Origin of the sequence: Blautia sp. 1001283B150304_161114_C9 (assembly GCF_015668165.1) — a bacterium.
Classification (GTDB): domain Bacteria; phylum Bacillota; class Clostridia; order Lachnospirales; family Lachnospiraceae; genus Blautia_A; species Blautia_A wexlerae.
Genome location: NZ_JADPGO010000009.1, coordinates 1 through 57,671, shown reverse-complemented (window position 1 = coordinate 57,671; position 57,671 = coordinate 1). Strand labels below are relative to the sequence as shown.

The following is a 57,671-nucleotide window of genomic DNA, read 5'->3' as shown; positions in this document are numbered from 1 at the left end:
CAGGCACCATAAGAATCAGACGCAGCCCGGAAAATCTCTTTTTGCTCATTCAATAATCCTTCTTGGTTATTATTCTATAAGTCTGATATTACATTACTATTTCATTCTGTTTTGTCACATTTAGAATTGTTATTCGTTACTGTTCACTCCGTTCACAGTAACTGTTATTCTAATGTATCTTATTATAGCCCAGAACACTTCTCCTTGTAAACCGATAAAAATAAGTTAACACTATTTTATAATAAAAATTGTCCTTCTTACAAGATAAACATTGCATATTTCCAATTAAAGAGATACACTAAAAAGTAAGTATAACTGCTCTGTATCCCATCAGACAACAGGATGTCGGACAGACATATACAAGTAACATATTGAGGGAGTATTGTAATAAATGAGCATCAAAATACCTATAGAAACTTCTGCCAGACATCTGCATATCTCGCAGGAAGATTTTGAAAAATTATTCGGAGAGGGAAGCAAACCACATTTTATCAAAGAATTAAGCCAGCCCGGACAATATCTGTGCCGGGAACGAGTAACTGTCAAAGGACCGAAAGGTACTTTCGAAAACATGGCACTTCTCGGTCCTTTCCGCAGCGACACGCAGGTAGAAATGTCCCTTACAGACACCAGAAAACTGGGGATTCCAAGCGTAATACGCCAGTCCGGTGATATCGAAGGAACTCCCGGCTGTATTTTATCCGGTCCATGCGGTGATATCGAAATCCCCAAAGGGGTCATCGTAGCCAAACGTCACATCCACATGACTCCGGATGAAGCACTTGCCCTGCATATCAAAGACAATGACGAAGTCTTCGTCCTGACCAAAAGCTACGGACGCGCACTTATCTACGCAGATGTAGTAGTCAGAGTCCACAGAAATTATCACCTGGCAATGCACGTAGACACTGATGAAGCCAACGCATTCAACAGCGATACAGAACCTTACGGCGTGATCGTCAGGTTCTTTGACAGTAACTTCAACACAGATAAGTGGATAGAAGACGAACTGTCAGGGATACGCAGATAAAATCCAACTTACCCGGCTAAAATAGCAGACGAATATAAAAAGGTTCCACAGTAACATTCAATTGATGACACTGCGGAACCAATTTTAATGCGTTTCAGCCAGCCATTCTTTAATCGTTTTTTCCGTTTCACCAAGGGTTCTTGCTATTCTTTCTACAGGTTCTCCTTCCTGCGCAAGCGAAATGGCTATGCTTTTTGCCTTTTTAATTCACCTTGCTTTTCACCTCGCTTTTCGCCAATCTTTTCATAAGTTGCCTGAAGTTTCTGTTCTTCTTCCTCTTTGTCATACTCAAATATACTCATGGCAATAATCTCCGCATTTCAAAAGCCCCGGACCGGGGTAGCTGTACTGTACCAGTCTGAGGCTTTCAGAATTTGGGGTTATAAAGTTTTTACCTCAATCCAGATCAAAGAGCTGTCGTTGACAGATGTTTATCTGTGCAATGGATTGCGCTTCTTTTTCCGTGCAGTAGTAAATGTACTTGCATGAAATTTTCGCATACAGGGTAACCTTTCCCTTGTAACCTGCACTTGTTTTTAAATAACTCTCATAGTTTTGTAGTTCATTCAAGGTAAAGTCATATACGTTTTCACTGTTAACATATACATATCCATCTTCATATTCTGCCTGCCTTTCACCAGCTTTATATACCGGAAGATGTATTTCTTTTACCTTTGTGTTTTCTCCTCCAATTCCTTCAACTTTTTTACCATCATCAGACTCTATGTACAATTGAAGTTCCAGGTCTTTTGTGTTTGTTCCGGCAAAGGAAGTACCAACCAGGTTGGAATCTGTCACTTCAAATGGAACTCAAGTGGTTTGTTTTTAATAAGCTCCTGGGATTCATTGAAGTTAACATTGTCAAGAGTGTAATAAACAGTCTTTTCCTGTGCAGCATTTCTGTCTGACTGCTTTACAAACATCAATTCCGGATTAACTGCCTGTGCATTATATGCGGCTATGATAGTATTGACAAACAACTTTTTCTTCATAAGATTACCATTATTAGTAACAGGTTTATAGATTATAATTTTTTCTTCTTCATACTTCCCATTCCTTTGTCAGATATGTGATTTTAGTGTAGCAAACGACAGATGGGATGTCAACCTGAGAAGATGAAGAAGCCATAGACTGGTGATTTCCAGTCTGTGGCCTGATTAGATTTATCAAACGGATATTCTCAAAATGCTTTAAGATCTTTAATAGTTTTCAAAGGCTTCTACAATTTTCTGCATATCGTCCGTGTTAAAGCGCTCATCACAGCTGACAGACATGATATGGGAATAAATATATTGAGCTCCTGGATAGTCTTCAACCTTTACAAAAGGTGGTACAGGCCAGTATACTTTAGGCGGAATGTGCCTGTCTGCCAGATGCTTGATAAGGGCGTCCCGATTTTCCACAAAGAAAGGGAAAAACATAGGACAGATATCATCTGAAAGATAAGGAAATACCGGGCGGATATCGGAGCGTTCCGGCAGGTGTTCCAGAAGGTAATGGTAATTTTCCTGGCGTTTACGGATCGCATCCCGGAATGGATAATGAAGAATCGTTTTAAGGGAAGCTTCATCCCCTTCCTGGATATCGAAAATTTCACGAAGCATAAATTCCGCTTTCCAGAAAACATCATTGCCTTCTTTATTATAGTCCTCATTTCCTGTATGCTCGTAGGTCTCTCGGGATTGAAGAGCCTGATCTCTAAGGGAAAACTGTTCTTTATTGATAGGAATAGGTTTTACGCCAAAGGTGCCCTTTCGCTTGATGGCAAGACCACCGGAGGCAACACCCATCCATTTTCGGAGACTGACGGCAATATAGTCAGAATCCGGACAGGCCGGCAATGGAGAAAATGCTGTATGGGTAGTATCCACTATTACAGAAACGCCACTGGCTTTACATTTTTTGACAAAGTTCTCATCATAGGTAGGATAACCATAGTATCCACAGACAAGGAGCACACTGATCTGCGGGATCATCTCTTCCTCAAACACAGGGGAAAGATTTTTGTCAAAATCATAATAATGAATTTCATATCCTGCTTTTACAAAGCAGCCCAGAACTGTTTCGCAGTCATAGGAAGGCAGATATGCCACACGCTTTTGATCTGTTAACATCAGATCCCTCAGACAGTAATAAATGGCACAACGGCCGGACATTAGATGAGCGGTGTCCCCGGGATCAGGGCAGGTATGCTCCACATAGTTGTTTGGCTCAGAGCCAACAGGTTGATAGGGGAAAAAGCCTCCAATTTCCATAGTAAAAACCTCCTTTAATTAAATTTATATATTATACTTAATATTTCAAAATATTTAACAAAAATGAAAGTAATGACTTTACAAAATCATTATAGCATGAATATTATAAAATATAAAGTAAAGTATATACTTTACTTAAAGATATTTTACAGGGAACGAAAAAGAGGCTGCTTATTGCTATTTTGGGGTAAAAAGAGTATACTTTAAAGTATTAAACACCAGAAGTAAAAACTATGAACACACACTCTTCCGGATATTACAGCATAGACAAAGACTATAATATCCTAAGCTATAACGACACTGCTAAACAGCTGTACCCCAATCTCCAGCCGGGGGTGAAATGCTATAAGGCACTTATGGGACTTGATTCCCCATGCCCGCCCTGCCCTGTAGCACTGGGGATACAGTGTGAAATTTAAATGGTCAGGTGGAAAAGAAAGTGGCGGAAAGAAACATCCTTTTAATATGAATGAAAATTTGATGGGACCACTTAATGATTCAAAATTATTGAAAAGCACATTGAATAACAACAATAATTTTGAACTTGATTCTAACGCTACAAGCTCAACAATGGTTCCTGCGATTTCAACATTAATAAAAAATGATAGTCTGCTAAAAAACGGTACCTGGGCATATCTGGGCAGTGGAAAGAATAAGAATAGACGTTATTTTTTCTGGACTTCTGTAAACGTTAGTAACTTTCCGACAGGGACAAAAATTCCTGTCATTATCTGCAGAGCAGATAATGAATACTATGTTTCCGAGTCAACAACTGCCGAGCGAACCGGAGATAAAATAACAACACTATACAAGGTAATTGCAGATCATCAGTATAATGCTGAGAGTTATCAAAAAATTGCTGATAAGGGTACGAAATATGATAGTTTACAAGCTGCTTATGATGCATACGTAGAGAAAATTACAGAAGATAGTAATTATTCACAATTCAAAGATACATTGTCGAAAAATTAAATCCCATAAGACAAATACACCAGTTTATGAGAAAAAAATCTCTCGTAGACTGGTGTATTTTTGCTTTTAATAGAATCATCCTATTCAATCTCAACAACAAGTCGATGCAGTCCAGGTCTCCAGCGCATCCCTATCAGGCGTATACCTTAAATTGCAAATAATATAACCATGATCAACTAATTATATAATCTGGCTTGACTTCATATAACAAAAGTGCTATTCCAGTCATCTATTATTCTGATTTGGATTGGCTTCATTTAATATAAGCGCTGTTGCGGTCAACTATAAATATGATTCGATTTGACTTTATTATATATAAGTGCTATTGCGGTCAACCTGAAACTTGTTTCGACTTGACTTCATTTAATACAAGCGCAATTCCAGTCAACCTAAAACTCATTTCAACTTGACCATATACTGCATAAGCGCAATCCCAGTCAACCTGAAACCTGCTTCAACTTGACCGAAAATAATAAAATTGCGCTCGCGGTCAAATCATACATTACTATTTACTTGGAAATTACTATAATCTAAAAGAAACTGTCGGATCATACCGCATCCTTATACACTCTTTGGATATGCATTGCCAGATATCCTGTCTCTGTTTCATCCAGCTTATGTCCAATACATCCTTCCAGGTTTTTACAGATGTCAGTGGCAACCTTATAGGCCTGGGGATACTGATCCAGCATATATTCATTCATGTCCAGATTCAGCTTCTCTCCTGTAGATGCACGCGCTACCATATACTTCATATGGTTCATCAGGCGATTATAGGACAGTGACAGTACATCGATTGGCTTACCTGTTGCTTTCTCGAGCATATCTATACACTCTCTCACTGCTCTCGCAGTCTGCATGGCAACAGATACCTTCTCGTCACCAATTGCAGAATGAATATGCAATGCCACATATCCAACCTCATGATCATCAATCTCTATCTGAAGTCTTTCTCTCAGAATTGTTTTCAGTGTTTCCGCAACTTTAAATTCACTGTAGAAAAGAACCTTGATATCCTCTGTCAGCGGATTGCTGATCTGCTCATTTCTGCGGATTCTGGCGACTGCAAAAGAAATATGGTCAGCAAGTGGAAAAAGAATTCCTCTGTCTATGGAATCTCCAAACACTTTCTGTGACTCTGTCAGAATTGCATCTGCAATCTCCAGATACTCCGGCTCTATTCCCTTTACCAGTTCCTTCGCAGATCCACGCTCTGTCTCCTGTTCCAGACGATATGTAGTGCATCCCTCCGGCTTATCAAAACGCTGGCTGACCTTTTTCCCAAAGCCAACACCCTTGCCAAGAATCACATACTCCTTGTTTTCATCCATATCAATGGCTATAACACCATTATTATTTAATACCTTGCTAACTCTGTACATCTCTGTCATAATCCCCTCTATAAAAATTTATTGCCATTATAACAATTTTCCCTTTGCCCTTAAAGCATGTTTGATATAGTTTACCATATTTTGAATAAGAATCCTACCCGTCACACAAATTTGATACATTTTTGATTCCCAGATTTCTCCTGCAAAAAGTCATGCTTTTCAATTCACATGCGTAAAAAAACAGCCAGATAATCAAGATATCATCTCTTTTGATCATCCAACTGTTTTTTGACATGTTTAACTTCGTTATTTCTATATTATAACAATATTATTCCAGTGTCTCCACCGCAAACAACGGTTCACCGGCCTTGATCTCACCGTTTGCCAGAAGTCTGATCCTCTGGTTGTCTTCCGGTTCAGTATCAAGGATAGGGGAAGTGATGGACGGAGCATTAGCAGTTAGAAACTCTAAATCCAGTTTCATCATCAGATCACCTTTTTTCACTTTCTGACCCTCTGTTACCAGGATTTCGAAGCCTTTTCCTTCCAGTTTTACAGTGTCGATTCCCATATGAAGAAGCATAGGGATACCGGAATCTGTCTGGAAACCTATAGCATGTTTTGTATCAAAAATAAACTCAACTTCACCGTCTGCAGGTGCATATACAGTACCTTCTGTTGGTGTCACCACTGCACCGTCACCCATCATTTTTCCTGCAAATCCTTCATCCGGTGCAGTAGAAAGATCTGCTGCGATTCCGTCTACAGGGCTGTAAATGATTGCTGTTTTTCTGATCTTTTCTTCTTTTACAGGTGCCAAGGACTGTGCTGTACCTGCATTTTTGTCCTCAACCTCTGCACTGTTCTGTCCATCTGCATTTCCTGCTGCAGCATTTTCCTGTACCTGTACATTATCCGGTGTCTCATCTGCGAATTCGTTGGGAGCAGTCTCCAGATATTCTTCCAGCTTCGCCTTGATAACAGTTACATGAGGTCCATAGATAACCTGTACGCCCTGTCCTTTTTTTACGATTCCTCTGGAATCTGTCTGTTTCAGAAGTTCATCACGAACTCTCTCAGGTTCTGCAACTGTGATACGAAGTCTGGTCGCACAACAGTCAACATCTACAATATTTTTCTTTCCTCCAAGACCTCTGGTGATCAGTTCACTTACCGGATCACCGGAGGTTGCTACAGCTGCACCGGCTGTCTTTCCGGCTTCTTTTCTTGCATTTACATCAGCTTTTGTATAAAGCTTTGTCTCTGTATCATCATCTTCACGTCCCGGAGTCTTGAAATTAAATTTCCTGATCATAAATGTAAAGATTACATAATACAGGATAAAGTAAATAATACCAACCGGAATGATCCTCAGCCAGCTTGTTTTTGCATTTCCCTGCAGGATACCAAAGAGGAACAGGTCAAGGAAACCGCCTGAAAAAGTAAGTCCTACTGCAATATTCAGCATATGTGCGATCATATAAGCCGCACCTGCCAGGATCACCTGCACTACGAACAGTGCCGGAGCTACAAACAGGAATGAGAATTCCAGCGGTTCAGTGATACCAGTAAACATACATGCCAGCGCTGCGGAAAGAAGAAGTCCGCCTGCTGCTTTTTTCTTCTCAGGTTTTGCACAGCGATACATAGCCAACGCTGCTCCCGGAAGACCAAAAATCATAAAGATAAACTCACCAGAGAAATATCTGGTTGCATCCGCACTGAAATGTGCTATATTTGCAGAATCAGCAAGCTGCGCAAAGAAGATATTCTGTCCGCCCTGCACCATCTGTCCTGCAACTTCCATAGTTCCGCCCACTGCGGTCTGCCAGAATGGCATATAAAATACATGATGCAGCCCAAAGGGAATCAGTGCTCGTTTAATAATACCAAAAATCAGAGTTCCCAGATATCCACTGCCTGTTACCAGACCGCCCAGAGCATAAATACCGTTCTGAACTACCGGCCATACAAAATACATCAGGATTCCCACAAACATATATACGATCGTGGAAATGATCGGTATAAATCTTGAGCCGCCAAAGAATGACAGCGCATTCGGAAGCACAATTTTATGGAAACGGTTATGAAGTGCCGCAACACCAAGACCTACGATAATACCGCCAAATACACCCATCTGCAGAGACTGGATCCCGCATACAGAGGTAATGGTTCCTTCCAGTACATCTGCTGCTATCTGACCGTCTGCTGTGATTTCATTGTTGATAAGAAGCATGGCACTGACAGCCACATTCATAACGAAATATGCAATCAGCGCAGAAAGAGCAGCAACCTCTTTCTCTTTCTTTGCCATACCAATGGCAACACCAACCGCAAAGATCAGCGGCAGATTGTCAAATACAGCACTTCCAACCTTGTTCATAATGATCAGAAGAGAATTAAGTAATGTTCCACTTCCCAGGATCTTCTGCAATCCATAGGTAGCGATAGTTGTTTCATTTGTGAAGGAACTGCCGATACCAAGCAACAAACCTGCAACAGGGAGAATTGCGATCGGAAGCATAAAGGATCTTCCCACACGCTGCAAAACTCCAAAAATCTTGTCTTTCATGTTCTTTTGTCTCCTTTTCCTTATTCGTGCGAATAAACCGTCTTGTTTCCGGGAGATTAAAACCTTCTGACATATGATTATTCCGCGTTTTACCACATAAAATACATCAAAAAAAGGCACTAACCCCCATAAACATTAAGAAATAACATTTATGACCGGTTAATGCCTGCCTGTCCAGTAACACACCAAATCTGTGCTATACTATAAAGGATTATTTATTCCCTGTCAAGATACTCAGGAAAATTTTTCACAAAATATTTTTGCATTTCATGAATCGATCTCTGTAATGACCATTTATTATTTTCAAAGCCGCAACATTCTCTGCATCCTTCTGATCTGATAGAAATTTATTGATTTCCCACTGCCGCAGGCTACACGTTCAACTCGATCACTCTGTCTTCCCATTTTAATCCATTCAGATCTACAGAAATGTGCACCCATTCATCGCTGAGTTTAGGCTCTTTTCAGGGGGATTTTATCTGTTTCTCTCTTCCAGATATTCCAGACATTCATTCACATCTTTAATACCACGTTCCTTGCGTACTTTATCCTGAATTTCCACCAGACATTCCAAAAGAAGAGGATTAAACATTCCGCATTCTCCATTTAGGATCATCTCCATTGCCTTTTCATGAGAATATGCTTTCTTATATACCCGGTCACTTACCAGGGCATCATACACATCTGCCAGTGATACCACCTGTGCAGATATAGGGATTTCTTCTCCCTTCAGGCCATCCGGATATCCTTTTCCATCATAACGTTCATGATGCCAGCGGCATATTTCATAGGCATATTTCATCATCTCTTCATCATGATACATTTCCAGCCTGTCAAGCATCCGGGCACCTATGATCGTGTGCTGTTTCATGGCTTCAAATTCTTCCTTTGTAAGCTTTCCGGGTTTATTCAGAATTTTTTCATCAATTCCAATCTTACCGATATCATGAAGTGCGGAAGCTGTGGCGATCATATGCTGCTGAGACCAGGAAAGATCGTAATTCTCTGATTTTCGCATCAATTTCTCCAGCAAAAGCTGAGTCAGAATATTAATATGCAACACATGAAGCCCGCTTTCACCATTTCGGAACTCTACAATCTGACTGAGAATCCCGGTCATCATACGGTTGTTTTTCTCTTTTTCATAAATCTGATCTGTTACCAAATGGATCAGACGCCTTTGTTTGGCATAAAGCTTGATCATATTGATAACCCGCTGATATACCACCTTAGCATCAAATGGTCTGCTTATATAATCCGAAGCCCCCAGTTCGTAGGCACGGCGGATATAACTCTCTGATCCTTCACTGGAAATCATGATCACCGGTATATCCTCGATCCATTTATCTCTGTTCATATAGGCGAGTACTTCAAATCCATCCATTTTTGGCATAATAATATCCAACAGAACCAATGAGATTTCAGGTCCATACTGCTCCAGTATCTTCAGAGCCTCTTCCCCGTCACAGGCCTCCAGTATCCGGTATTCTTTTCCCAGAATTTCCTTAAGTATCTCTCGGTTCATTTCAGAATCATCAACAACCAGAAGCTGGGGCCGGTTCCTTTTTTCCATCTCATCTGTATTTTTCTTCTGATCCCACCGAGTCACTACTATATTTTTATGTCCCTTGGCCATATACATAAGTCTGTCTGCTTTGGTGATCGCTTCCTCCAATCTGCCATGGGTAAACATAGCTCCACCAATGCTCACTGAAAGCTTCAGACGATTAAAACCCGGAATATGCGTCGCATGGATCTTCTCCTGGATCATACGGAGCTTCTGTGAAAAGACTTCCTTCTCAATTCCGGGCAGGATCAGCAGAAATTCATCTCCTCCATAGCGCACCAGAATATCCGTACGACGGATATAATGCCGAATTACATTCACTACGGTTATCAGTACCAGGTCTCCTCCATCATGACCATAAGTGTCATTGAACAATTTGAAATCATCCAGATCGATAACTGCAATTCCGGCATTCAAAGACATATTTTTGACTTTTTCCTCAAAATATCTGCGATTATACGCCCCTGTCAGCACATCCTTATACAGCTTTTCGCTATATACCGTCAGCTTTTCCGTCAGTTTTTCATATCCTTCCTCATCTGTCAGCGTGTTCTCGTCCAGCTTTTTCAGCATTTCCATTACATAAGGCTCACTGTCAATCTCCAGATACCTTGCAAATACCTGATACATATCAGAATCAAGAAATTCAATTTTGGATGTCTGTTTCTTCTCCTCTAGTGCTTTAAGGGAAATACAATTCTCACATCTTTTATCTTTATTCCAGAAAGCATAACACTGGCAAAGATTTTTTCTTCCCGTAAGCTTACTTTCCATTCCGGCAGTCTTCAGATCACTCCCTTTCAGGAGACGGACTACATCAAAAATCTCCCGAAGCACCTCCATTTTATTCTCTGCTTCCTGCATCGTCATTTGTTTCCACTCAATCATTATTCCCAGCCTCTCACGAACAACAGCTTTTTCTGCAATATAAACTTGTATTATTATACCACTTACTCATCATGCAGTACAACAATAATATTTTTTCTTAATTTCTTAATTTCATAAAGGGAGCGCCTCAAAAACAGTCCTTGAGGCGTGCTCCCAACCGGTTCTGACTCCAACTGCCTTATAAACATGCTTCAGCTTGACCTTATATAATAAAAGTGCAATCGCAGTCAACTATATTTGTAATTATGATTGACTTAAAATAATAGAAATACAATTGCAAGTCATCTATAAACAGGATTAAACTTGACCGTACATAACAAAAACGCGATTAAAGTCAATTATAATCATAATTATTCATGACTAAAAAGCCACAGACTGAGCGGATTCCAGTCTGTGACCTGATTAGATTTTTATACTTTCTTTAGAGGACTTTTAAAACATATTTTGTTTCTTTATTTTCCCGACAGGGGTGCGACCCCGCCAGACCTGTTCAGTATTAATACCAGTCCCGGCAGAGGGTTCTCCCCTAACTGCCTCTATCAGTTAACTCATGCCAGGTTTTACTATTCCAATTTGTTCTAAAACATGTTATACTCAAAAAGCTGTCGAACCTCCAGCAGAAAAGAGGTGGACTCCATGGAAGAAATTCTCACCACATTTCTTGTCTCTGTTATAGCAGGCGTAGTTAGCTACTACATATGCAAATGGCTGGACAGCAGACGATAGACAGCAACAGTCTAAACGGAATAGCTCACCGTAACGAGCAAGAAAGCCCCCAGAGCTGGCACTCTGAGGGTTTTTGTTTTGCTTCAAGGAATCTCACCACATTCCTTAGCTACTGTTAGTATATGCGCAATGTGCCAAAAAGTCAACTCAAAAATAGTGGGTGAAAGAGCCGCAGGCTGGATGGGTGCCAGTCTGTGGCTATCTTAAGATAATCTTATTTACCCTCCGTAGTTTTACATTGCAAAATCTTCTCCAGTTCAGCTACTCTTTTAAGTGCTTCTGTTGTCTCTTTTTGGGCCTTTATTTTTTCTTTTTCAGCAAAATCCGCTCTCTGACGTTCCCTTTCTGTATTTTTGCGTTCAGCTTCCTGACCTTTTACATGATCGTATCTCTCTCAAATCCCTTCATATAGATTAATGACACCGTTACTGAAAACTTATAAAAAATTATAAACTTTTATGTTCCATTCCTACTTCAACGAATATGCTTTTGATGATATAAATATCCATCTACTCACAGGTTTTTGTACTCTCCAGGGGTTTCCATATTTTCGAATATTTTTTTCGTTTTTGAAGCATATTCCGCAGACCAATAAGCAAATTCGTCAGTTTTTGCTTGATCGTTTAAGTTGACAGATAAAAAAGTTTACACACGAAAAAAGAAGGGAAAGCCAGACTTTTTTGTATGACTTTCTCTTCTTTTATACATTTTATTTTGCCTTAAATACAGCGACTTTCTCTTTTGACAAGTCAATTTTATCCGGAAGGATGGAAGTTTTCTCAGTGGATTCTGATGTTGTGAATCCTGTTGAGTCGGAAGTATTTGACTTCATCGCATCCTGCAGAGTATTGCTTACTGTCACATTTGCAGAAAAGATATCTGTTCCTGTGGAAGTTGCTGCATCACCTGTTGTTATGCTTACCGTACTGCTGCTCTGCATTTCCTGAACCTGTTCCTGTGTCGGGTAGAAGGATGGCTGGCGGATGTAACGGAAACTTGCACTGTATGCTTCGCCTACTGTTACTCCATTCTTGCCGGAGGAGCAGTGTACTGCGATCCAGTCACCTGCGTCTGTTTTACCGCAGAGAATACCTACATGATTATCGCTTCCTGCTTCCGGTCCTTTCTGGAACACCAGATCTCCGGGCTGTGCATCTGCCTCAGTTACCACGTTTGCTTTCTCCCACTGATCGGAAGTTCCGTCGCCTACAGCTTCCTGCATTGCTTTATCCTGATATCCGTTGATCACTGCCCAGGTGACAAAACCACTGCAGTCCAGTCCGTATGCGCGGATGGTTCCAGTGCTCTTGCTTCCCTCGGCTGATACCTTCTCGCTGGTTCCCCAGCCTGGATCTTCACCGATCACTGTGGATTTGCCGCCCCAGAAGTAACCGACTTTACCAACCAGTGAATAGGCTGCGGAGATAACATTTACTCTTTCCTCGGAAACATCATCTCCTACGCTCTCGCGGACAAAACCGTTGGCAGCTGTTACTACCGCGCAGAGGAGTTTGCAGTCTGTCTCCACATATTTCTTAAGGATCGTACGATCCTTTTTTGCGATTTTATTTTTCTTAATATAGTAGTTGATTTTACGATTAGCGTATGTAACGTGAGTGATATCCTGCTTGTCCCTTACGATCGGGTTCATCTCTGCAAAGATTTTCGCAAGGTCTTTCTTGCAGGAAGAATCCAGGGTAAATTCTGTTTTTCCGTCCTGGCTCTGCTGATATACATAGACTGCAAGGATATCCTGCCAGTTTCTTACCAGAAGACTGTCTGCAGATGTGGTGGTCTTGCTGCCGTTTACATCGCTGGCATCTGCTACTTTGTTCTTCTCTTTATATTCCTTCTCGATCTCATCCATAACAGAAGCGAAATCATCTGAGAAGGTCAGATTGTAGTTATTCTTCAGGCTGTCCAGATAGAAATCCTTACCTGCGTGGATATTGGACGCATAATATACCGGAGTTCCGGTCTGTGCAGCACTGGTATTACTCGTAAATGGATTATTCGTATTCGCATTGTTCTTCTGCGCTTCCAGCTGAGCAATAGTCGCTTCTGCCTGAACCAGCAGATTATAATTAGAAACTTGTGCCTTCTCTGTATCAGACAGGGCATTATATGCAGTGCGGATGCTCTGAACAGTGGCTTTCTTCTCCAGCGTGATGGTCTGTGCGTTCAACTCTTTGATTCTGTCGATCACATCCTGGGCTGCCTTCGTAATCTGTGAAGACGGTGTTGGTGTAGGATTCGCAGGTGTCGGAGTCGGATCTGTTGGTGTCGGAGTCGGATCTGCCGGTGCAGGTGTTGGCTCTGCAGGTGTTGGTGTCGGATCTACCGGTGCAGGAGTCGGGTCTGCAGGTGTCGGATCTACCGGCGCAGGTGTTGGCTCTGCAGGAGTCGGATCTGCCGGCGCCGGATCCTCTGATCCTGAATCAAAATCACCGGAATCGCTGAAATCAGAACCGTCTGCTGTATACGCAGCAGTATCCTCTGCTGCAAGTACGGACGCAGGACCGGATAATACCATTCCTGACATCAATGTCAGACATAAGAATCTGGTAAGATACTTGTTTTTCATATATCTAAATTGCTCCCTTCTTACTGTGAGCATGTCCTTACCCCCTGTTTATAAGGGCATACTGTCTAAATTACTTTTCACATTATTATGTTATTTCATAAGTGAATTATCCCGAAATATTAACCTGTTTTATTCTAGCATAATCATTTTTTGAAATCAACAGCTCAGGGCAGGTAAATTCCAGATTTGACCAAAATTCATTTTTTTGTCACATTTTAACCGAATCAAGTAAGTCCCCCTGCAGAAGTTGCGAAAAGCAACAAGCAGTGAGAAAGATATATTTCAGAATGCAGGAAGGCTGTGCGGATATGATTTCCACACAGCCTTCCTGTATTCTTAACGTATCTCTGTCAGGCTGCCTGAATGGCTCCTGCAAAGTTCTTATTACCAATGCAGATCTGTATCAGTCCCTGCACTACCTGAAAACACATATTCAGGATAAAGCGGATATCCTCTTCCACGCTGCGGAGCTTGTTGAGGTATTTCTCATGAGTAGCTTCGATATAATCGATCAGGGTGGAGAAATCTGCGAAGCGGATGGCCGGTTCCAGATATGCATGTGCTTCTCCCTGCTGTATACATTCTTTCAGTCTGTTCTTAAGTACTTTCTCATAATGATTATGCTGGCTGAAGCTTCCTGTATATGTTTTGTTATGAGGAAAGGTAAAATAATCCGCCATATAGTGGATCACTTCGCCGAACCGCCGCCAGTAAACTCTCTGGTTACTCTCATCCGGTCTGATATCTGCCAGTTCTTTCATCCGGTTCTTGACATCTTCAAATGTTCCGTAGAACTCGTGTCTCCTGGTGATAAAGGACGGTTTGATATCCGGCAGAATGCTGCCCAGGCAGAAAGCCTTTCTGTGAGACTGCAGGCTTGCTGTGGTCTGCATCTGATCCGCAAGGTATCTTGCTAATAAAATATGTGATTTTTTACGCAATTTTCTTCCTCTTCTTTCTTTTGAGAACCTATCATTCTTATATATGGGAACGAATAATAATCAACTTAACCAACATAGAATACTATAGCAGATTTATACCTGTTATTCAAATAAAATTTTTGTAAACTTTTTCACATTTTCAGGTCAGACAACTGTTTCAGTAATTCCAGGTCACTGTCCTTTACTTTCAGGTTTGTCTCTATCTTCTCTCCCTCAGGAGTAGTGATCGCAATTTCAATAATGCTTCCTTCTTTAAGCCCTTTGCGTGAAACTGCCTGACAGAATGCCGGGAACTTGGGATGATTGCTCTTAAAGGTGTTCCATGCACCTGTGATCTTCATGATATTTCCTATATTGTTTCCTATGTTCATATGATTGTTGTGTCCTTTCTTATCTCAACTGAATATTCCCGATTCTGAGAACTGATGCATATAATAACATACTTCAACAGATTTGGCTATACCAAAAGCCCCCCAGGATTAACTCCCGAGGGCTTTCATGCTGCTCATATTAAATTGTGATCACATTATTCAAGCAATCAGATTATTAATGGATTCTAACTCATATACAGTAAACGGATCAATGTCAATACAACCGGACTCATCTCTGTTGCCAGAAAGATCCCATGCAAGAGTACCATTCATAACGGTACAAGCTTCCTTAAATGCATCAATATCTCTTAATGGCTTAAATATTTCTGCTTTCAAATCTTTTGTAGCATCATAATCTACAATCTTGCCATCATCAAAAAATACCTGCACATGAAAGTTATCCAATGGTATCACCTGTACTACTGTTGGAAAATATTCGTTCATATGATTTCCCCCTTTAGATAAGCGGATTAATTCTATTTAATGGCTTCATATCTTTTGCAAGTTCCCAGTTTTGCATCAGTTCATCCTGATGGATAGTACACCAAGCCAATATAAGTCTAAGTTGTTTATTTGGTAATGAACCTCGAATCACTTGAATGTTATTAATATCTACTAATGCTTTTTGTCCATTATATTCTGCATGGAAATGTGGTGGCATATGATCATTATAATACATGGTAACACGTATTCCGTAAAACAATGATATTTCTGGCACTGCTCTCACTCCTGTTCATTTTTGTAAATTTCAGTTTCTTATGCTTGTATTATAATATAGATTATGTCTATTCAGCAACCTGTTTTTTGATTCTGACAAAACAGATATAGATATCAGTGTAGCAGCAGTCATCTTATACTCATTTCTTCACAATATATTGAAGAAATAACCATCAAATTTCAACGATAATGCTTTAAGGGTAAAGTTGTTAGGGTGCATGGTTTTCGTTGGAAATTTAAAGTTATATATAAGGAATTACAGGATAGAATGGATTCTGTGAGGGATGGGATGGTTATGCGGATGACTGTTTTAGTTCCCTTCCGTTATATTACTGCTGTGCTGCCTGTTCTAACTGAGCAATTAATTCTGGTGTAATATCTGTGTTTTCTGCATAGCCATGATCTTTTTCAAATTGAAGAATTGCACTATTTGTAAGCTTTCCAGGAACACCATCTGTACTGCCTGAATTATATCCTAAGTTAGTTAATAATTGCTGTACTTTCTGGATATTTTCTTTATCTGTATAAACTACTCTCTGAGATACAATACCATTATTTACAGTTAAATAAATATCACTTGTCTCAGCCTTTAATTGATAAGTATCCTTAACTCGAATAGCTAATTTAAAATCAATAGTGCTGATATCGTCAACATTTATTCCGCTTAACTGTTCTGGATACATTTCTAAAAGGACATCTCCTGTTTTACCAGTTTGAATTTCTCCATAAGGTGAACAATTCACAGATGTACCATTGACTATTATACTGTTACTGGATGATGTAATAGTTAAATCTTTGTGATATAAGTTTACAACACTCATTGTAAGTCTTGCGCTACCATACTGAGTTTTTCCGTATCCTGTAATCGTTATTTTAACACCATCATCATTATAAATTTCTATTGGCTGCTGATTTGCCCCCATATTAACATCACTGGTATCAGTGGTTGATGTATCTGTTGTCGTAGTAGTAACTGTATATGTGCCAACGCCACTCTCCAATGCTGTTTTTGTATTCCTAAATTCTTGTAAGCTTGCCGTATCATCAATATCCAATCCATAATAATCTACAAAATCAGGAAATGTAATAGCTCTCACATTATATCCGGCATTCCAATATTGCAAATAAACACTGTTGGAATCCTTATAATATTTTATTCCATTCAATTGAGTCTCAAGTGCTGTAATATAAGCGTCTGCTAACATTGTGAATTTCGCATTATCAAATGTGCAGTCCTTATATTTCTTCAATAAATCATATTCCGCATTAACAAGATTAGTGTCAAATTTTACAACTTCATCACTAGACATACTGGCAGTATCTCCTCCATTGTCACTAATCTCCCATCTGTTTTCAATACCAGTTTTTAAATCATTTAAGAAATCTTCTTGAGATGCTGTTTTATTTTCCTCTTTTGCCATTACTGTTATAGATGACATCATAGAAAGTGCTGTAACAACAGCAAGTACACTTTTAACAGTTTTCTTTTTCATTTTATTCACACTCCATCTTTGGTTATTTTTATGTCTATTATATCTGATATTTCCCTTCTTGTACAGTAAGATATGATGTATAACAAAGTTAAATATCATGCAACACCATTTGATTCCTGGTTCTCAAAATCATCTGATGCTTCCTCTTTAAATAAATCCTCACTCTCATCCAGTGGATCAGGTTCTCCCCATTGTTCCGCTGTGGCTCCCAACGATTCCAGAAGCTTATCAATCGGTGCTTCATCCCTGAGTTGAGACTTTAATTTTTCAACATACTCTCGCTCACTATATGATAACGGTATAATACGCTTTGAAGTATATTTATTATCAATTTCAGATTGCAGGTATGTATTCTTATTATGAATATACTTTTTAACTTGACGTACTATTTCAACAGGATATTCAGTTCTCATATGAAATGGTAACAGATAGAATTATTGCAGAACTGGAAAAAGGGAACATCCCTTGGAAACGCCCTTGGACGGGAGTCAGAACAAAGGCATACAACAGAATTACAAAGAAACCTTATAGCATTATCAATCAGATTCTTCTGAAACATTCTGGAGAATATGCAACATTTAAACAGTGGTCAGACTTAGGTGGACATATTAAAAAAGGTGAGAAGTCAGAAATCGTTGTATTCTGGAAAATATATCAGAAAGAAGAAACAAACGAAGAGACAGGAGAAAAGGAAGTCAGAAAGATACCTGTACTGAAATATTACAACGTCTTTCACATCTCACAGGTGGAAGGTGTGAAACCTTTAGAAGTACCATTTAGAGAGGTTGAGCCAATAGAAGAAGCAGACAAGATCATCACAATGTATGTGAATCGTGAACATCTTGACTTCAAGGAACTGCCAAGCAATAAAGCCTTTTATAGCCCATCCTGTGACAGAGTAGTTGTACCAATGAAAGAACAGTATGAAAATATCAATGAGTATTACAGTACAACATTTCATGAACTGACACACAGCACAGGACATAAGAGCAGGCTCGACAGATTGGAAACAGGAGCTATTGCAAGTTTTGGAAGTGAAACCTATTCAAAAGAGGAATTAGTTGCAGAGATTGGAAGTGCTTCACTCATGAATATGTTAGGAACTGAAACACCTCAGACCTTTAAGAACTCAACAGCATATATACAGAACTGGTTACAGGTTTTGAAGAATGATAACAAGTTTATCGTATCTGCAAGCAGTCGAGCAGAGAAAGCAGTCAATTATATCCTTGGTGAATGATACAGAGGCGGTTGAAATATACCGCTTCTTTTTTATGTCCTTCTGCCGTATGTCTGCTGTTGTCTATCCTGCTTCTGAATCTTATTATATGTATGATAGATTATAATATAAGGCATGGCAGAAGGTGACGCATATACAGGTATGATGTGTATGTCTTTATGGAGTAATAATAGATAATGTGATGGTGTATCAGAGTATATGAGCGTATGAGTATATATGTGCTGTACAGTATCATATATAACAGTGTGTGCAGGTATGGTATATATAGTGTGTATTGCATGGCACAGTATGGTATATGTATTATATATAATAGTGTATATCAGTATGTCAGTTATATGATGATGTGTGACTGAATGAAGCAAGGCACATTTGACACATTGACAGGGTAACAGAGCAATGACAGAACCTTGAGCAAGTGTCTATATGATTCTCTGCCAGTGTGCCAGATCATAAAGCAATTTGCTATCTGCTGTTGTCTGTTGCTATCTCTTGCTATCCTGTATCTGTGCGCTATTTCTGTGTCTGCTTTCTGTTATCTGGGGCGTAGCTTTCTATTGTGTTGCTGTGAATGTTCTGTGCTGTCTCTGTGAGGATTTTTGTTTTCTGGTGCTGTTATGTTTGGTGTTGTGTCTGGTGATTCTGTTGTATTATTCTAATTGTATTATTGCGTTTCTTACTATCTGATATTTATTATATATTATTATTTGTAATACTATCCAGTACAGAAAAAATTAAGGCTAAGAGAATTATGTGTGTGATTCTCCTAGCCTTTTTATATTAAGTGTGTTGTGTATTGTCGTGTCCATCTCTGGACGGTTATACTTTTGTATCTTCTCCTGTGATCCGCTGTTGTTTCTGTCTGGTGTTCTCTGTCCATCTCCACAAGCTATAGGGGCTTTGCTATTTCTCTATGCTGTCTGGTGGGATGGTCAGAAGCTTATAAGCTTTTTGTATTCTGGCAGTCACATGATGGAATACTGTTTATTGTGTTGTGTGTTCTCTGGTGCTGTGTTATGCTGTCTCTGCTGTCTGCTCTGGAAGTGTGTGAAGTACCAGGACATAGGGGAGACATACCCCCGGGTGGTTTACATTTCTGTAGAAGGGGCGTGTGTCCGTATGGGGTGGATGTATTCCATTTTCACGATACGGATAAAATTTGAAATTATCGAACGACTGCTGCAATCCTATTACTCAATCATAAATATTTTCATTTGGGAAGTTTCCTCCACCATATCCAAGAAATAGTTCTTCTACAATTCCTGTTTTTATATTCTTGAAATATGCATGTACACCCGTTCCCGTTCCTTTAATAGACAACTTTATTTTGGAATTATTCCTAGCTTTCTTCGTACCATCATACATATTCTGTACTTCTATCTTGGTTAATTTCCATCCTTTTTTCGGTACTATCTTTATAGTTGCTGTAATATCTTTCTTCCGATTATTATGATTGAAATGTCTGGATTTTTTAAAATATTTAGTATAATTCGTACTTCCTATTTTAAATGATTTACAAGGATATTCATATTTCACCACTGTAATCTTTTGGGTAAGTGTTTTTCCTGCATATCGGAAAGATACTTTTGAAATACCTTCTTTAAGAATCGTGTACCCGATAATTCCATATTCTTGATTTAAGTTAAGTTTAACAACATTCGGATTGGAATTTTTCAAATTTGTAATCTTAGCATTCGGAACCTGACCATAAATACTGATAATGCCACCATGTGTAATTTTATTTTCATACAAATAGTATGTAGCACTTTTCTGTATAAAAGGATTTGCTGCCTGTACTTTTGACACTCCAATATTCGTCAAGCCAAACATTAACACCAGAGTTGCCAATACCATCATAAATTTACGGACTTTCTTCATACGTTTATTCCCCTTTCTTTATTAAAACTTCACAAACTTTGTCTTAAAATATACACCACTTGCCTTAATCAACTTCCTATATTTGGTGTACACTTTCTTCGGCAATCTCAATGTTACCGTCTTATTGACTGCCAAACCTTTCTTACCAACATATTCCAGAGCAGAACCATTAATCTTTAAGACTTTAATAGATGTACACTGGTAGAATGCTTTTGCACCAATCTTTCTTATGCTTGATGGTAATGTCACATTCTCAAGGTTTGGACACTGAGTAAATGCACATGTGCTGATAACTGCTACTCTCTTGCCAAACTTAACGGTTTCCAGATTCGGACACTGGTAGAATGCATATTTACCGACATAGGTTACATTGTTACCAATTGCAATACTTACAATATCTTCATTCTGATAGAATGCTTTATCCTGTATAGCAGTTACTTTGTAGACTTTTCCGCTGATAGATACTGCTGATGGAATCTTAATCTCTACTTCTTCTTTTGCCAGACCAATAACGCTTACTTCTTTTGCGCCTGTGACTTTGTACTTGAGATCCCCAACAGAATATACATCTCCAATCTGCGGTGTGCCAATCTTAGCAGTAACTATATCAGAATCTGCACCCTGATATTTCTTGCCATCTACAGAACAAACACCCACTACCTTGTAAGAATATTCTGTTCCTGGTTCTACATCTTCATCTGTCCAGAGAATCTTTGTTGTCTTTTTAATCTGCTTGTACTCTGTATCTGATGTAGTTTTACGATATACCAGATAATAATCTGTATTCTCTGCTCTATCCCATGACAGATCAATAGAAGTTTTCTGAACTTCTGCTGTTAAGCTTGTAATCTTATTAGGCTTGATTACCGTCCAAACTGCATTGACTGTAATATTTGCGGTAACTTTTGAGAAATCCTTGTCCCATGATAATTCATATCCATTTCTATTGATATATGGGTACTCTGCTGCATCACCAGATTTTACTTTTTCTGTCTTAACAATCTTGCCACGATCTTTAAATGTTACGGTGTATTTATTTGTTTCTGATGGGCTTACGATGATTGTGGTGTTACCACCACCGTTGTCTTTTTTTGTCCATACTGCATTGATTACCATATCTTCTTGGATATTGGTATAGTCAGCATCCCATGAAAGTGTATAGCCTGATTTTTCTTTTAGGGATGGTGGTGTTGCGTTTTCACCTTCTAATACGTATTCTGTTTTCTGAGTACGTCCATTATTCTTGAATATTACCTTGTAATCTGCTGATATAAATTTAATGTTATTTGCTTTCGCATATGATTCCGCTGCACTGTCCTTGTATCCATAAATAGTAAGATTACGACAATTTTTAAATACATCAGTTCCAATATATTTAACAGATTCTGGAATTGAAATTTTTACTAAATCTGTACAATTATAAAAAGCATCATCATTAATTTCTGTTACTTTTGGGGGTACTGAAAATTCCGTTAATTTTGTTCCACAAAATGCATTTATAGGTATGCTATCAATATTCTGAGGATAATTAAATCCAGATATAGATGTATTAAAAAATGCGCCACTTTCTATACTTGTAATTGTTGATGGTAATGTTATTTCTTTCAAATTACTACAAGCCCAAAATGCATCTTCTCCTATTATTTTCACACCTTCAGGAATGTTTACTTTTCTTGTGGCATTCATTCCTAATTCTGGTATGCGTTCCAAACCTGAAGGAAAAGTTATTTCAGCATTGCAATATTCAAATACGTCATTACCTAACGATGTAAGGTTATTTGGTAATACAATTTTATCAAGTGATGTACAATTACTAAATGCACATCCTTCAATTTCTATTATAGAATCCGGCAATAGAAGATTTGTTAATTCTGTACAATCTCTAAATGCATATTCACCAATACTTGTAACCGAATCTGGTATTGTAATATTTTTCAAATTCTTCAAATTCGCAAATGCATTATTTCCAATTTTCTTAATACCTTTATTTATAATAACATTTTCTATATTAAGTCCATCATCTTCACCTATACCACCTAAATCTGGTATTGTATTTAATGTTGACGGAAAAGAAATACTTTTCAAACTACTGCACTCACTGAAAAGATAATTTCCAATCTCTGTTACTCCCTCTGGAATCACTATATTTTGTAGAGAATAACATCCGTAAAATGCTGAACTTCCTATAGATGTTAATGTTGTAGGTAGCTTAATTGTATTTACAGAATCAAATCTTTCAAAAAACCAATTTCCTATAGATGTAACACCATCTTTTACAATAATATGTTTAATATTGTTCTTACTGTCATACCAATCACCATTATTATAAGTACTACCTGTACCCGTTAAAGTCAAAGTATCTCCTGCAATAATAGCAGTAATATCATCTCCCGCTTTTATTACAGGTTTTTGCGGACGATTATTGTTATTAGGCGTTACTTTTACACATACATAATCACCATTTGTATTATCAGTAGCAAAAACATAAATATCTACTGCATCTTCATCCGTAATATTTACCTTTATATATGTGCCACCATTTTCTCTAATCTTCCCATTTTGTTTTGTATTATCATATGCAGGTTGTCCACTGTCTTTTTTTACATATTCTACGTAGTACGTAATATCTTTGTTAGATGTACAATAAAATGAATATTGATAATGATTATCCCACCCTTGCTCACCTTGAGAAACTTGAAATTTTATAGAAGACAATTTAGGAATCTTCTCTATCTTTGTTTCATTACAGCGTTTACAAGTATATTGAGCTTCTCCTTCCTCAGTTTTTGTCGCAGGCTTTATAATTACACCATCATTCCACCAATGATCATATGCCGGAATCTCTTCTTTACTTGATTCATCTATTACTCCGCAAATATTGCATTTGTTAGCTTTTATTCCTTTTTCTGTACAGGTTGGTCCTTTAATCTGAACTTTTTCTGCTGTAAACTGATGAGAACCTTCACCTAATGATTCAAATTTAATAGATTTTTTCTGATCATCGTTTAACGAATCATAATATTTTTTTGCATATGAGCAGTCATAACCTTTGATTGTTCTTAAATTAGGGCAATCATTAAGTGCTTTAGAATCTATTTTTGTAGTATTTCCTTCAATTATAACTGTTGATAAACGTGAACATTTGAAAAAAACCTCTCGCTCAATGTTAGATACTCCTTTTGGAATTGTGATTTCTACTAAATTTGAACAATATTCAAACGTAAATATTGGAATGTTACAAGAAAATCCTTCTTCAAAATTCACTGTTGTCAAATTAGTACAATTCCAAAAAACATCATCACCCAATGCTTTTAATGTTTTGGGCAATGTTATAGACATCAAGCTACTACAATCATGGAATGCCCTTCCTCCAATGCTTTCTATTCCTGATGGTAATCCTATTTCTGTTAAGCTTTTGCAATTATAAAATGCATTTGCCCCAATACTTTTCAAAGTCGTCGGCAATTCTATTTCTGAAAGATTAATACACGAAGCAAATACTCCTTCTGGAATATCTTTTAAATTTTGGGAAAGTTCTACAGAATTTAAATTAAAACACCCTAAAAAACATTCTTTACCAAGATTCTTTACAGTATCAGGTATTACAATTTTATCAATACTCTTCCAATATTCAAAAGCGCTCTCATCAATCTCTTCCAATCCAATCGGTAACAGAAACTGCTTTATATTGTTGCAACCAGAAAATGCCAATTTTCCAATTCTCTTAATATCTTTTCCCAGTGAAATGTTTTCTACACTACCACTATTCTCATATTGATTTAATAGACGACTGCCAACACTAGTAACACCATCTTCTATAATAATCTTCTCAATTCCACTTTTTCCAATAAAAGGATTCTGATGTTTATTGGTATAATCATATCCATTATCATAATAGTCCCACATATCCCCAGTACCAGAAATAGTAGCAGTATCATTTTCAAATTTTACATATACACTATCACCAATCAGTTCACCTTGCTCTGTTGATTCCTCACTCTCACCAACAGCATCTGTGCTAAACTGATCCATACCATCAGTTTCATTCTCCACTTCTGGTACTTCTTCTGCATCATCACTAAATTGTACCTCTGCTTCTTGTTTCGTACCATCAGAAAAATCCGCTGCACTTGCCACACTAAATGGTTCTATAACCATCGTACTGGCAAGTAAAAAAGCTAACACTTTCTTCTTCATTCTGTCATCCTCTTTTCTCTGTTTCTTTTTATAAAATAAGACACTGCTTCTATTCCCCGAAAAGCAATGCCTTAATTATCATAGTTGCAACTGGCTGTCATACATTCGCTTAGACCCTGTAGTTTTGCGTCACCAAATTTCTCTGGCTATGCTGTATTCAATTGCATAAACATTTCACATAAAATTCACAATTTGATTATACTACTGCTATATGTAATATGCAATTCTTTTTGTCAAATTTGTTCGACATTTCGTATTTACTATCACATTTCTGTAATACTTACATTATATTCGTTATTGCGAAGATATTCAAGTATAAGAATCTATTTTATGGTAATGATATCAAATATCTTTGAAGGAACAGCCATGATAGATTACAGCCCATTCTGGGAAACATTAAAAAAAACAAATGAAAACTGGTATACTTTGACAAGTAAGCATCATATGTCTCATAGCACTTTGCATCGTCTTAAACATAATCAAGACATCTCTATGAAGACTGTTAATGACTTGTGCCGTATTCTGCACTGTCAAATACAGGATATTTGTGTCTATGTTCCTTCTGATGAAGATCAACCTTTATGATAATATATCATGCTCTCAGAGCACCTCTCAGACCTTGTATTTCGCTTTATAATGGTTTTTTATGTACCATATGAAGATTTTCTCGTGTGTATATTATTCGTCCTTAAAATTTAATATACGTGTTTATAGGGGCGGTAGTTTTACATTAAAGAGTACCGCTCGGCAGCAGACGTATAAAACGTAAAAAAATAGGCATACCAAGGATTGTACTCCCTGATATGCCTATAATTATTTTAATCTGTAATTTCAATCTTCCAATTCATCAATGCATCATATAGTTTATGTGGAATTTCTTCTTTATACTGTTCCGCTAAGTCTTGAATAAAATCTTCTTTGTACTTTTTATATCTGGCAAATGCTTCTTCTGGAGTATCATAATATCCTAATTTAATCTGTTCTCCACTAACTGCCAGACTTGCACGAAATTTATTCTTTTCATTGTCAAAATAAACTCCTAGTGGATAATTGCCTCTTGCTCTTGTACCGTTAATAATTAGCGTATTAATTATATGTGGTGCAAGGCAACATGTTTCTGGACTATACATAGTATTACCTTTTATCAGAATATCTTTATCCAAATCTTGTGACTCTTCTCCATAATCATGTGCTTCATACCATATTTTAAAGTTTTGGAAATTCAACCATTCTTCACATACATAGCAATTCATATACTGAGGATTTCTTGCATGGAATTTAGCATTATAACATCTTTGTAGCATATCGCACCATCGTTTATAAACACGAGAAGTAACATCAACACCTACTCCACCACGATAACCCTTTCCTGCTATTGTAGGTTTCATAGATGGTTTACTCCAATAATCCGGCTTAAATTTACGATCATTCATTACTTTAACAATAAACTCTTCTGAATCGTCACCTGTTTCCATATAATGAGTCTTTACAATACGATACTGTTCTTTGTTCAGAGGATACAGATGTTTATAATAATTGTCATCTTTATTCATTCCCTTATGCCAGATAAACACATTACTCCGCATATCTGCATTAACCACAAATTCTTGAACAACCATCTTAGCAATATAGATTGTGCTTTTCTTGTATACCCATTTTCCATCTACATATGTATCCTTATAAGCGACACAACGGGCTGCACCATTGCTGTCATATCCAAGTTTTACTAATACATATGTATCATCTTTTTTCTGTATCACTCTTCCATAATTGGAAAGCCATATATCTCTATAATCTATTAGCTTTACAAAAATTTCATCATATTCAATAAATTCAATATTTGTTAATGACAGATCAAGAATCCTCTCTGGTCTGATTTCCTTATATTTTCTTTTTATCAGAATATCTATATTGTTACTCAAAGCATTTTTCTTTGCTTTTCTGATCTCATATCTGCACTTTTTACAAGTATGGATATGGTATTGCTTACCATTGTACTTTAATATATCAAATTCATCTATTGATTTTTCTTTATGACATTTATCACATACTTGATATTCTCCTGTTCCCATTACTTCTCTAATCCTTTCTCATCCATATTATTATCAGCAATTGTCCTGTCAGCCATTGGACACCACTCAGGACTTGTCTCAGGTAAAACATCCTCGCCCAGTTTACCCATCAGATTTGTTCTATTTCTATTGTCACAATAATACATCTTCTTATTGACAGCATAGCATTTTACATATTCACAATCTTTACATCTCATTACTCTTCTTCTCCTTCTTCATATTCATCATCTTTATTATTTGCTTCTTCTTTGAGATAATCTCCATACGCTTCGCAAGCACGATTTAACACAGTACCAGATTTAAACTTTGCCTTATATCTTTCTGGAATCTCATACACATTTTTTCCTGTTCTTTCCATTCCAGGACATGCTGTTCTTTCCTTATAAAATTTAGGCTTTACAGTGAAGTATCCTAATAATACCAGTTTATCTCCATTTTCTAAAATATCTGTCATAGTGCGAAGCATATAACGGATTGTCCAGTAAGTATTCCAGTAATCTCCACCTATCCTATTTTTGGGTATTCTCTCATATTCTTTGAATCTATTAGCTTCTCTCATTTTATCATGTACCATTTTGGTAAACTCTGCTTCATATATTGTTTTGTTCATTGTCATTTCCTCCTTGTTTTTGTTCTATTAAATCACCATTTCTTCGGGTATGTTTTTTCTGTTGCTTATTTCTAATCTGATAAACCGTTTCTCATACTCATCTGCAAACTTTACCTATTATTTTTAAGCACTAAAATAAGCCCACATACCTGTAGTTATACAAGTACATGGACTTATTCAGATGTTTAAAATATTCAGTTGGCAATATCAGGCATTTACTGTGTGAAATTCCCTATTATACATTGTTAGATATATGTCATACCCCATTTTTACTCCATTTTCGCATGAAATTGTGTGAAAATACGGTAAGATACGTGAAATCAGTATTTTCACAAACCCTTTAGATTTCGCTGAAATCCGGTGTTCCATACAGGTCGAATGGAGTTGACTGGTAGACATAGTAATTCAGCCAGTTTGTATACAGGTTGTTCGCATGTGCTCTCCACATAAGGAGCGGTCTGTTTTCCGGGTTGTTGTCTTTGTAATAATTCTCCGGGATTTCGATGGGCAGGTTTTTGCTGACATCACGTTTGTACTCACCGTCAAGAGTCACACGATCATATTCAGGATGTCCCATTACAAAGATCTTGCGGCCGCCGTCTGCCATTGCAAGGAAAAGCCCTGCTTCATCGGATTCAGCAAGCACTGTCAGCTCTTTACAGTTATGGATATCCTCGATGGGAACTTCCGTATGTCTGGAATGAGGTGCAAGGAACATATCGTCGAATCCGCGTACCAGCGGAATCTTACGGTTCATCACTTTATGCCAGAAAAGACCGAACATCTTCTTATCAAGTTTGCGTTTTTTCAGTCCATAGTGGTGGTAGAGTCCTGCCTGTGCAGCCCAGCACAGATAAATGGTGGAGGTAACATGGGTGTTTGTCCAGTCCATGATCTCTACCAGTTCCTTCCAGTAGTCTACCTCTTCGAATTCCATCTGCTCTACAGGAGCACCTGTGATGATCATTCCATCATATTTGTTATTTTTCAGTTCCGGAAATGTCTGATAAAATTTATTCAGATGACTCACAGATGTATTCTTCGCTTCATGGCTCTGTACTGCCATAAAGGTGACATCCACCTGCAGCGGTGTGTTGGAAAGGGAACGCAGAAGCTGAAGTTCTGTCTCCTCTTTCAGAGGCATCAGGTTCAGAATGAGGATCTGAATGGGGCGGATATCCTGATGGGATGCACGTGACTCATCCATCACGAAAATATTTTCTTTTTCCAGAATCTCTTTTACTGGCAGATCGCTCTGTATTTTAATTGGCATTATCTTATCTCCTGTTCTTATTATTTTATTGTTGTGCCATCTTCAGGAAATCTTCTTCAGAAAGGATCGGAATTCCCAGTTCTTTGGCTTTTTTATTCTTTGAAGAATTGGAAGTTGTGTCATTATTGATCAAGTAGTTCGTCTTCGATGTTACTGATCCGGTCACCTTGCCTCCCAGAGACTCAATAAATTCCTTTGCCTGTGCTCTGTTTGCAAAGTGCTCCACACTTCCTGTGATAACGAAATTCATGTTCCGGAAAATCTGCTCACCTGTCTTTTCTTCTTTCTTAACAGTCAGATGGCTCATCAGATGATCCAGTTTTCTGTTATTATCCTCGTTTGAAAAATAATCAGTCAGACTTCCGGCAATTACCGGTCCGATGGTATCAATAGAGCTGATTTCCTCTTTATCTGCATGGCGGATCTTCTCCAGATCATCATCAAAATGCCTGCAGATCACTTTTGCATTGGCAAGACCGATATTGGCGATTCCAAGGCTGTAGATCACCTTCGCAAGAGTAGTCTCCTTAGCTTTATCAAGGCTGGTCATCAGGTTCTCAAAGGATTTCTCCCCGAATCCGTCCATCTCCACGATCTCATCACGATGCTTTCCAATCTCAAAAATATCTCCGAAATCATGAATAAAGCCTCTTGCAATGAATTTCTCCAGTGTTGCTTCTGACAGTCCGTCAATGTTCATGGCATCCCTGCTTGCAAAAAGTGCAAAGGATTTGATCTTCTTTGCGGCACAGTCAGGATTTGTACAGTAAAGTGCCTCCACATCATTTACCTTCTGTATCTGTGTTCCATGGCCACATGCAGGGCAGGTATCCGGAATTTCCAGTTTACTGCTGCGTGTGAGGTTTTCTGCAATCTGCGGAATGATCATATTTGCTTTATATACAGTGATCGTATCCCCGATACCAAGCTGCAATTCTTTTAGAATGCTCACATTGTGTACGCTGGCGCGGCTCACAGTGGTTCCCTCCAGCTCAACCGGTTCAAAAACAGCCACCGGATTGATCAGCCCTGTTCTTGACGGGCTCCATTCAATCTCCAGAAGATGGGTTTCTCTGATCTCATCTGCCCATTTGAATGCAAAAGCATTTCTGGGAAATTTCGCCGTTCTTCCAAGGGAATCTCCGTATGCAATATCATCATAAAGAGCAACCAGTCCGTCCGACGGAAAATCATTCTCAGTGATCGCAGTTGAAAAATATTCCATGGCTTCATCCAGCGTTGAAGCTGTGACTGTCCTGTATTCCACTACATCAAATCCCTGTTCTTTCAGCCATTCAAACTGCCGGGCTCTTGAATTATGGAAATCAACCCCGTCGGCGCTTACCAGCGTAAATGCGTAGAAACGCACATTCCTGCGGGCTGTGATCTCATTGTTTAACTGGCGGACAGAACCGCTGCATAAGTTTCTCGGATTCTTGTATTTCGCATCAACGTCTTCTATGGATTCATTGATCCGTTCAAAGTCCGAATAGGTAATGATCGCTTCCCCACGCAACACCAGTCTTCCCTGATACGGGATTTTAAGAGGAATGTTCTTAAATACTCTGGCATTATTGGTGACAACCTCTCCTGTCACACCGTTTCCACGTGTAACTGCTTTGGCAAGTCCTCCATTCTCGTAGGTAAGAACGATCGTCAGTCCGTCCAGCTTCCATGACAGAAGCGTTTTGTGTTCCCCGATAAATTCCCTCAGAACTTCTCTGTCCTTAGTCTTGTCCAGAGACAGCATGGGGGATTCGTGTTCTTCTTTTGGAAGCTGGTCAACTGCCTCGTACCCTACGCTTACGGTTGGGCTGTTTGCCAGAACAGTGCCTGTCTCTTTCTCCAGAGCCTGAAGCTCGTCGTACATCTGATCGTACTCTCTGTTGCTTATGATCTCTGTATCCTGCTGGTAATACGCCTTTGCTGCCCTGTCCAGCTTTTGCACCAGCTCTTTCATTCGCATGATCGCTGCTGTTTCCATTCTGTTCTCCTGTTCTGATCACTGTTTCACTTGTGGAAGATTCCAGTAAATGGTTCAGTTCTTCCCACTCCTGTGCTGTGATCTCTCTGTATTCGCCTTCTCTGATCCCGTCCAGAGTCAGATTCATGATCCTGATCCTTTTCAGCTTCTGTACCTCATATCCCAGATACCGGCACATTCTGCGGATCTGCCGGTTCAGTCCCTGTGTCAGAATGATCCGAAAGCTGCATTCTCCTGTCTGCACCACTCTGCATGGTCTGGTCACTGTATCAAGAACAGGGACTCCCTTGCTCATCCTTCGGACAAATTCCCTGTCCACCGGCTTATTCACTGTCACAAAATATTCTTTCTCATGATAGTTTCCGGCGCGCATGATCTTATTGACCAGATCTCCTTCATTTGTCAGAAGGAGAAGGCCCTGTGATTCTTTATCCAGTCTGCCCACAGGATAAACACGCAGAGGATAATCCAGATAATCTGTTACCGTCGTCTCATCAAACTGCTGCTTTGTGCTGCACACGATCCCTCTGGGTTTGTTAAAAAGAAGCAGTACTTTTTTTTCATTTTTATGGACAGGTATATTGTCTGCACAGATCTCATCTTCCAGGCTGACTTTCTGACCGCTTTCTGCTTTTTTTCCGTTTACCGTAATCCTTCCCTCTTCAATCATCCGGTCGGCTTCCCGTCTGGAGCATATGCCTGCCTCGCTTAAATATTTGTTTATTCTGATTTTTTCGTCCATTGTTCTATTATATAATTTTTTGTACATCTTATCAACGGTGAAATTTTGATGGAATTTTTCTGGAATTTTTTTCAAAAGGGCAGGAATGGGGAATCGCCTTGTATTTTGTCAGATTTTATTGTATGATATCGAATGACAGGATATCTTTTTTGTCACTGATTTTATCAAAAAGGAGGCTTTCATGTCAGAGAATTTACCACGTACAAACCGGTGGCTGATCGCACTTTCTGTTATTCTGTGTCTGATACTTGGAGGAATTTTCACCCGTTCTTCCGCTGTGACTTCACAGGCAGATGCCATCAGCGATGCCGGAGCTTTCGTGTCAGAAGATCAGGATTCTGCGGAGTTTACTTCTGAGGAAACATTGACTGATAGCAATGATAATTTTACGGATTCTTCTTCCGGGAAACTGTTTGGACGCACTTCTTCAGATTCATCTGAGACTTCTCCGGGCGGTCCTGCATTAAGCACTGAGATCTCGCCTGAGGCATCAGAGGGCAGCTGGGCTTCCAGTGGAAGTAACTGGATGTTTCTGGTGGATGATAAGCCATACACAGGATGGTTCACAGATACAGACGGGAAACAGTACTATATGGATGAGACCGGTATTATGCAGACAGGCTGGACAGATATCGGAAAGAAGCGGTATTATTTTGATATGGATGGCATTCTGCAGACAGGGACTGTGATAATAGATAAGAAAACTTATGAACTGGATACAGATGGTTCTCTGAAAGGTTATACACCAAAGAAAAAATCCTCGAAGAAGAAATCTTCAGATAAGTCAGCTACCTCTGACAAGTCCGGTACATCTACGGCAAAGAAGTCGGTCGCCCTTACTTTTGATGATGGTCCCAGCTCTTTTACAGGCCGTCTTCTGGACTGTCTGGAAGAAAATAATGCAAAGGCAACTTTCTTTATGGTGGGTACTGAGATTGCCAGTTTTCCGGACGAAGTAAAACGCATGAAGAAACTGGGCTGTGAACTTGGAAACCACACTTATGACCATAAGGATCTGGCGACTCTTTCTTCGGATGAGATCAGTTCAGAAATTGCAAGAGTGGATGAACAGCTTGTAAATCTTACAGGTGAGGGAACTTCGGTGGTCCGCCCGCCATATGGATCTGTTAATGATACGGTAAAATCAACTGTGGGAACCCCGATGATTCTGTGGTCCATTGACACTCTGGACTGGAAAACGCAGGATGTGGAATCTACGGTTGAGGAAGTCATGAATAACGTAAAAGATGGTTCCATTATTCTGATGCATGACATTTTCAGCACCTCTGTAGATGCAGCCGAGATCCTGATCCCGCAGCTTATCAAAGAAGGCTATCAACTTGTAACAGTACACGAACTGGCTTCCCTGCATCAGACAGAATTATCGGCAGGAGTTACATACGGTGAATTTAATTGAATCAAGTAAATCCCCTGCGGAAGTTGCGAAAAGTAATAAAAACAGCAAAATCTCCGGCAGAAGCTGACAAAAACAATGTCAGAAAAACGGAACGTAAAATACAGGCAGTTACCACCACAAGGATAACCGCCTGTATTTTTTACGTTCCATATTCAATTTTATTCAAGTAAATCTCCTCTGATGTATCCGGTTTGACCGTCGTAGTCGATCTGAACCCATTCACCATCAGTACCTGTCTTCTGAACCTGATCACCTGCTGAGATCACGCCAAGGATATCAGCATCTGTGCTGGCTTCTGCGCGTACATTACATTCCTCCGAAGCAGTAAGCATCGTGCCATCTTCTGCCTCTGTTGACACACCTGCTTCCTCCCCAAGACCATTCAGGAATTCTTCAAGAGACGGATCAGATTGCTGTGCCTGATCCAGTTCATTCTGCACCTTCTTTATAAGAGCTGAAACATCACTGTCTGATAACTGTTTTTCCATATATGCGGAAATCTCAGAATCCTGTAAAGCTCCGTTATTGATCACCCAGTTTCCTTCGCTGTTCTTATATACATAGAACTGAGTCAGTGCAGGGGCCTTGGTCTCAACGCCCTGACAGATATACGAGAAACAGGCGTAAACCACGTAAGAATCATCTGTCATACCTTTCTTCGTGTACACATCGCCTACTTCATACCCTTCGATATAATCTTTCAAATTTGTGACTTTTGACTCATCAGACGGTGTGAAATCATCTTCCAGAGTCTTCAGCGTTGCAATATCTTTTTCCCCCAGAGCCTGATAATAGCTCGTGATCAATGCAGTAACGTCTGCATCTGCTGTTTCCATGGGATTGGCGTCTTCTTTCTTCTCGTCAGACTCCCCTTCACTTATCGGAGAAGAAGGAACATTTCCCTGGTCTTCGGATGTGGTTTTCTGTTCATCTCCGGAATTCCCCTTATTACTTCCGGAACAGGCTCGAATGCCGCAAAACAGGACAACCACAATTATCAGAATAGCTCCACCCAGCATAAAATACCGGAGATTATCTGATAACCATTCTCTAAAATCATCCAAGTTCTTGTCCTCCTTATGAGTTACCGTTTGCTCCGTTCACTGCCGCCATACGATTTCTGACAGTTCCCGATTCTGATAACTCCTGTGATACAACGCACCGGAACTGTACATACGTCCCAGGCAGCACGCCTGAAGGGAATCGAACCCCCGCACATGGTACCGGAAACCACTGCTCTATCCACTGAGCTACAGGCGCGTATCTTGAAAATCTGATTTTCAAAGGATTTATATAATTTATTTAATACAAGGTCTATATTATCATAATTACCGAAAAAAGTAAAGTTTTTTATTTTGTTACAAAAGATGCATTATTTTGTTACAAGTCAAAAATTATGGGCAGTCATGCATTGTGCTGACTGCCCGGTTTTATTTACATTTTCAGATCGTCGAATTTCAATCGGATGATCACCAGAGTGATCGCCATAAGAATGATTCCTGCCGGAAGTGCGATCCATGCTGTCTGTACAAATCCTGCGATAATATAAGTCAGGAAAGATACTGCTGCTGCAACCATTGCATAGGGAAGCTGTGTGCTGACATGATTTACATGTTCACACTGTGCACCTGCTGATGCCATGATGGTTGTATCGGAAATCGGTGAACAGTGATCTCCACATACAGCACCTGCCATACATGCAGAAATAGAGATGATCATCAGTTCATGATTTGTTCCTGAGAATACATTAACAACAATCGGGATCAGGATACCAAAGGTTCCCCATGAAGTACCTGTCGCAAATGCGATAACAGCCCCGATCACAAAGATAATTGCAGGAAGGAAATTCATCAGCCCGCCTGCAGAGCTTTTAACAATTGCAGATACAAATACAGATGCACCAAGGCTGTCTGTCATGGCCTTCAATGTCCAGGCAAAAGTAAGGATCAGGATCGCAGGTACCATTGCCTTGAATCCGTCCGGAATACACGCCATACAGTCTCTGAAATTCATAACACGACGTATCAGATATAAAACAATCGTGATAACCAGTCCGAAGAAGCTTCCAAGCACCAGTCCCACAGATGCATCACTCTGTGAAAATGCAGTTACAAAATCAGTTCCGCTAAAGAAACCACCTGTATAGATCATACCGATTACGCAGCATATTACAAGGCTTACGATCGGGATCAGAAGATCGATCACCTTGCCACGCGGATTACTTTTCTCATCTTCAGCCGCGTTTGCATAAGGACGTGCAGGTGTTGTGTAGATATCGCCTTTTAAAGCATTTGTCTCATGAACACCCATTGGTCCGAATTCTACTTTCATAAGAACCATTGCCACCATCATGAAGATTGTAAGCAGTGCGTAGAAGTTATAGGGAATCGCATGTACAAACAGGGAAATTCCATCCTCTCCTTCTACAAATCCGCTGACTGCCGCGGCCCATGAAGAAATCGGCGCAATGATACATACCGGTGCTGCTGTGGCATCGATCAGGTACGCCAGCTTTGCGCGGGACACATTGTGCTTATCTGTCACAGGACGCATAACACTTCCTACTGTCAGGCAGTTAAAATAATCGTCAATAAAGATCAGTACACCAAGAATGATGGTTGCGAGTTCCGCACCAACTCTGCTCTTAATCCTCTTACTGGCCCAGCGTCCGAATGCCGCGGAACCGCCTGCCCTGTTCATCAGACATACCATGGTTCCCAAAATAACAAGGAAGATCAGGATACCCATATTATAAGAATCTGTCAGAACGCTGATCATTCCGCCTTCAAAAATATGAAGGATTGTTCCTTCGAAATTAAAATTAGAGTAGAACAGTGCACCAACCAGTATTCCTACAAACAGTGAACTGTATACTTCTTTGGTGATCAGTGCCAGTGCAATGGCAACAAGCGGCGGAACCAACGACCAGAATGTGCCGTAAAATTTCGCAGATGCAGCCACCTCTTCCTCTGCTGCAAGTACAGTCAGCGGACTTGCCAGTATCAGCAGCATCAGTGCTGAAAGGCAGAGTGAAAGTCTTTTTATGTTACTTTTCATTTCTTTTCTCCTTCTCTTGTAAGATATATGATATTTCGATCATAGCACGCCTCTTAATTAATGCATTTGAAACAGCTTGGCAGAATTTCACGCTCTGATGAGCCGGATCAATATGCATTATTTACGAGGCTTGCTATGATCAAATCTGTAAATGTAGCAGGATTCCGTCTGTGCGATCAGTTCACAACCACACTCTGTCAGAAAATCATGGTCAACCAGCCCGATCTGTGTTACTACGAAATCTGTCTTTGATTTCTTCAACGCAGCCTGAAACCTTTCTTTATCTTCATAGATATGATAATCGATCACATCCAGCAATGCTTTCTGTCTTTTATAGAAACTGCTGTTCTCATCATAATTTCCCGCCACTGTACTGCCTGATCTGTAGATACTTGCATTTCTGCTTATTACAGTGGCGATCCCCGCATCATACTGTCGCACAATACTGTTAAGACTGCCGTCAAAAACAACCCTTGGAAAATCATTCTCCTGGTTCTGGTGGATCACATCGCAGACTGCACGCAGATCATTGGGCACCTTATAAATATTCTCTGCCATTGCAAAATCAGTCACTACCCCGTCCAGCGGATTTCCCAGAATCACAAAACCCGTCAGCACAGCTGCAGCCATAAGAACTTTTATCCAGGTCTTTCTAAAAGCGGTCACAAGCCTGACTCCATAGTAGGCAACCGCCGGGATCACAGGAAGAATCCAGATAAACCGATAATATTCATTCTCAAACTTAGCCTTTGAGATAAGATATTTTACAACCAGCGGATTATATACTGTCAGCAGCAGAAACACTGTATAGCCGATAAATATCCCAGATTTTCTTTTTCTCCCCAGGACCAGTGTGCAGATCAGTCCCACAGCAAACAGAAGAGGATACCAGCAGGAACCCCAGTACAGCTTCATGCATGCATCAACAAAGCGCAGTCCCAGTTCCTGAATTGTTACACCTGCCATTTTTCTCTCCTTTCTGTATTATGATGCAGCCAGCGTCAGCAGACCGATTCTGCATGCAAAAAATACAGCCGCATATAATGCTGACGGAAGCATGCACACCGCACAATATACCAACCCCGAAAATCTCTTATTCATAACTGCCGCCGGAGCCATTCCCGCTGCGATCACAATCGGAAAGATGATCGCAGAACCGGAAAATGTCAGCGCACTGACCGCTGTGACAAACAATATGATCCAGACATTCCTGCTGTTTTTCTCCTGCAGATACCAGACGGCACACATGAGAACTGCAGGGATGGCAATGTTGGCAAGGATGGCTTTTCCCTCGTAGCTTCTGGTAAAGAAAAAAGTTCCGGAGGAATAAATCGTACCGCAAAACAGCTGTAAAACACAGACAAAGACAAGCATCAGATCTGCTTTCTTCCTGTTTCCGTCAAACAGTCTCTTACCGATCTGATAAATGATCAGATTGGCAGTCACTACATTCATACATGACATTACCTGCTTTGCCTGCACAATGGGATGGATTCCCAGAAGTCTGCACCACACTGCATTATGCATCGGATATGCGGAAAAAACATATCTGGCCTGAAATGCCTTCTGGATCGCTCCGTTAAAGGGATTATATCTGCCAAGAGTATCTGTGTATACAGAAGTACTCACTGTACCTACATAATACGCCGCATCTACTGTTGTATCCTCGTAAAAGATCACAATCAGACACTGCAGCAATACTACGGCACCTGCAAGGATAATCATCACAGAGTGATTTTTCCATATTTCAGAAATGCTTCCAAAAATCCCACTACATGTTTCCGTTTGTCCGGCACGTATTCTCAGTTGTTTTTTTATTGTGCAGATCACAGCTGCGCAGATAACCAGAGCCATGATTCCTGCCCATATATAAGCCGCAGCTGTCAGGGATACCCATTTCAGTGTCATCGGTACGATCACCAGTTCAAACACTGCAAAGTAAACCAGATATCCCAGTATGAAAGTCAGGGAACAATCCCCTTTTACTTTCAATATCCGGACCAGAACAATGCCTGCTGCATAAAAAACTATAAACTCCAGGGCAAAACCTGCACAGGCAAGGCATAATTCTCTCATTCTTCCACCTTTGTCCCTGACCGGATGGATTCGCGGTTTTTCAAAATCTCCATGGCAATCTTCTCAGGAGTCATCGGAAGCTCTGTCAGACGCACACCTGTTGCATTATAAATTGCCTCAGCCAGTGCCGGACATGGAGTATCAATTACAAGTTCGCCAATGGATTTGGCACCAAAAGGACCGCTCTTTTCGTAACTGCACTCGAAATCTACGCGGATATTTCCGATATCCTGTCTGGTTGGGATCTTATACTGCATAAAAGAATTGTTGCGGATCTTACCTTTATCTGTATATTGTACATCTTCCCAGAGAGCCATGCCAATTCCCTGTGCAATACCGCCCTCAGTCTGTACACGTGCAAGATTCGGATTGATCGGTGTACCGCAGTCAACAACTGCCACATAATCCAGGACATCCACACTGCCTGTCTCTGTATCCACCTCTACTTCTGCCATACCTACCATAAACGGCGGCGGCGAGATCGGTGAAGAATGCTGTTTCACAACCTGAAGCTCGATATTGTTAAAGAAAGTGCTCTTTAATGCAATATCTTCCAATGAAACTTTCTTCTGGGCATTTTCAGAACTGATGGCATCCATATCAACACTATAGCCCTCTTCTGCATCTGTCATATGGCCTGCTGCATTTCCGTCTGCCCCATCGTCTGTCTCAAGTGTCTCATCATAGAATACACAGGAACCGTCAAAATCGACTTTTCTCTCATCTACTTCCATCATCTCTGCGCCAAGCTTACAGATTTTTTTCTTCAGTTCCTCGCAGGCCTTCATAACCGCTACACCGGTGGTATAGGTTGTGGCGGAAGCATAGGAGCCGGAATCATAAGGAGAGATATCCGTATCCACGCTGAATACTACTATGTTGTCCATAGGTGTATTCAGACAGTCTGCCGCGATCTGTGCCATAACGGTATCACAGCCGGTTCCCATATCCGTACATCCAAGTGCCAGTGTATAAGAACCATCTTCATTCAGCTTAATATCTGCGCCGCCTACGTCAACTCCTGCAATAGAGGAACCCTGCATAGCCATGGCAACACCGACTCCGCGGACCTTTCCATTTCCCATATCCCTGCATGGATATTTGGAATCCCAGTCCATCATCTCTTTGGCGCGCGCCATACAGCGGTCCATGGAACAGCTCTGTGCATAAGGAACATCCGGATATCCCGGAAGAGGACCGCCCTCTACAGGCATATTCATTTCTTTTACCTTAACAGGATCCATTCCCATCTTATGTGCCAGCTCATTTACTGCAGATTCCACTGCAAAAATACCCTGGGTTGCACCATAACCACGATAGGCACCTGCAGCCTGCACATTTGTATAGACAACATCAAAAGCAAACCTGTAGGCCTCTGTATGTCTGTAAAGAGCGATTGATTTATGACCGCTGAGTCCTACTGTTGTAGAACTGTGTTCTCCGTATGCCCCAGTGTTGGACAAAGTATAAAGATCAATTGCCTTGATGATACCATTTTCATCTGCACCTGCGCGTACTGTGATCTCCATCTCATGGCGCGGTGAAGAGCAGATCATGGACTCATATCTGGAGAAGATCATCTTGGACGGGCGGCCTGTTTTCCAGGTCACGATCGCCGGATAGATCTCACTGACAGAGGTCTGCTTTGCACCAAAGCCGCCACCGATCCTTGGCTTGATCACACGTACTTTGGAAGCAGGAATGTCCAGTGCCCTTCCAACGATCCTTCGCACATGGAATGGGATCTGTGTTGAGGACAGAACGATCAGTCTGCCGAAATGATCCATATAGCAGGCTGTGCGGAAAGTCTCCATCATAGTCTGCTGGTTTGCTCTTGTATGATAAGTGCGCTCTACAGTATATTTACACTTTGCCAGGACTTCATCTACATTTCCATGTTCTTCCACTGCGGATGCACATAAGTTTCTTTTGTTGTCTCCGCCAAGAGGGATTTTCAGTTTCCAGTCATCCTCCGGATGGACCAGGATCGGATTATCTTTTGCCTTGTGGATATCCAGAACCGGTGTCTCCACGCGGTAATCTACGCGGATTCTCTTCAATGCTTTATCTACCGCTTCTTCTGTCTCACCCGCAACAATGGCAACTGCATCTCCCACAAAACGTACATGACGGTCAAGGATCAGTCTGTCATCCGGACTCATCTCCGGTGCAGTCTGGCCGGCAAGGGTAAAACGTTTCTGAGGTACATCTTTATAGGTAAGGATACATGCAATTCCGGCCACCTTCTCGGCAGTACCTGTTTTAATATCTTCCACCCAGGCGTTGGCGTGGGGACTTCTCAGTATCTTCACGATCAGGCAGTCCCTTGGTGCCAGATCATCTGTATAGACAGGCTTTCCGGTTACCAGTGACATTGCATCTGTTTTACGTACAGGTTGATTTACATATTTCATCTTTATGCTTCCTCCTGTGCTTTCTTATATTTCAGGAACTTCAGGATACTCCTTGTCTGGGAAACAAAACCGGAACATCTGCACAGATTTCCCGCAAGATATTCTTTGATCTGCTCCTCTGTGGGATCTTTGATCTCGTTGAGCATCGCAAATACATTCATGATAAATCCCGGATTGCAGAAACCGCACTGTTCCGCACCTTCATTCGCCAGAAAGCTTCCAAACTCCTGCGCTTCTCTCTGCATTCCTTCCAATGTAACGATTTTCTTTCCCTCAATGCGGGCTGCAAGTGTACTGCAGGAAAGCACCGGACGACCGTCCATAAGAACTGTGCAAAGACCACAGTTCGCAGTTTCGCAGCCTCTTTTCACGCTGAAACAGCCCTGTTTTCTTAAGAAATCGATCAGCAGTGTATCCGGGGAGATCTCTGCGTGGCGGTTCACTCCGTTAAGCCAGAAATTAATATTCATTTTTCATCCCTCCTACTGCTTCCCAGGCTCTTCTTGTCAGTACTTTTACAAGAAGGGTTCTGTATTCCTTTGATCCTCGCATATTGCCTGCAGTAGGAACGTTCTCTGCCGCATATTCTGCAAAGGCTTCGATTGCCTCTTCCTTCTGCTTTTTTGTCATGTTCCGGAAATTCTTCAGGATCTGCTTCTTATCTTCCACGATCATGGCACGTGCAGGTCTGGCACCTATCACAGTCCTTGCCTCATTTCCGATCACAGAAGCTGCACAGGTCAGCACCGGGAAATCTGTTTTTATGTTTCTCTGACTTAAGTAACAGGTAAGAAGTGGCTCTTTTCGCACGATGATATTTACAAGGATGTCATTGTCCTTCTTCATATTTACAAATTCAGTCAGTGGAATACGGCCTGCATCATATAATTCTACCCATGTATCCATTCCCAGGAACATGGTCAGAACATCTGAGAAGCCATATCTTCCATAAATGCTTCCTCCCACAGTGGCACAGTTTCTGAACTGTACACCTACAATGTGGCAAAGGCTTTCTTTCATAGCTCCATGTGTGTAGGTATTCAGAGCTTCATTTGTCTCCAGGTCATGAAGCGGAGTCATACATCCGATGACAAATTCGTCATCATTCTCCGAAATCGCATCCAGTCCCAGACCGGAAAGATCAATCGCTGTGGATATTGCTCTGTTGCCCATTTTCATCCAGACCATTCCCCCAAGAATACGGGCTGTTTTCTTCTGGTTCAGTTCATAAGCTTCCGCCAGACTGTTTACCTTTACATAGCTTTTGATTTTCAGCATTATGTATCGTATCCCTTTCTTACATACTTTTCATATCTCTTGTAATATTTTGACTCGGATCTGTCGTCAGACAGCCAATTTAATATAATACCATAACTTAGAGAAAAAATCTATAAATATCCTCTATTTCATAAATAAATTTTTGTTACTGTTCACTCCGTTCTCAGTAACGTAGCCAAAATTCATTCCAGATTGCCTGCGGCAATGGAATTTTGGCTTGTATGTCTCGGCAGTAATCCTGGTCAGGCGGACAATATCATCCGCTTTGCTGCTTGCTGTAAATATTACTCTAATTCTAGCATATGACAGCCAAAAGTGTCTATTGATAAAACTATCCAAAAAAACACTTTTCAAAATATTATCGGATTAACTGCATCATTTGTTTCATTGCGAATCGTTTTTGTGCACTGTACCCAAATATTTTCGTAATGTATTTGGTTTTTTATATATTTTACTGGATTTTTTCAAGTATCAATGTTATAATGTTCACAAATAAAAGACTTATCACTGTTAATTGCAGATAACAGGTACAATTTGCGAATATCCGCCTGAATCTATATCGTTCAATAACAGAGATGTCATAAAGGAGGGTTTGATTATGAGTAAACGCGTGATTACAATAAACAGGATGCTCGGCAGTAATGGCCGCCTGATCGGTAAAGCTCTGGCAGAAGAGCTTGGATTTGCTTTTTATGACAAAGAGCTGATCGATATTGCAGCTCAGAAAGAGAATATTCCTTTTGATCTGCTTGCCAAGGTTGATGAGAAACGTGGCAGCCAGTGGCGTTTTCCCATTGACCATGAACTTCAGATGGACAGCGATTTTCACTTTGTTCCCATGAATGATGTGCTCTTTGACCTTCAGCGAAAGATTATTCTGGATGCTGCTGAGAAAGAAGATTGTGTGATCGTTGGCCGATGCGCCAATCACATCCTCGACAATAAATGCCTGAGCGTATTTATCCATGCACCATTTGAGTATCGTGTACAGACTGTCATCGAGCGTACGGGACGGGAAGAAAAAAGTGCACAGAAGCTGGTTAAGAAAGTGGATAAAGAACGGCGTACTTATTATGAGTACTTTACAGATAAGAAATGGAAAGATATTTCCCAGTATCATCTGGCATTTGACAGCAGTAAATTTGAGCAGGATAAAATTATACAGATGATAAAGATGGCATTGTAAAATCAAACAGGGTTCCAGATTCAAAAGTCTTATCATGCAGGCACGAACGACTTTTTGAACCTAGTACATCGTTTCGTAAATAACTATACCAATCGCATAGGATGCGGATTCGAGTGTGCTGGTATAAAAACGCAGGCGTAGCGGGCTACGCTGAGGCTTTTAGACCTGTGCAATCGGATTCGCAGACAAGTGAGTGGTATAGTTATTTCGAAAACGATGTACTAGAGCGTGTTTGAAAAATGCTTTTCGCAAGATGTGCGTCACAATTTGTGGGAGATTTTGTCCGAATGAGGGCGTCGTAGCGGGCTACGGCAATCGAATTCGGGCAAAATATACCACAAAGTGGGGCGTGCAGATTGTGAGAATGATTTTTCAAACACACTCTAGGACCCTGATATCATATTATTTATTTTCTCCCAGAATATACTGCTTCAGGAAATCATAAATCTGATTCTCTGTAGGGGGACATCCCTTTACGTTATGTTCAAATTTACAGGTGCATGCACCTACACCCAGTTTTCCTGTTTTTCCGCGGTATCCCTGGCCGATGCAGATTTTCGTGTCCAGTTTCTCGAAAAGGCCGTCATTTTTAAGCATTTCCAGAGCCGGGATCAGATAACCATAGCAGGCACTGCAGGATTCTACTTCTTCTACTGCATCCTGAAGTTCTACCACTTTTCTTGATTTCGGAAGTTCTTTGCGGGCATTTTCCTCACAGTATATGATGCGGGCATTTTTCAGATCAGTACTTCCAACCCCAAGCTTCTCTGCCAGTTCAATATACGGTACATCTTTCGTTGTATAATGCATGATCTGACATACATAAGAATCGATCAGTACCGGATCCGTCCCCGCCCAGATACGGTTCATCACTACCGGATTTCCGCCATCCTCGAAATCCAGGTCCCCACAGATATTATCAACCACGATAAAATCCTGGTGAAGCCCCGCATTCAGATGTGCAATCGGTTCATGCAGTCCCATCGCATGAAAATGACGCTTCTCTGTATTGGGGATCAATCCTTTCATATTTTTCAATGCACATGTGATCTTTGTCTGACAATGGCCTTTCAATACCGGAACATTGATCAGAAAATCGATATTTGCCGCACGTTCACAGATGTTCAGTTTCATCCCCCTGCAATCTCTTTCAATCCCCTTGTCTTTCTGCATATCCCAAAAGGGCACCTGATATTTTTCCGTTAGTTCACGATATCCACACACTTCGTATGCTTCTGTGGTCTTATCTCCCACCCAGGAGCCTTCCAGAATGGCAATATTTCCATATCCGTTTTCCTGCAGATACTCAATAATTCCCGCCACAATTTCCGGATGTGTGGTAGCTCCCCATGAAGCCTCGGAAGGTGATACAAGATTAGGCTTGATACCAATCTGCATCTTTTTATCTGAAATTACAGACGCCAGACCGCACTGTGCCAGCAGTTCCTTTGTCATTTCTTTGTAATTGGTTCCGCTCTTTATATAGATTTCATTTTTGTTCATTACAAGATTATCCTTTACACTTTACATTCGAATATTTTTCTGCTGATTTTTGCATATCTTTTTTGTATTTTCCCCCGGAAGTTTTCTTCTGAACCGGTCAGCTTTTCTGAGGTGAAAATGTTCTCCACATCAACCTGCATGCCACTGTACTTGTGAGCAATGCCACCAGAAATCCTGCCAGAACATCCCCCGGATAATGTACGCCCAGATAGAGTCTGGAAAAAGCAATCATTCCGGCCAGAACAACAGGCAAAATTCCCCATTTCCCGGGCAGCATCCGCAGACAGACCAGTGCAACGGCAAAGGAAGCGCAGGTATGGCCGGATGGAAATGAATAGTCTTTCGGTCCGGTGATCAGCGGAATGATCTGTGTATAAGTATCAAAAGGTCTTGGACGGGCTACTGCATTTTTTATCAGCAGATTTGTGATCAGAAACCCTGACAGCAGCGAGAGTGCCGCTGTCACTCCTGTTTTGCGTGTTTTCCCAAAACAAATCAGAAGCACACATAATACGATCCAGAACCATCCTCCGTTTCCGAGGAAGGTGACTGCTCTCCAGAACGGAGTCAGGGCATCCACCCTTAAATGTTCCTGGATCCACAGTAAAATATTCATATCTAATTGCTGTAATGTCGCCATAAACTTCTCCCATTATATTTTTTATCAGTCACAGTATGTATTCCTCTCAAAATACATACGAATTATATCAGTCCGATTTCTTTTGTGCAAGGTTTATTATAAGCCAGGTTATGTCTCCTTGATTTATTCATATCCTCAAAAGTCAAAATAACGTAGAAATCAGTCAAAATACCGATAGCGTTTTTCTGCCGGAAGGATTATGCTGAGAGCAGACTTATAGAACTGCCTGATCAGGCAAATACTTATTATGGGGGTAAATATGATAAACACATTATCAGTCGGTAAGGATAATTTTTACCGGCAGATGCTTAAACTGACGATTCCGATCATTATCCAGAATCTGCTCAGCGCAGCGGTTAACTCCGCAGATGTAATTATGCTTAATTATGTGGGACAGTCTGCGATTTCTGCGGTGTCTCTGGCTGCCAATTACTCCAATATCCTGTTTATGGTATATTATGGACTTGGCACAGGTGCCTCTCTTCTGTGTGCGCAGTATTTCGGAAAAAATAATATGCAGGCTATTCATGCGATCGAGGGAATTGCCCTCCGCTTTTCTATCATAATCTCGGGAATCGTAGCACTGATCGCATTTACCGCTCCTCAGCTTATGATGAAGATTTTTACTTCTGATCAGGAACTGATCTCTATCGGTTCTTCTTATCTGAGGATTATGGGAATTACATATCTCTGCTGGGGAATTACAGAGGTTTATCTGGCGATTTTGCGCAGCATCGGACGCGTAACGATCAGTATGGCATTGAATATGCTGGCTTTTATACTGAATATTATCCTGAATGCCACTTTTATCTTCGGGCTTTTCGGCGCACCGAAGCTGGGGGCTACAGGTGTTGCCATTGCAACTGCTGTTTCCAGACTGATCGAACTGGCAGCATGCGTGATCGTTTCTTTCCTGAGCAAAGATGTTAAATTGAACCTGACCTTTATGTTTATCCGCAGTAAAGTGCTGTTTGGCGACTTCATCCGGCTGTCACTTCCCGCTCTTGGGAATGACGTTTCCTGGAGTGTTGCTTTCTCCATGTACTCTGTAATCCTGGGACACCTCGGAACAGATGCCGTCGCAGCCAACTCTCTGGTTACGGTTGTCCGCAATATCGGTTCTGTGTTCTGCTTTGCAATTGCCAGTGCGGGAACGATTCTTCTTGGAAATGTTATGGGAAAAGGGGATCTGGAGAAATCGAAGGTGTATGCCTCCAGAATGCTGAAGATGACCATTATAGCCGGTGCCATTGGCGGTGTGATCGTATTTGCCATCACTCCTCTGGTTCTGAGATTTGCATCCTTAAGTGACGGCGCAATGCATTATCTGAAGTACATGCTGCTTATCAATACCTATTATATTATGGGTTCTGCTGTAAACACAGCCCTGATCGCCGGGGTATTCCGCGCAGGCGGTGATACGAAGTTCGGGCTGATCTGCGATACCATTGATATGTGGGTATATGCGGTACCTTTGGGATTTTTTGCGGCCTTTGTCCTGAAGCTTCCGGTATTGTGGGTCTACTTCCTGCTATGTACAGATGAGTTTGTGAAATGGCCATGGGTATTCCATCATTACCGCCAGGGGAAATGGGCGCAGAATATTACAAGGGAGAATCTGTTTGAGCAGAAAGCTTCCTGAGATATCATTTTAACCGAATCAAGTAAGTCCCCTGCGGAGGATTCCCACTTATTATCCCAAACAAACAATAGTACGTAAAAACAGCAGGTCTGCTCATTTTCTGAACATTCCTGCTGTTTTTATGTCTGCAGATTTTCTTTCCGGATCCCTGCAGACATCCATTTTCGGTTTATAAAAAATGCTTACAGATTATAATGTATTCAGGTCGATTCTGTAATCGTCAGAGCCCTGTCCGTCTACTGTGTAGTAAGCGGCTTTCTGCTCAACATTTACATAAACGCTGATTTCTTTTCCTTCGATGCCTTTGTCTTTGATGTCTTTTTTGATTGCTTCCTCGATGGAGCTCATTGTAACTGCAAAACCAGGTAATTCGATAGTTGTTTCTGCGAATTTTTTGATGTCGATATTTTTAGCCACTTCTTTCACTGCCTTCTTTACAGTTTCTTTTGCTTCTTCTACAACCGGAGCCTTCGCAATATCGGCTGCAGCGTCTTTTGCTTCTTCAATTACTGCTGAAGCCTTTACAGTTGTTTTCTCAACTGTCTCTTTGACTGCTTCTGTAGCCTTTGTTGTTGCTTCTTTAATAGTTTCCTTTGCTCTTGAAGTTGTTCTTTTTCTCATAATAATCTCCTATTCCAACTGATTGGTCTAACAGTTTCCTGTGTAACCGTATCACAAATTCCAGATAATGTCAAATTTTTATCAAATTTTGTCCTACTCAACATTTTTTAAGGCTTCATCCATAGGAATATTCTTCACTCTCCGAAATTCCAGCAAGGCCACGATTCCGTATGTAATAATTCCTGCTGCAAACATCTGCACATAGATCATCGGGTCGATCCAGAGCGTAATCCAGCCGGAAATGCTTGACAGCATCATCTCCCTGAACAGAACCTTCATAACCGCTGTTTCTATTGGAAGACTGACAAGCAGACAGAACACTACTACCATTGAAGTAGACAGAATGTACAGCCTGCTGATCTCGCCATTTGTATAGCCCAGGATTTTTACCATTGAAATAGACTGGGCATTTTTTTCGATAATGATCTTGGAAAGAAGATAGATCAGTACCATATAGATCACAATAGCAAATCCATTTACCATTCCCATCATACTTCCCATAGACACATCCAACTGTCTGGAAATCTTGGTCAGTGCATCCAGGTCCACCACTGACCCAATATATTTGTCTTTGATATCTGTAATCCTGGTATCAGAAAAATAGCCGCTGTAATAATCTTCTCCCAGATTAAAGGTTTCGTTCAGCTGAGTTCTGGTCATAAATACACTCAGGCCTGCCGTATAATCATAAATTCCTGTTACCTTAAAAGAATACTGTTCCTTTTCATACTTTTCCTTCAGGGTAATGATATCTCCGGGATGAATCCCATATTTGTCCGCATAAGCACTGGAAATATAGATTCCTTTATCAAGATCAGCCTTTACATATCTGCTGTCCGGCTCGATTCCATACAAAAGAACCTCCTCGCTCTTATACTTTCCGGGAAGAGTATTTAAAGAATATGCTGAAAACTCTTCTGCATCTTCATTCTTTGTTTCCGCAGACATATAGAATTCCAGTATAGAAAACAGACTGTCAAATTTGTTTCCACTGGCTGCACTTACCGGAACCTGAAGCATATACTGGTATTTTGCCAGCATATTATTCTGGATTTCCACCTGATAATGAGATAAGGCCGAAGGAAGAAGTAATCCAAACATCAACAGCAGGTTGGCAAAGATAATCCCGATAAACAGTACCAGGTAATTGCTCATATTCTGAAAGATCACGCGAAGACGAAATCTGGAAAAGATTTTTATAACAGGGCTTAAATAAATTGCTTTTTTCTTCTTTCTGCCTGAAAGATCCCTGCGCAGGAATTTCAGCGGGGAAAGACACAATTTGTATCGGAGAACTCCATAATTCATCACCAGCATAATGATCACCGGAACTACTGTTGTAAGCAGAAAAGCTTCTGCGCTCCATACGGTCACATAGCTAGGCAGGCTATAGCTGCCATAATACATTCCTGCACATACATTCTTAAACACTGTATATCCCAGAATATTTCCCACCAGTGCTCCTACCAGTGTAACAAGGACAGGCAATGCCATATAATGCCGGATCAATTCTCTCCTGGTATAGCCGGAAGCTCTGAGCGTGCCGATAACCCCTGCTTCCCTGCGAATCGTATTACTGATAGTAATTCCGAATACAAAAGCCATAATGACAATTACAATGTATAGCAATATGATCATCATAGCCTTGTCACTTCCCATATCCTCCCCGGTAAAGGTAATGGCCTGATTCAGATATCTGGGTACAAAAGCTTCCAGGGTAACAATTTCCCCTATATTTTCCATCAATTCTTCTGAAACTTCCTTTTCCTCTTTTTCTGTTTTGGGCTGTTTGTCATAGATCCAGGAATAATTGTACTGGAGCTTATCCTGATCCAGAGTATCAAACTCCTCCGGTGTTACCACAGAAACTCCGAATTTCACAGAATCAAACATGGAATCATTATTATTCTGAAAAAGACAGCTGTAATCAGACAGTGCCACAAGCCCTGTAACCTTCCAGGTCTGCTTACCTCTCTGGCTCTTCAAGGTGTCTCCCACCTTCAGTTCATTATTGTCTGCATACATGCGGTCAATGGCAATTTCCCCTGTTGCTTTTGGAAGTTCTCCCTTCATCAGGCATACTCCATTGATTTCTGTCCTGTTTTTGAAAAAGCGCATGGTACTTCCATTATCCAAAGGCTCTTCAATATAGAAATTTTCATACAGCTTTATTCCCAGATTCTGGATTTCTTCTTTCTGGCTTTTATATATCTGTTGATTGGTACGGAAATTTCCGTTTTCTATATTGTATTTTTCAAATCCATCATTATAAGCAACAATCATACTTCCGTCTGCCACCAGAAATCCGGAAACCATTCCTATGGTCAATACCATCAGAATAAAGACCACCAGATATTTTCCCAGTTCCCCCTTCAGTTCTCTGGGCAGACGTTTGCGTAAAGGATTTTTCATAAATAACTCCTTTCCTTTGTCATAGGCAGAAACCCACTGCCTTTAGGCGGTGGGAGGAGCCTTGTAAATTGTTATCCAATATGCTACAATAACCGTAGCAGTTTTTAAAGAGAAAACCGTTAGATGTGCTGCTCATCAAAGACACTCTTTTGTGCATTGACAAGATATGAGGTTGCAATACAAAACTCGCGTATTGCGTAAAATCTTACCCGTAAAAGAATGTTTGCTGTATAGCATGGGAAGTTTAGTACCTGATACAGTTACAGATGAGTATATCTTGTCTGTAAAGGGCGCTGTCAACCACCCTATGATGTAGCGTCACTTTAGGTAGCAATACCTATTGGGGATAAAAGGTCGGAGGCGTAAGCCGTTACTACGACTGGGCAGTTACAAGCCCATTACCTTTAGGTGATGAGTAGTTGACCATATGCCTCCTTACCAGTCCAACTCTGCTGCCGGAATCTTATGTTCATTCATATAATTTTTCCGGATCATCCCATCGCGAAGTTTCACCACCCGGTCAGCCATATCCTTGATGGCATCGTTATGCGTTACCATGACGATGGTGTTTCCGTATTTCTGGTTTACCGTCTCGATCAGCTTCAGGATTTCCTTGGAAGTATTATAATCCAGGGCTCCTGTAGGCTCATCGCAGAGAAGAATGTCCGGATTCTTCACAATGGCACGGCCGATAGCAGTCCTCTGCTGCTGACCGCCGGAAAGCTGATTGGGAAGCTTTCTCTGATGTTCATAGATTCCCAGCGTATGGAGCAGTTCATCTACATCCAGCGGCTTATCACTGAGATAGGCTCCCACCTCTATATTCTCCCGCACTGTAAGATTTGGGATCAGATTATACATCTGAAAAATATATCCCAGATGCTTACGTCTGTACAGAGACAGCTTCTTCTCCGACATATCCGCCAGACGCTCTCCGTCTATGACCAGATTTCCCTCATCTGCACTGTCAATCCCACCGATAATATTCAGAAGCGTGGACTTACCGGAACCGGACGGCCCCAGAAGCACACAAAACTCCCCTCTCTCAATGTCAAGATCCAGTCCCTTCAGCACATCCACCCGGCTGTCCCCTGCACCAAAAGACTTCTTAATACCCTGTATCTGCAGAAACATTTTTTTCATTCCTCCCTCATACCCACTTACTATGGAGCAAATTTCTTTCATATAGCACTGCTGTTTCATAGCAGTGTTATACTTCGCTAACTTTAGGTTAGTATAAACTTACTCCATTGTCAACTGATTTTCGTAGTTTCGTAAAATTTTATGGATATAAATGTTACTGTTCACTCCGTTCACAGTAACGTAGCCAAAATTCATTCCAGATTGCCTGCGGCAATGGAATTTTGGCTTGTATGTCTCGGGATTTTGGCATATTCATGCCAAAACACCTCGCGGGATAGTGGTGTGTGAACAGTAACATATAAATTACAACATTTCGCAACAACATTTGAATACCCAGTTTTTCCACAAATCTGTTAGAATTGAGTACACCATTACTGTTCATATGCCCTGTCCTGTTTATAGTTTTGAATATCAAAATATATTGACTTTTCTTTTTTACCTTGTTATATTTTTTTCTGAAGTAACTGCTGTCCGGCAGTCTGCAAAACAGCAGGCTGCCCCCAGGAAAGGAATTATCCATGAACACTCTCAGAAAAATATATTGCAGGGCTTTTCAGAAAGCTTTTCACATTGCAATTCCCTTTTTACCTTACAGAAAACCCAAAATCGCAGGAAGCATCAAAGAACTCCCTGAAATCATCATGCGCCATAAATGCACTCATGTACTGATCATTACAGATGGCGGTATCATGAAGCTTGGACTTACCAGAAGACTGGAAAAAGCTTTAAAGGAGGCCGGTATCCCCTATACCATTTATGACAAAACAGTTGCCAACCCTACTACTGTCAATGTCCGCGAGGCGTTGGAGCTTTACCATAAAGAAGGCTGTGATGCCATCATCGGTTTCGGTGGCGGTTCCAGCATGGACTGTGCCAAGGCAGTCGGTGCCTGTGCGGTCAAACCCAATCATTCTCTGGCTCAGATGAAGGGAATCCTGAAGGTGCATAAGAAGCTTCCCCTTCTCATGGCAGTTCCAACCACTGCCGGAACAGGAAGCGAGACCACTCTCGCCGCTGTGATCACAGATGCAGACACCAGATATAAATACGCAATCAACGATTTCCCGCTGATTCCCCGCTATGCAGTGCTGGATCCCAAGGTTACCTTAAGCCTGCCCCCATTTATCACCGCAACTACAGGTATGGATGCCCTGACTCATGCAGTGGAGGCATACATTGGCAATTCCACCACCATTGATACACGCAGGGATGCATTAAAAGCGGTAAAACTGATTTTTGAAAATATAGACATTGCCTATGAGCATGGCGATAATATTCAGGCAAGACGAAATATGCTCCACGCCTCCTTCTACGCAGGCTGTGCTTTTACCAAATCCTATGTAGGATATGTTCATGCAGTCGCTCACTCTCTGGGTGGACAGTACAACGTTCCCCATGGACTTGCCAATGCCATTCTGCTGCCGCTGGTACTTCGGGAATATGGCTCCTGCATTGACAAAAAGCTCCACAGACTTGCCATTGCAGCAGGACTTGCAGACAAAAATACGCCGGACCATGAAGCAGCAGAGCTTTTTATCCGGGCAATTGAAGAGATGAAAGAGCGATTTGGAATCGTAAATATTGTAAAAGAAATTCAGGAAACAGATATCCCCAAGCTTTCCCATTATGCAGATAAAGAGGCCAATCCTCTGTATCCTGTGCCGAAGCTTATGGATGCTTCCGAACTGGAGAAATTTTATTACATGCTGATGTCTCTGACTTCCAAGGAAAATACCTCAGAAGCTGAGAAGTAACTGTTAATATTCTTCTATCCTGCAAAGCGTTTTTTATAAAAATATCAAAATACAGGAACCTGCAGACTCTCAATAGTTACCTGATATCTATATTATATAAGGAAATAATGTATTATGACAGAAACAGAAATTAAAGAAATCGTTCAGAAACAACGCAGCTATTTTTACACAGGTGCCACTTTACCGGTAGAAAAAAGGCTGGATGCCTTAAAAAAATTAAAGACCTGTATTCAGAAATATGAACCACTGATCAATGAAGCACTGAAACGTGACCTTGGAAAAAGTAACTTTGAATCCTATATGTGCGAAGTGGGACTTGTGCTCTCAGAACTCAGCTACATGATCCGCCATACTCCTTCCTATGCAAAAGAAAAAACAGTACTGACACCCCTTGCCCAGTTCGCTTCCAGAAGCTATAAGAAGCCATCTCCTTATGGTGTGGTCCTGGTTATGAGTCCATGGAATTATCCTTTCCTGCTCACCATTGATCCGCTGATCGATGCGATTGCAGCCGGAAATACAGTTGTACTGAAACCAAGTGCCTACTCTCCTCACACCAGCCGGGTGATTGAAACCATTATCACCGAATGTTTTGATTCCCAGTATATGGCTGTGGTAAACGGCGGACGTGCGGAAAATAACACTCTTCTCAATGAACATTTTGACTATATTTTCTTTACAGGAAGCCAGCATGTTGGCAGGGAAGTAATGGCAAAAGCATCTGTACATCTGACCCCGGTTACCCTGGAGCTGGGCGGTAAAAGCCCCTGCATTGTAGAGAAAAGTGCCAACCTGAAACTTGCAGCCAGAAGAATTGTATTTGGAAAATATCTCAACTGTGGTCAGACCTGTGTAGCACCTGATTATATTTACTGCGACAGAGAAATCAAGGATGAACTGATCCGACAGATCCAGAAACAGATCAGGAAACAGTTTGGTTCCACACCTCTGAATAATAAGAATTATGGGAAAATCATTAATGAAAAGCACTTTACTCGTATCTGCAATCTGATCGATCCCAGCAAGGTAGTCTGCGGCGGTGACAACAATCCGGGAGCTCTTCAGATCGCTCCTACTGTTATGGATAATGTAACCTTCGGGGATGCAGTAATGCAGGAGGAAATCTTCGGTCCTGTGCTTCCTGTGCTGACCTATGATTCCCTGGATGAGGCCATCGAAAAGGTCAACTCCATGGCACATCCTCTGGCACTATATATCTTCACCTCCGACAAAGAAGCTGCGGAAAAAGTTACTTCCCACTGTGGATTCGGAGGCGGATGTGTCAATGACACCATCATCCACCTGGCAACCAGTGAGATGGGATTTGGCGGCTTTGGTGAAAGCGGAATGGGTTCCTACCATGGCAAAGACGGTTTTCATACCTTCTCCCACTATAAGAGTATTGTAGACAAAAAAACATGGCTGGATCTGCCAATGAGATACCAGCCATATAGAAAAATTTATGAAAAATTATTGAGGAAGTTCCTGAAATAAGGAACTTTCTCAGGATTGATTCCCCTTATCAGCTCTGCTGACCAGTTGATTACGAATTTCCTGCATCCGGTTATCCAACTGAGCACTCTGGGTGGCACACGCCAGAAGCTCCTCCTGCAATTGCTGTGCCTGATCTGCCGGGATATCTTTTTTATAGCGAAGCTTATGTTCCAGACTTGCCCAGAAATCCATGGCAATAGTTCGAAACTGGACTTCCACATTTACCATTTTTTTGTTTTTCTGCAGAAAGATAGGCACCTGCACGATCAGATGCAGGCTTCTGTAACCACTGGGTTTTGGATTTTTTATATAATCTTTTTTCTCGATCAGTACAATATCATCCTGACGCAGAAAGCTGTCTGCCAGCTCATAGATATCCTCCGGAAAAGAACAGATTACCCGGACACCTGCGATATCCTTGATATTTTCTTCTATAGCAGTTAAAGACATGGGAATATTTTTTCTGCGTATTTTCCGCACAATGCTGTCATAAGATTTAATTCTGGTTTTAATACCTTCGATAGGATTTTTATCATATTCCAGGGAATACTCCTGATTCAGCACTCTGAATTTTGTCTCAATCTCCATGACAGCACACTGATAGTAAGACATCAGCAGATCAAAGGGCCTTTTATTTTTCTGGATCATTTCCAGAAATTCTTCAGACAGCAGACTCCTGCGGATCAGCTCGTCCTTTCTGGCTTCTATACGGTTTTTTCGTTCCGACATAATTTCTTCAAAATTTTTCAAATGTTCATCCCCCTCTTACGGTTTTGTATAATTACTATAGCAATCCTCGTAAATAGTGCATTTAATAGGCTCGCTATAAACTGTCCACTTTTTTCAGCAGCAATAAATCAAAGACTATTATAACACAATTCCCGCAAAGAGTAACCATTCTCGTTACTGTTTATTCCATTCTCGGTAACGTCTCAGTAACGCAACCAGTAAACCAGCCAGTAAACAATAACCCATTCTTCTTTTCTTCGCAAAACACTTGTTCTTTATCATCAAACATGGTATTCTTATTTTGCTGCAGACTGCTATACAATTTTATATAATACAGGAGACTCAACACATGGATGGATATGAATTTGAATATCAATGTGCAAAGATACTAAAGCGAAAGCATTTTTCTAAAATAAAAGTAACCCAAAGCTCCGGAGACCAGGGAATCGATATCATTGCTTTCAAACATCGAAAAAAATACGGGATACAATGTAAATATTACACCCATCCCGTTGGAAATAAAGCTGTTCAGGAAGCCTATGCAGGTGCAAACTTCTACGACTGCGATAAAGCTGTTGTAATGACAAACATAACCTTTACAAAGTCAGCAACCCAGCTTGCACAGAAACTGGATGTTGAACTATGGCCTGACTGCCCTGTTACACCCTTTTACAGTTTACCGTTTAAAATCATGAGTTTATTAAATGCAGTGCTTTTTCTTTACGCAGTGCTCGCATTTCTCTCCCTGAAACCTGAATTTGATTTTATTCATCTTCCCTTTGTTCCTGATACCCTGACGCTGATCATCATTCTTACAGCTTCTATTTCCGGTATCTTCGGCTGGAGTTTTTTTCTGTGTAATCTCATTGCTGCAGGCGCATATCTTTATCTTGCATTTCATACACTCATTCTGCCGACATATGCAGAAACAGGCAGCTGCACAAATATACATCTGCTTTCCCTGATTCCGGCAGGTGTATATCTGCTTCATGCAGGATGGATAAAAATCAGGAAATAAAAGTCTTATGAATAACTATTATAATGCTCAGCTTCCTGATTTGCCAAAAAGCAGCCCTGCTCATGAGAACAGAGAACTCCTACTGCCTGTAAATAGGCATAGATGACCGTTGTTCCCACGAACTTCATGCCGCGTTTTTTCAAATCTTTTGATATACGGTCAGACAGTTCCGAACTTGTCTGTCCGGTTTCATAGACTACTTTGCCATCTGTCCAATGCCAGATATAGTCTGAAAAGCTGCCGTACTCCTTCTGAATTTCCAGGAATGCCCATGCATTGGTAACGGCAGCCTGTATTTTCAGGCGGTTTCGTATGATGCCGGGATTACTCCGCAGTGCTTCCAGCTTGTCCTCAGTGTAAGCACTGACTTTCTCCGGATCGAAGTTGTCAAAAGCCTTGCGGAAAGCATCTCGCTTGTTCAGAACACATTCCCAGGACAGACCCGCCTGAAAGCACTCCAATATCAGCATTTCAAAGAGCTTCCGGTCATCATGCACCGGAACGCCCCACTCCTCATCGTGATAACGGATGTAACGCTCATTTCTCGGATTTGCCCAGCAGCATCGTATCTTGCCATCTGCCCACTTCATTCATATACCGCCTTTCCATATATTTCTCCAAATAGCTTCATTCTCTGCACAGGCTTTTAACATTACATCCTGAATTTTTTTCATTTGTACAATAGAAAGACTATACACTGTCATTTTTGCCATATAATCACCCGATTCTTCACGAAAACATTAAAAATACAGAAAACTTCTATCCGAAATATTCCTGCATTAACAAATCAACTAACACCTTATCGTTAATTTAGTCATCACGCAATTCAATTTAGTCATTTATACACAAAATGACTAAATTGAATTGCATATGGTATAATTAAAATTTATCTATCGCACTCCTCATAAATGATCACCTTGTTCAGATTATTGCTCTATTATCCTGTTCAGGAATCCTTCGTCCGGATGCTCCGGTATTTCAAAGAATACATCTATTTTTCCAGGTTCTGCGGAGCGGTCTTCAAAGGCAGGGAAAATAAAGCCGCATTTTGGAGTTCCGGCATTGTAATCTTTATCTACCGGAGCCACCACACAGATCAGGAAACTGTATATTTCTTCTGACTCCCACTGTTCGCTGTGGTCTGAGCCTTTCTTGGGAATATCATATATTCCATGATAAATATAAATTCCAAACTCCTGTCCCTGCAGACGGTTTGTTCTATTTGATGAATCTCTTGTACTGCAGATTCCCTCCGCAAGCTGTTCACAGAGAGTCTGAACCAGAAGATCATCTTTTAATCCGTATTGCGATAATGCCATCAGCAGTTTATGGATGCTGTCATATGCCATATCCCCTTCAGGGAATTTATAACATTTTAACTGTTCATTTGTTTTGGAAAAAGGAATGGTTTTCGCAAGATCCAGATTTACCTGCTGATCATGTTTGCTCATATTTTTGAAGCTTACATTGAAGGTATTATCTATGTATCCCTCATCATCTATATATGCTCCTGCTGCACGCACAAAGCAGTTTCTGGATAATGTCATCCTGCGGGTTAATTCCAGCATATCATTTCGGTTGATCTTTGTATCTTTTTTATTCATCAAAATGGTTCCATCCTCTCCAAAAAGCTTTTCTTTTATGGTCAGTATATCATACGTGACATGCTCTCGCCACTTAAATCTTACAGATTTTGAAGTGGGAGCTTCCTGCTCAATTGCCCTTCAGGGCAAAGCTAAAACAGGCTATCCCCGCGTGTCCCGCGGTTCTTTTTTTATCCGGTTACGGATCTTTTCTGTGCTATTATGCACATTTTTTATATATTCTTTTTCCTTCTTTCAGAATAT

At 40.6% G+C, this 57,671-nt stretch carries 50 protein-coding genes, 1 tRNA gene, 1 pseudogene and 1 riboswitch (1 of these 53 running past the window's edge); of the genes and pseudogenes, 12 read left to right on the top strand and 40 right to left on the bottom strand.

What is annotated here, in order from left to right; genetic code table 11:
• Nucleotides 1–49 carry the beginning of a transglutaminase domain-containing protein gene (locus I4V44_RS06660; RefSeq protein WP_118586684.1) on the bottom strand. Its footprint begins 1,130 nt before the window's first position, so the window shows 49 of its 1,179 coding nt (coding positions 1–49); it begins with the start codon at nt 47–49; its stop codon lies off the left edge, out of view.
• 342 nt (nt 50–391) lie between these two features.
• Here I4V44_RS06660 and I4V44_RS06655 point away from each other — a divergent pair, with 342 nt between their 5' ends.
• A complete protein-coding gene (locus I4V44_RS06655; protein ID WP_055059495.1) occupies nt 392–1,030 on the top strand; it encodes a PduL/EutD family phosphate acyltransferase in 639 nt (212 codons plus the stop codon).
• A gap of 396 nt (nt 1,031–1,426) precedes the next feature.
• On the opposite strand, the gene I4V44_RS06650 is transcribed toward I4V44_RS06655, so the two are convergent.
• From I4V44_RS06650 to I4V44_RS06640, 3 genes are all read right to left on the bottom strand, one after another.
• Nucleotides 1,427–1,828: a hypothetical protein gene (locus I4V44_RS06650; RefSeq protein WP_008703310.1), complete on the bottom strand. Its 402-nt coding sequence runs from the start codon at nt 1,826–1,828 to the stop codon at nt 1,427–1,429.
• Nucleotides 1,825–2,022: a hypothetical protein gene (locus I4V44_RS06645; RefSeq protein WP_147420604.1), complete on the bottom strand. Its 198-nt coding sequence runs from the start codon at nt 2,020–2,022 to the stop codon at nt 1,825–1,827. Before I4V44_RS06645 ends, I4V44_RS06650 begins: the two co-directional genes overlap by 4 nt.
• 207 nt (nt 2,023–2,229) lie before the next feature.
• Nucleotides 2,230–3,285 (bottom strand): hypothetical protein, encoded by a 1,056-nt coding sequence (locus tag I4V44_RS06640; RefSeq protein WP_008703315.1) that lies wholly within the window; start codon nt 3,283–3,285, stop codon nt 2,230–2,232.
• A gap of 233 nt (nt 3,286–3,518) precedes the next feature.
• On the opposite strand from I4V44_RS06640, the gene I4V44_RS06635 reads away from it, so the two are divergent.
• Together I4V44_RS06635 and I4V44_RS06630 are read left to right on the top strand one after the other, a co-directional pair.
• The gene (locus tag I4V44_RS06635) at nt 3,519–3,704 is read left to right on the top strand and encodes a hypothetical protein (RefSeq protein ID WP_008703317.1); all 186 of its coding nucleotides are present in this window, start codon (nt 3,519–3,521) and stop codon (nt 3,702–3,704) included.
• Complete coding sequence (locus I4V44_RS06630) at nt 3,694–4,257, top strand: hypothetical protein (RefSeq protein WP_008703318.1); 564 nt, start codon at nt 3,694–3,696, stop codon at nt 4,255–4,257. Before I4V44_RS06635 ends, I4V44_RS06630 begins: the two co-directional genes overlap by 11 nt.
• A gap of 548 nt (nt 4,258–4,805) precedes the next feature.
• On the opposite strand, the gene I4V44_RS06625 is transcribed toward I4V44_RS06630, so the two are convergent.
• The 10 genes from I4V44_RS06625 to I4V44_RS06580 form a co-directional block, all read right to left on the bottom strand.
• Nucleotides 4,806–5,639 carry a PRD domain-containing protein gene (locus I4V44_RS06625; RefSeq protein ID WP_008703319.1) on the bottom strand — a complete coding sequence of 278 codons (834 nt, stop codon included), beginning with the start codon at nt 5,637–5,639 and terminating at the stop codon, nt 4,806–4,808.
• Nucleotides 5,640–5,916: 277 nt separating this feature from the next.
• Nucleotides 5,917–8,160, bottom strand: coding sequence for a PTS transporter subunit IIABC (locus I4V44_RS06620; protein ID WP_118759345.1), 2,244 nt, complete (start codon nt 8,158–8,160; stop codon nt 5,917–5,919).
• Nucleotides 8,161–8,635: 475 nt separating this feature from the next.
• Complete coding sequence (locus tag I4V44_RS06615) at nt 8,636–10,615, bottom strand: diguanylate cyclase (RefSeq protein ID WP_118759346.1); 1,980 nt, start codon at nt 10,613–10,615, stop codon at nt 8,636–8,638.
• A 1,435-nt stretch (nt 10,616–12,050) separates the two neighbouring features.
• Nucleotides 12,051–13,925, bottom strand: coding sequence for a C40 family peptidase (locus tag I4V44_RS06610; RefSeq protein ID WP_243100794.1), 1,875 nt, complete (start codon nt 13,923–13,925; stop codon nt 12,051–12,053).
• 350 nt (nt 13,926–14,275) lie between these two features.
• Nucleotides 14,276–14,866 carry a zinc dependent phospholipase C family protein gene (locus tag I4V44_RS06605; RefSeq protein WP_118330407.1) on the bottom strand — a complete coding sequence of 197 codons (591 nt, stop codon included), beginning with the start codon at nt 14,864–14,866 and terminating at the stop codon, nt 14,276–14,278.
• A 131-nt stretch (nt 14,867–14,997) separates the two neighbouring features.
• Nucleotides 14,998–15,237: a hypothetical protein gene (locus I4V44_RS06600; RefSeq protein WP_008703324.1), complete on the bottom strand. Its 240-nt coding sequence runs from the start codon at nt 15,235–15,237 to the stop codon at nt 14,998–15,000.
• A 159-nt stretch (nt 15,238–15,396) separates the two neighbouring features.
• Nucleotides 15,397–15,681, bottom strand: a complete 285-nt coding sequence (locus I4V44_RS06595) for a DUF2442 domain-containing protein (protein ID WP_118586696.1) — start codon at nt 15,679–15,681, stop codon at nt 15,397–15,399.
• Between the two features lie 13 nt (nt 15,682–15,694).
• Nucleotides 15,695–15,955 carry a DUF4160 domain-containing protein gene (locus I4V44_RS06590; RefSeq protein WP_055053094.1) on the bottom strand — a complete coding sequence of 87 codons (261 nt, stop codon included), beginning with the start codon at nt 15,953–15,955 and terminating at the stop codon, nt 15,695–15,697.
• 328 nt (nt 15,956–16,283) lie between these two features.
• Nucleotides 16,284–17,447, bottom strand: coding sequence for a peptidoglycan-binding domain-containing protein (locus tag I4V44_RS06585; RefSeq protein ID WP_182437897.1), 1,164 nt, complete (start codon nt 17,445–17,447; stop codon nt 16,284–16,286).
• Nucleotides 17,448–17,542: 95 nt separating this feature from the next.
• Nucleotides 17,543–17,860: a hypothetical protein gene (locus I4V44_RS06580; RefSeq protein ID WP_118586702.1), complete on the bottom strand. Its 318-nt coding sequence runs from the start codon at nt 17,858–17,860 to the stop codon at nt 17,543–17,545.
• Between the two features lie 5 nt (nt 17,861–17,865).
• On the opposite strand from I4V44_RS06580, the gene I4V44_RS06575 reads away from it, so the two are divergent.
• Nucleotides 17,866–18,687, top strand: coding sequence for an ArdC family protein (locus I4V44_RS06575; RefSeq protein ID WP_196002516.1), 822 nt, complete (start codon nt 17,866–17,868; stop codon nt 18,685–18,687).
• 1,191 nt (nt 18,688–19,878) lie between these two features.
• On the opposite strand, the gene I4V44_RS06570 is transcribed toward I4V44_RS06575, so the two are convergent.
• Entirely contained in the window at nt 19,879–20,562 is a 684-nt protein-coding gene (locus tag I4V44_RS06570; protein ID WP_196002515.1) for a hypothetical protein, read from the bottom strand.
• A gap of 21 nt (nt 20,563–20,583) precedes the next feature.
• Nucleotides 20,584–24,759, bottom strand: coding sequence for a leucine-rich repeat protein (locus I4V44_RS06565; RefSeq protein WP_118759348.1), 4,176 nt, complete (start codon nt 24,757–24,759; stop codon nt 20,584–20,586).
• A gap of 82 nt (nt 24,760–24,841) precedes the next feature.
• Nucleotides 24,842–24,922: riboswitch (cyclic di-GMP riboswitch) on the bottom strand.
• A gap of 167 nt (nt 24,923–25,089) precedes the next feature.
• Here I4V44_RS06565 and I4V44_RS18180 point away from each other — a divergent pair.
• Nucleotides 25,090–25,344, top strand: coding sequence for a helix-turn-helix domain-containing protein (locus tag I4V44_RS18180; protein WP_420314885.1), 255 nt, complete (start codon nt 25,090–25,092; stop codon nt 25,342–25,344).
• Nucleotides 25,345–25,577: 233 nt separating this feature from the next.
• Here I4V44_RS18180 and I4V44_RS06555 read toward each other — a convergent pair whose 3' ends face one another.
• The 6 genes and pseudogenes from I4V44_RS06555 to I4V44_RS06530 all read right to left on the bottom strand — a co-directional run.
• Nucleotides 25,578–26,831 (bottom strand): hypothetical protein, encoded by a 1,254-nt coding sequence (locus I4V44_RS06555; protein WP_118586714.1) that lies wholly within the window; start codon nt 26,829–26,831, stop codon nt 25,578–25,580.
• Nucleotides 26,831–27,028 (bottom strand): hypothetical protein, encoded by a 198-nt coding sequence (locus I4V44_RS06550; protein WP_118586717.1) that lies wholly within the window; start codon nt 27,026–27,028, stop codon nt 26,831–26,833. Before I4V44_RS06550 ends, I4V44_RS06555 begins: the two co-directional genes overlap by 1 nt.
• Complete coding sequence (locus tag I4V44_RS06545) at nt 27,028–27,441, bottom strand: HU family DNA-binding protein (RefSeq protein WP_055149328.1); 414 nt, start codon at nt 27,439–27,441, stop codon at nt 27,028–27,030. Before I4V44_RS06545 ends, I4V44_RS06550 begins: the two co-directional genes overlap by 1 nt.
• Before the next feature lie 340 nt (nt 27,442–27,781).
• On the bottom strand, nt 27,782–28,714 hold the full coding sequence (gene metA, locus I4V44_RS06540; RefSeq protein ID WP_022381035.1) for a homoserine O-acetyltransferase MetA: 933 nt from the start codon (nt 28,712–28,714) through the stop codon (nt 27,782–27,784).
• Nucleotides 28,715–28,739: 25 nt separating this feature from the next.
• The gene (gene ligA, locus I4V44_RS06535) at nt 28,740–30,698 is read right to left on the bottom strand and encodes an NAD-dependent DNA ligase LigA (RefSeq protein ID WP_196002514.1); all 1,959 of its coding nucleotides are present in this window, start codon (nt 30,696–30,698) and stop codon (nt 28,740–28,742) included.
• 88 nt (nt 30,699–30,786) lie between these two features.
• Nucleotides 30,787–31,440, bottom strand: a pseudogene (locus I4V44_RS06530) (pseudouridine synthase); the annotation flags it as partial.
• A 181-nt stretch (nt 31,441–31,621) separates the two neighbouring features.
• Here I4V44_RS06530 and I4V44_RS06525 point away from each other — a divergent pair.
• Entirely contained in the window at nt 31,622–32,857 is a 1,236-nt protein-coding gene (locus I4V44_RS06525) for a polysaccharide deacetylase family protein (RefSeq protein ID WP_196002513.1), read from the top strand.
• Between the two features lie 158 nt (nt 32,858–33,015).
• Here the strand turns inward: I4V44_RS06525 and I4V44_RS17585 are convergent, their stop codons facing one another.
• From I4V44_RS17585 to I4V44_RS06485, 8 genes are all read right to left on the bottom strand, one after another.
• Nucleotides 33,016–33,921 (bottom strand): SH3 domain-containing protein, encoded by a 906-nt coding sequence (locus tag I4V44_RS17585; protein WP_020993940.1) that lies wholly within the window; start codon nt 33,919–33,921, stop codon nt 33,016–33,018.
• Nucleotides 33,922–34,045: 124 nt separating this feature from the next.
• Nucleotides 34,046–34,117, bottom strand: a tRNA-Arg gene (locus tag I4V44_RS06515).
• A gap of 174 nt (nt 34,118–34,291) precedes the next feature.
• Nucleotides 34,292–35,869 (bottom strand): Na+/H+ antiporter NhaC family protein, encoded by a 1,578-nt coding sequence (locus I4V44_RS06510; protein WP_420314756.1) that lies wholly within the window; start codon nt 35,867–35,869, stop codon nt 34,292–34,294.
• Between the two features lie 162 nt (nt 35,870–36,031).
• Complete coding sequence (locus I4V44_RS06505) at nt 36,032–36,880, bottom strand: hypothetical protein (protein WP_196002511.1); 849 nt, start codon at nt 36,878–36,880, stop codon at nt 36,032–36,034.
• A gap of 18 nt (nt 36,881–36,898) precedes the next feature.
• Nucleotides 36,899–37,990, bottom strand: a complete 1,092-nt coding sequence (locus I4V44_RS06500; RefSeq protein ID WP_196002510.1) for a DUF6077 domain-containing protein — start codon at nt 37,988–37,990, stop codon at nt 36,899–36,901.
• Nucleotides 37,987–40,404 (bottom strand): xanthine dehydrogenase family protein molybdopterin-binding subunit, encoded by a 2,418-nt coding sequence (locus I4V44_RS06495; protein WP_173680912.1) that lies wholly within the window; start codon nt 40,402–40,404, stop codon nt 37,987–37,989. The genes I4V44_RS06500 and I4V44_RS06495 overlap by 4 nt, the downstream gene beginning before the upstream one ends.
• 2 nt (nt 40,405–40,406) lie before the next feature.
• Complete coding sequence (locus I4V44_RS06490; protein WP_008703339.1) at nt 40,407–40,874, bottom strand: (2Fe-2S)-binding protein; 468 nt, start codon at nt 40,872–40,874, stop codon at nt 40,407–40,409.
• The gene (locus I4V44_RS06485; protein ID WP_008703340.1) at nt 40,864–41,682 is read right to left on the bottom strand and encodes an FAD binding domain-containing protein; all 819 of its coding nucleotides are present in this window, start codon (nt 41,680–41,682) and stop codon (nt 40,864–40,866) included. Before I4V44_RS06485 ends, I4V44_RS06490 begins: the two co-directional genes overlap by 11 nt.
• 598 nt (nt 41,683–42,280) lie before the next feature.
• Here I4V44_RS06485 and I4V44_RS06480 point away from each other — a divergent pair.
• Nucleotides 42,281–42,868, top strand: coding sequence for a cytidylate kinase-like family protein (locus I4V44_RS06480; RefSeq protein ID WP_020993942.1), 588 nt, complete (start codon nt 42,281–42,283; stop codon nt 42,866–42,868).
• Between the two features lie 202 nt (nt 42,869–43,070).
• Here the strand turns inward: I4V44_RS06480 and I4V44_RS18175 are convergent, their stop codons facing one another.
• The gene (locus I4V44_RS18175) at nt 43,071–43,184 is read right to left on the bottom strand and encodes a DUF6783 domain-containing protein (RefSeq protein WP_334297959.1); all 114 of its coding nucleotides are present in this window, start codon (nt 43,182–43,184) and stop codon (nt 43,071–43,073) included.
• Here I4V44_RS18175 and I4V44_RS18170 point away from each other — a divergent pair.
• A complete protein-coding gene (locus I4V44_RS18170; RefSeq protein WP_334297958.1) occupies nt 43,134–43,313 on the top strand; it encodes a DUF6783 domain-containing protein in 180 nt (59 codons plus the stop codon). The genes I4V44_RS18175 and I4V44_RS18170 overlap by 51 nt on opposite strands.
• Here I4V44_RS18170 and I4V44_RS06475 read toward each other — a convergent pair.
• Both I4V44_RS06475 and I4V44_RS06470 read right to left on the bottom strand, forming a co-directional pair.
• Complete coding sequence (locus tag I4V44_RS06475) at nt 43,271–44,371, bottom strand: DUF362 domain-containing protein (RefSeq protein ID WP_196002509.1); 1,101 nt, start codon at nt 44,369–44,371, stop codon at nt 43,271–43,273. The two genes, I4V44_RS18170 and I4V44_RS06475, sit on opposite strands and share 43 nt — an antisense overlap.
• A 97-nt stretch (nt 44,372–44,468) precedes the next feature.
• Nucleotides 44,469–45,011: a phosphatase PAP2 family protein gene (locus I4V44_RS06470; RefSeq protein ID WP_196002508.1), complete on the bottom strand. Its 543-nt coding sequence runs from the start codon at nt 45,009–45,011 to the stop codon at nt 44,469–44,471.
• A 259-nt stretch (nt 45,012–45,270) separates the two neighbouring features.
• Here I4V44_RS06470 and I4V44_RS06465 point away from each other — a divergent pair, with 259 nt between their 5' ends.
• Nucleotides 45,271–46,653 carry an MATE family efflux transporter gene (locus I4V44_RS06465; protein WP_119241632.1) on the top strand — a complete coding sequence of 461 codons (1,383 nt, stop codon included), beginning with the start codon at nt 45,271–45,273 and terminating at the stop codon, nt 46,651–46,653.
• 189 nt (nt 46,654–46,842) lie between these two features.
• Here I4V44_RS06465 and I4V44_RS06460 read toward each other — a convergent pair whose 3' ends face one another.
• From I4V44_RS06460 to I4V44_RS06450, 3 genes are all read right to left on the bottom strand, one after another.
• Nucleotides 46,843–47,274 carry a DUF6465 family protein gene (locus tag I4V44_RS06460; RefSeq protein WP_022381044.1) on the bottom strand — a complete coding sequence of 144 codons (432 nt, stop codon included), beginning with the start codon at nt 47,272–47,274 and terminating at the stop codon, nt 46,843–46,845.
• Between the two features lie 93 nt (nt 47,275–47,367).
• Nucleotides 47,368–49,686, bottom strand: a complete 2,319-nt coding sequence (locus tag I4V44_RS06455) for an ABC transporter permease (protein ID WP_196002507.1) — start codon at nt 49,684–49,686, stop codon at nt 47,368–47,370.
• Between the two features lie 435 nt (nt 49,687–50,121).
• On the bottom strand, nt 50,122–50,820 hold the full coding sequence (locus I4V44_RS06450; protein WP_118574548.1) for an ABC transporter ATP-binding protein: 699 nt from the start codon (nt 50,818–50,820) through the stop codon (nt 50,122–50,124).
• A gap of 527 nt (nt 50,821–51,347) precedes the next feature.
• Between I4V44_RS06450 and I4V44_RS06445 the strand changes: the two genes are divergently transcribed.
• Nucleotides 51,348–52,583 (top strand): iron-containing alcohol dehydrogenase, encoded by a 1,236-nt coding sequence (locus I4V44_RS06445; protein ID WP_196002506.1) that lies wholly within the window; start codon nt 51,348–51,350, stop codon nt 52,581–52,583.
• Between the two features lie 114 nt (nt 52,584–52,697).
• Nucleotides 52,698–54,077, top strand: coding sequence for an aldehyde dehydrogenase (locus I4V44_RS06440; RefSeq protein ID WP_118574542.1), 1,380 nt, complete (start codon nt 52,698–52,700; stop codon nt 54,075–54,077).
• Between the two features lie 9 nt (nt 54,078–54,086).
• Here I4V44_RS06440 and I4V44_RS06435 read toward each other — a convergent pair whose 3' ends face one another.
• A complete protein-coding gene (locus tag I4V44_RS06435; RefSeq protein ID WP_025578246.1) occupies nt 54,087–54,806 on the bottom strand; it encodes a GTP pyrophosphokinase in 720 nt (239 codons plus the stop codon).
• A 349-nt stretch (nt 54,807–55,155) separates the two neighbouring features.
• Here I4V44_RS06435 and I4V44_RS06430 point away from each other — a divergent pair, with 349 nt between their 5' ends.
• Complete coding sequence (locus I4V44_RS06430) at nt 55,156–55,824, top strand: restriction endonuclease (RefSeq protein WP_196002505.1); 669 nt, start codon at nt 55,156–55,158, stop codon at nt 55,822–55,824.
• 5 nt (nt 55,825–55,829) lie between these two features.
• Here the strand turns inward: I4V44_RS06430 and I4V44_RS06425 are convergent, their stop codons facing one another.
• The 3 genes from I4V44_RS06425 to I4V44_RS06420 form a co-directional block, all read right to left on the bottom strand.
• Complete coding sequence (locus I4V44_RS06425; protein WP_196002504.1) at nt 55,830–56,414, bottom strand: DNA-3-methyladenine glycosylase I; 585 nt, start codon at nt 56,412–56,414, stop codon at nt 55,830–55,832.
• Entirely contained in the window at nt 56,415–56,537 is a 123-nt protein-coding gene (locus tag I4V44_RS17765; protein ID WP_270410902.1) for a hypothetical protein, read from the bottom strand.
• A 213-nt stretch (nt 56,538–56,750) separates the two neighbouring features.
• Nucleotides 56,751–57,428 (bottom strand): DUF4317 family protein, encoded by a 678-nt coding sequence (locus I4V44_RS06420; RefSeq protein WP_196002526.1) that lies wholly within the window; start codon nt 57,426–57,428, stop codon nt 56,751–56,753.
• Between the last annotated feature and the right edge of the window lie 243 nt (nt 57,429–57,671).

Excerpts from the sequence above, each read along its gene's own strand:
- I4V44_RS06655 (WP_055059495.1), top strand. The coding sequence starts at position 392 with ATGAGCATCAAAATACCTATAGAAACTTCTGCCAGACATCTGCATATC.
- I4V44_RS06645 (WP_147420604.1), bottom strand. The coding sequence starts at position 2,022 with ATGAAGAAAAAGTTGTTTGTCAATACTATCATAGCCGCATATAATGCA.
- I4V44_RS06640 (WP_008703315.1), bottom strand. The coding sequence starts at position 3,285 with ATGGAAATTGGAGGCTTTTTCCCCTATCAACCTGTTGGCTCTGAGCCA.
- I4V44_RS06635 (WP_008703317.1), top strand. The coding sequence starts at position 3,519 with ATGAACACACACTCTTCCGGATATTACAGCATAGACAAAGACTATAAT.
- I4V44_RS06625 (WP_008703319.1), bottom strand. The coding sequence starts at position 5,639 with ATGTACAGAGTTAGCAAGGTATTAAATAATAATGGTGTTATAGCCATT.
- I4V44_RS06620 (WP_118759345.1), bottom strand. The coding sequence starts at position 8,160 with ATGAAAGACAAGATTTTTGGAGTTTTGCAGCGTGTGGGAAGATCCTTT.
- I4V44_RS06615 (WP_118759346.1), bottom strand. The coding sequence starts at position 10,615 with ATGATTGAGTGGAAACAAATGACGATGCAGGAAGCAGAGAATAAAATG.
- I4V44_RS06610 (WP_243100794.1), bottom strand. The coding sequence starts at position 13,925 with ATGAAAAACAAGTATCTTACCAGATTCTTATGTCTGACATTGATGTCA.
- I4V44_RS06600 (WP_008703324.1), bottom strand. The coding sequence starts at position 15,237 with ATGAACATAGGAAACAATATAGGAAATATCATGAAGATCACAGGTGCA.
- I4V44_RS06595 (WP_118586696.1), bottom strand. The coding sequence starts at position 15,681 with ATGAACGAATATTTTCCAACAGTAGTACAGGTGATACCATTGGATAAC.
- I4V44_RS06585 (WP_182437897.1), bottom strand. The coding sequence starts at position 17,447 with ATGAAAAAGAAAACTGTTAAAAGTGTACTTGCTGTTGTTACAGCACTT.
- I4V44_RS06580 (WP_118586702.1), bottom strand. The coding sequence starts at position 17,860 with ATGAGAACTGAATATCCTGTTGAAATAGTACGTCAAGTTAAAAAGTAT.
- I4V44_RS06575 (WP_196002516.1), top strand. The coding sequence starts at position 17,866 with ATGGTAACAGATAGAATTATTGCAGAACTGGAAAAAGGGAACATCCCT.
- I4V44_RS06570 (WP_196002515.1), bottom strand. The coding sequence starts at position 20,562 with ATGAAGAAAGTCCGTAAATTTATGATGGTATTGGCAACTCTGGTGTTA.
- I4V44_RS06565 (WP_118759348.1), bottom strand. The coding sequence starts at position 24,759 with ATGAAGAAGAAAGTGTTAGCTTTTTTACTTGCCAGTACGATGGTTATA.
- I4V44_RS18180 (WP_420314885.1), top strand. The coding sequence starts at position 25,090 with ATGGTAATGATATCAAATATCTTTGAAGGAACAGCCATGATAGATTAC.
- I4V44_RS06555 (WP_118586714.1), bottom strand. The coding sequence starts at position 26,831 with ATGGGAACAGGAGAATATCAAGTATGTGATAAATGTCATAAAGAAAAA.
- I4V44_RS06550 (WP_118586717.1), bottom strand. The coding sequence starts at position 27,028 with ATGAGATGTAAAGATTGTGAATATGTAAAATGCTATGCTGTCAATAAG.
- I4V44_RS06545 (WP_055149328.1), bottom strand. The coding sequence starts at position 27,441 with ATGAACAAAACAATATATGAAGCAGAGTTTACCAAAATGGTACATGAT.
- metA (WP_022381035.1), bottom strand. The coding sequence starts at position 28,714 with ATGCCAATTAAAATACAGAGCGATCTGCCAGTAAAAGAGATTCTGGAA.
- ligA (WP_196002514.1), bottom strand. The coding sequence starts at position 30,698 with ATGGAAACAGCAGCGATCATGCGAATGAAAGAGCTGGTGCAAAAGCTG.
- I4V44_RS06525 (WP_196002513.1), top strand. The coding sequence starts at position 31,622 with ATGTCAGAGAATTTACCACGTACAAACCGGTGGCTGATCGCACTTTCT.
- I4V44_RS06510 (WP_420314756.1), bottom strand. The coding sequence starts at position 35,869 with ATGCTGCTGATACTGGCAAGTCCGCTGACTGTACTTGCAGCAGAGGAA.
- I4V44_RS06505 (WP_196002511.1), bottom strand. The coding sequence starts at position 36,880 with ATGGCAGGTGTAACAATTCAGGAACTGGGACTGCGCTTTGTTGATGCA.
- I4V44_RS06500 (WP_196002510.1), bottom strand. The coding sequence starts at position 37,990 with ATGAGAGAATTATGCCTTGCCTGTGCAGGTTTTGCCCTGGAGTTTATA.
- I4V44_RS06495 (WP_173680912.1), bottom strand. The coding sequence starts at position 40,404 with ATGAAATATGTAAATCAACCTGTACGTAAAACAGATGCAATGTCACTG.
- I4V44_RS06490 (WP_008703339.1), bottom strand. The coding sequence starts at position 40,874 with ATGAATATTAATTTCTGGCTTAACGGAGTGAACCGCCACGCAGAGATC.
- I4V44_RS06485 (WP_008703340.1), bottom strand. The coding sequence starts at position 41,682 with ATGCTGAAAATCAAAAGCTATGTAAAGGTAAACAGTCTGGCGGAAGCT.
- I4V44_RS06480 (WP_020993942.1), top strand. The coding sequence starts at position 42,281 with ATGAGTAAACGCGTGATTACAATAAACAGGATGCTCGGCAGTAATGGC.
- I4V44_RS06475 (WP_196002509.1), bottom strand. The coding sequence starts at position 44,371 with ATGAACAAAAATGAAATCTATATAAAGAGCGGAACCAATTACAAAGAA.
- I4V44_RS06470 (WP_196002508.1), bottom strand. The coding sequence starts at position 45,011 with ATGGCGACATTACAGCAATTAGATATGAATATTTTACTGTGGATCCAG.
- I4V44_RS06465 (WP_119241632.1), top strand. The coding sequence starts at position 45,271 with ATGATAAACACATTATCAGTCGGTAAGGATAATTTTTACCGGCAGATG.
- I4V44_RS06460 (WP_022381044.1), bottom strand. The coding sequence starts at position 47,274 with ATGAGAAAAAGAACAACTTCAAGAGCAAAGGAAACTATTAAAGAAGCA.
- I4V44_RS06455 (WP_196002507.1), bottom strand. The coding sequence starts at position 49,686 with ATGAAAAATCCTTTACGCAAACGTCTGCCCAGAGAACTGAAGGGGGAA.
- I4V44_RS06450 (WP_118574548.1), bottom strand. The coding sequence starts at position 50,820 with ATGTTTCTGCAGATACAGGGTATTAAGAAGTCTTTTGGTGCAGGGGAC.
- I4V44_RS06445 (WP_196002506.1), top strand. The coding sequence starts at position 51,348 with ATGAACACTCTCAGAAAAATATATTGCAGGGCTTTTCAGAAAGCTTTT.
- I4V44_RS06440 (WP_118574542.1), top strand. The coding sequence starts at position 52,698 with ATGACAGAAACAGAAATTAAAGAAATCGTTCAGAAACAACGCAGCTAT.
- I4V44_RS06435 (WP_025578246.1), bottom strand. The coding sequence starts at position 54,806 with ATGTCGGAACGAAAAAACCGTATAGAAGCCAGAAAGGACGAGCTGATC.
- I4V44_RS06430 (WP_196002505.1), top strand. The coding sequence starts at position 55,156 with ATGGATGGATATGAATTTGAATATCAATGTGCAAAGATACTAAAGCGA.
- I4V44_RS06425 (WP_196002504.1), bottom strand. The coding sequence starts at position 56,414 with ATGAAGTGGGCAGATGGCAAGATACGATGCTGCTGGGCAAATCCGAGA.
- I4V44_RS17765 (WP_270410902.1), bottom strand. The coding sequence starts at position 56,537 with ATGGCAAAAATGACAGTGTATAGTCTTTCTATTGTACAAATGAAAAAA.
- I4V44_RS06420 (WP_196002526.1), bottom strand. The coding sequence starts at position 57,428 with ATGAATAAAAAAGATACAAAGATCAACCGAAATGATATGCTGGAATTA.